Here is a 56,308-nt window from a genome sequence, read left to right on the forward strand (position 1 = left end):
CACTCTTTTCTCAAAATGGTAAACGTCAATTTCGGGGGCATCGAACCCCGCTCAATTGACTTGGGGAGTGAAGGCATCCCAACGCCAAATCAGAGATTATGGCGTAGGACTTATAGCTCCCCAAACCCCTCGTCAGTTAAATTGAGTTAGCCTCAAGCCGTCTTTAAATTAAAACGTGCTATGGCGTTTACTTTATCGGTTTCCTGATCCCCAAATTGACAATTTAGCCGAATACGTGGAATTAGAGTGAAGTTTCCCCAAAACAAAACAATGTAAGGCTTACCTCAACTTACCTCAAGGTTATTCTAAATCCACTGATGTCGTTACGACGGCTGGCAACTCTGGCGGTTGAACACTTAGAACCTTGGCACACGCCAGCAGCTTGGTTTCAGTCGGCACTTTAAGCTTTGACGCTAACTTGAAGAACTCAAGCATTTTAATGAAGCTAAACGTGGGATCTGGAAGATAGACAACCTGTCCAGAACGAATGGTTATCCCCTGGCGACTGGATGACTGAAAGGCATGATGGAGATTATGCCAGCCTTCACCCAGAGTTAAAAATGCTACAAACTGATTATTGCAACTGAGATCGTTAGTTATAAAAGGTTGTTTACCCACAATATGGCAAAGGGAGTTGACGGTTTGCACGCCATGAAACAGCAACGTTGTGCTGAGAAAAAAAGCACCCAGATATTCAACGCCACCGATGACATAAGAAATTGCCCCAAGTGCTACTAGAGGGATAAAGTGCAAACGATCAATCACCTTTAAAACCGTATCACTCTCAACATCGGCAGGTAGCTTGGCAGGAAAAAAGCGGGGAGATAATAGCCAACCCCCTTGAGACCAATAAAATCCTCTGATCCCCTGAAAGGGTGTACAGGGGGAATGGGGATCAAGATCTTGATCGACATGTTTATGATGGGCTACATGGTGTGCTTTCCACCAACTTGGACCCATCTGTCCCGCTGATGCTCCCACTATACTTCCTACCCATAGAACTGGAGCCGGAGCCTGATAGCTTTTGTGGGTGAGTAGTCGATGGTAGATGCCAGTTGTTGCCAGCATACGGATGACATATAAAAATATGATCCATAGGAAGGCACCCCACGATAAACCCGTGATTAAAACAAGTAACGATCCGATATGGCTAAAGATAATCAGCGTCGGGCCGATTAGATAAGAAATAATTGTCAGTGGAGAATACTGCCTCATTTTTTTCTATTGTCCTAAAAGGATGGTTGAATAAGCCGTTAATGAAACCTGACCCTACTTTCCTATTACCGAGAAACTCCTCTGAGCTAAAAAACAACCACATAACTACCCTTGTCAAGTCATGCGGTTCAATGTAACTCATGAATATTAAATTTAACGTGTTCGCGGGAGTCCTCGGTTTCCACTCTCGTAAACCGAGGAGTGATTATCCCTTACCAACTCATGCCCTATTCATGACTTCCTGCCAGGTTACCTCTGGCAATCCGCGTCTTCACGAAGTAAGGCGCGGTTCATAAATTATTAATTGAGTTAGCATCAAGCTATTTTCAAATTAAAAATTCAGAGTAGAACAATACCTACATTGGCTAACTCTTCAAAAAATCTGATCAAAACAAACTTTTGACCCTTCGCGACCCTCAAGGGCATAGGTTTAAACTGCCCAAGCGTTTGACTAGGCTGCCTTTTGGGGCGGTAGGACTACTTTCTTCGCTAAACCTACTCCTTGTAGTAGTTGAATTGCCCACCATGTCATATCGATTTCCCACCATTTACGTCCAGCCGGAGCAACATTGGGATGAGCGTGGTGATTGTTGTGCCAACCTTCTCCGTAGGTTAAGATAGCTGCCCACCAGAGATTGCGAGAACCATCATTAACTTCATAAGTCTGATAACCGCGCAGGTGAGTGGCAGAATTAATTAACCAGGTGCTGTGCCACAGTACGACAGCTCGGACAAAGACACCCCAGAATACAAATTGCCATCCTCCGACTACGTAAAGCAATAGACCCAAAGGAAGTTGTAACAATAAGAAGTAGCGATCTAACCAGCGATAATAGGCGTCTCTCGCCATATCAGGAGCGTATTTCTGATAAACTTCGTAATCAAAAAATTCGGGTTTGTGATAAAACAGCCAAAGCATGTGACTCCACCAAAACCCATGTCGTGCTGAGTAAGGGTCTTTGTTTGCATCATCGGGGTGAGCATGATGCTGACGGTGTCCTGCTACCCAGAAGATTGGTCCCCCTTGTAGAGCTACAGCCCCGATGGTGGTCAGGATATATTCTAACCACTTAGGCACTTGAAAACTCCGATGGGTCAAAAGCCGATGATAGGATAAGCAGATGCCAATACTGCCAAAGAGCCAGTGGAGAAGTATCATTACTCCCAAGGCTGACCATGAAAAAAACCAGGGCGCCAGCAGTGCCAAAGCGTGAATCGTGCCAAAAAATAGCAGACTGGGCCAATGGAAGGGTAAGTTAGTGCGACTTTGAGGAGGCACTGAGATTGAATGATTAGTCATGAGAATCGTTACAGTAGGAATTGAGGTGCAAGTGTTACTTACACTTCTATCATCAGCTTAACGATTTATCCATCAAAATGCAAGTGTTACTTACATTACTAAACTATGTCTCGTACCAGTTCTACAACACGAGCGCGTTTGATTCAAGCAGCGCTTGAGTTGTTTACCGTTCAGGGGGTTACCGAGACGACTACACGTCAGATTGCTGAATTAGCCCAGGTTAATGAAGTCACGCTGTTCCGTAACTTTGGTAACAAACAAGGATTACTCTTAGCGGTGATCGAAGACTCTGGGGTGTTTACCCGTCTGGGTGAATCACTCAGAGCCCAAGTCGATCAGACAACGACGTTTGAGCAGGCGCTAATTAACTATGGACGCGATCGCCTTCAGGTTCTCACGCAAATGCCCGAATTACTGCGTTCTGTGGTTGGGGAGTCAGGAAAATATACGGTTGAGCATCGTCAGGCGTTAGGAGAAGGTGTGACTCAAGCCAACCTGGACTTTGCTGATTATCTTACCACCGTAATTCAACGCGATCGCTTACATTTACGTTTATCAGCGGAAAAATTAGCCAGTTTGGTTAATGGGATGTTATTTGGGTATTTGGTGATTGAACTAACCAGCGAGTTCCACAGGCTTTGGCAGAATCAGGAGGATTTTTTGCAAAGTTTGGTCGAACTCATCTTACACGGAGCTTTTGCAGACGGAGAGATACAGAGACGGGAAGAGGCGGAGGAAGAGCCAGGAAGCGGCGATACAGGGGAGATAATGCGCCAGCCTGTCCCCGATTCTTCACCGAATGCGCCTTCTCAGGTGATTTCCTCTGAGACGGTAGCCGATTTACCCGCATCCTTAGTGCATGACATTTTGCAACAAGCCAAAAAAAGCGGCTTACGGGATTATGCTCTCGCTTATGTCCTCTTTGGTGCAGGATTGCGGGTAGAAGAAATTATTGGCTTAGAGCGATCGCACCAAATTAGTGACGCCCATAGACACTTATTAAAAGTGACTCACGGTAACGTGCGCCAAGTCCCTGTCAATCAGTGGATTATGGGCAAACGCTATGGTTCATACACCCGCAATCCCTTAAACCAATGGCTCAAAAGTCGTAAAGATGATCGTTCACCCCTGTTTGTTAATGAAGCATTGGAACGGATGTCTGTGCCAGAATTAAGAGCGGCATGGCGTAACTTTACCGCTGAGTTGGAAACGCCATCTCCCTCAATTGAGCAAGCGCGACAGACATGGTGCGTGGAACTGTTAATGAGAGGGATGAATGTGGAGGATTTGAGTATTTTAAGCGGTTTGGATGTAAAACAATTAGAACCTTATGTTCGTAGGGCAAAGGAAAAAACGGCGTTGTATCGGGCGATTAGTTTAGATCAAAAGCCTTGAGTAACTCGCTTTTTGTCAGATGCTAAAATAAGCCATACAAACTATACTCAAAGTATGAATAATACAGTTATCCTCAATTCTTTTGAACAAACGCTAATTAAAAAAATCCGCGACTTGCCTCCTGGTAAAGTTGAAGAAGTAGCCGATTTTGTCGATTTTTTACTCGGACGCAGCGAGCAGCATCAGACGATGGTTCGAGAAGCCGCTAAACTTTCGGAAAATACCCTTTCTCTAAGTTGAGCAACTCCATAGTCCGCTGAATTTAGAATTTGCTGTCTAAAACGATATCCTAATTCCTCCAGTTTATTTTTAAGACTTTCAAAAACACCACCGTTCTTTCCCGACTTATCTGGAGCATTCAATATACCCTTAACTTGTTCAATTACAATAAATTTAGGCTGAAAATATTTAGCAAATCTAACAAACTCAAACAAAAGTAAGCCTCTCTCGTCATTTAAAGAGCCACGTTTGCCAGCTTGAGAAAAACTTTGACAAGGACTACCACCAAAGAGTAAATCTAAATCCCCTGGTTGTATCGTTAACTCTCTGATTAAATGAGACGGATCAACTTGCTTGATATCTTTTTCAATCAGCAAAGTTCTCAGATTCTCTCTGTCCATTGCGCTGCGGATAGTTTTGCAGCAGTAGGGGTCAATTTCGATGTCGGCTAGTATTTCAAAGCCAGCTTGACGGACACCAATATCCATCCCACCTGCACCTGAGAAAAGAGATAAGGCAGACAACATAAATAAAATGGACACTCCTATGTGGGAACTTCAACTTGCTGATTTCCGGCTAAACCAAATGCCTGGTGAATGGCTTGTAATGCTGTCACCCCTTGTTCTTTATTCACTACACAACTAATCTTTATTTCCGACGTGGTAATCATTTGAATGTTGATTTTGTGTTGAGAAAGGGCAGCAAACATTCGCGCGGCTACACCGGGTTGTCCAATCATTTCTGCACCCACAATACTGACTTTAGCAATATCGGCATCCAGGAGAACCTTGCCGTATCCTAAAATAGGTGCTGCCTCTTGGAGAATTTTCTGGGCATTTTCTGCCTCAGCTTGGGCGACGGTGAAGGCAATATCGCGTGTGGGAATTCCATCAATTACTCGACAGCGCTGAGATTGAATAATCATATCCACGCTAATGGTTTGCTCGGCTAAGATACTAAATATGCGAGCTGCCATACCTGGACGATCAGGAACATAACGAATGGCTAAACGGGCTTGATTTTGGTCAAGGGCAACCCCTCGGACGGGGTTTGAATGTAGAGACGCGCCATGGCGCGTCTCTACATTATCAGAAATCGGTAAACGGGCAGGGGAACTCTTAATATTAAACTGGTCACACAAAACCGCGATCGCGCGATTACAATCAGCCGCATCAATCACACAGCTTACTTTTACCTCAGAGGTGGAAATCATCTGAATATTGATCCCCGCATTTGCCAAGGTGGTGAACATTTGCGCCGCAATACCAGGGTGTCCAATCATTCCCGCCCCCGCGATCGCGATTTTGGCGATATTTGATTCCACTAAGACTTCCGCCTCATCATCACTGGGATTAGTGGGGCTACGGAAAGCGGGCGCGATCGCTTCGGCGACGGCTTCAGCCCGTTTGAGAATACCCTTACTTACACTAAAGGCAATATCATTCGTATTCCCCTCGTGAATCGACTGGATAATTAAATCCACATCCAAATCTTGACCCGCAATCTCTCCAAATAATTGGGCGGCGACACCGGGATGATCGGGAACCCGCAGCATTGCCACTTTTGCCTGATCGGTATCAAATTCTACCGCATCCACTGATCGAGCTATTTCTAAATCATCTAACGAACGCGGTTGTGGCGTAGGAGAAATCACCTTCGTCCCCGGATCATCCGTCCAACTGGATAATACAACCAAAGGCATCCCATAATTGCGAGCAATTTCCACCGCACGGGGATGCAGTACCTTCGCCCCTAAGCTTGCCAATTCCAGCATCTCATCGCAGGTAATCTCGTCCATGAGTTGAGCATCGGAGACTAAGCGCGGATCGGCGGTTAAAATACCCGGAACATCCGTGTAAATCTCACACCGATCTGCCCCTAATGATGCCGCTAACGCCACGGCTGAGGTATCTGATCCGCCGCGTCCCAAAGTGGTAATCTCTAAGTCAGTCAGACTACTGATTCCTTGAAACCCCGCTACCACAACCACTTTACCCTCGTCTAGATGTCGAGAAATTCGTTCGGTGTGGATACTAAAGATACGGGCGCGGCTATATTGGGCTTCTGTGACAATACCCACTTGTGCGCCAGTCAGAGAAATCGCGGGTTGTCCTAATTCCTGCAACGCCATCGCTAGCAGCGCGATGGAAACTTGTTCGCCGGTGGAGAGCAACATATCCATTTCCCGACGGCTGGGATTGGCGGAAATTTCGTGCGCCAGTTTAACTAACCCATCCGTCGTTTTACCCATGGCTGACACGACGACGACTAACGAGTTACCCGCTTGAACTGTTTTAAATAGGCGTTGGGCGACGGTTTGAATCCGCTCAACTGACCCAACCGAGGTTCCACCGTATTTTTGGACAACCAGCACCATAAATGTTGCTCCTACACCTTGTCATTTGTCATTTGTTATTTGTCTTATGTCATTTGTCAAGAGTCAGGGAGCAATTACCCTCCTACCTGATGCAGGTACTCTACTAACTCACAAAATCCATCGCCTTCTGTAGCGACGGTTACATAAGCGGGTTTATAGTCCAGCTCATCGGTATAGTCCAAAACATTAGCAACGCCCACCGATAGGGGAAATAGCTGTGGATTAAATAAACTGGCATCGTTAGGACTATCACCCACTGTCAGCACTTGTTCCGGTTGATACTGGGGAAAATGGTCGCGTAACACTTGGATTAAGCCGATCGCTTTATCCTGAGATCTGGGTTTAATGTGACACTGTACCGAACTGTAGGTAAAACTCCAATCCATTGACGTACATAGGGTGTTAAGGCGTTCTAGCTGATGGGTGGTGAGATCGCGATTATCAAACGTCCAATCGGTGAGACGAAAGCGATTGTCAGCCGATTCGTGAATCTGGGAAAATTCGGATTTGAGGCGTTGATAGGTATCGGCTAATTGTTGGCGATGAGTGGTTATGTCAGCAATTGTGGATAAAAAGACAGGTTGCTGTTTATCGGCTGGATAATATAACCCACCATTTTCTGCGATCGCGCCCTGCACGGGTAAATAATTCACCAAACCACTGACCCAACCTGCGGAACGCCCTGTAACAATCAGTACCGGGATATTCGCTGCACTTAAATGTTCCAACGCTTGCAGCAAATCGGCACTAAATTTACCCTGTCGTGTTAGCGTACCATCCATATCCGTGGCAATCAGACGTAGCGTTTTCCAGCAATGGGCGGCTATTGCTGAGTTCATCGATAAAAAAGCCATAGATTAATGAGTGCTATATCTTGGGTTATCACTGAATCAACAGGGACTCCCAAAAGGAAGGAGACATCGCTACCTTTGGGTGAACCGAACCAAAAAGGGAGAATATGTGCAATTATCACTTTTTGATGACCTTTTTTGGGAATCCCCTACTATACCGTGACGCGGTTAGTGGGGGAGGATGTCAAAGATTATTGTGTAATGGTTGCTATATCTTGGGTGATCAAAATTTATCATGACAATACTCTCACCAGACCAACGGAATTATTATTATCTTCTAGCCGCCGAACGAGCGGGAATTCACAAGCCAATTTTGGCGGCTCTTTATCAGGTTCATTCGTCTCCGACGCTTGCTGATGGAGAAACGGGATTAGGCATCTCGCCTGCCAATCGGGTATCACCCGATCAGGTGGATACATTCCCCGAACAAGTGCAATATGCTGCTAATGCTATCCGATCGCTGACTGATAGTTTAATCGCTCAGGGACAACAAGGGAGTGATTTATGGCTGTCCGAACAGGGACGCTATAGTGACGAGTTCCTGCAAAACGTGGCTAGGGGATATGTACCGCCAGCTAGTCAACCCTATGTGGCACGTTTAGAACCGAGTAACTTTGAGTCCCTTAAACAAGCGTATCTGGCGGATTTAGCCGCCGACTTCAACAGTGAAAACCTGCCCCAAAACCTTGCCTATCTGGATAAAGCCTTACTGACACTTGTGGATCGACTGCCAGAGTATTATCGGGGATTACCTCATCAACGGGATGCGTTGGTCGAAGGGGTGCGAGTGTGGCGGGAACTGGATACACGGGATGCGGCGATTGCCTCGTTAGTGCCAACGGATCAGGTGGAATCAGCGCGTGAGGATGAATCCCTATTGGATATTCCCCTGAAGCAATTTATGGGACGGGTGTCTGCCAACTATAGCGGTTATCCCCATCAAAGAGAGGCATTGCTGCGCCTAAGTCAACTATGGCGTCAACTGCGAACCCGAGAAGAAGCGATCGCGTCTTTGGAAAAAAGTGCCTCCCCCGAAGAAGATCTCGATATTATTGATCCGGCGCTAATTGCCTTTGTCGAGCGTATACCGAAGTTCTACCAGGGACAAGGTAGCCAACGCAATGCCCTCACCGAAGGCTTTCGACTCTGGAATCAATTTGACTCCCGCGCCACGGTATTAAGTCATCTGGGCATTAATCCAGACATCCTCCAAGCGAGTACCACTGATCCCACCGCGATGCAAAAACTGGCAGCGGAATTGGATCGAGAACTGATCAGCTTTGTCGGCAAGATACCCAAAGACTATAAAGAAGAGGACAACCAACGGGAATCACTCATTCGTCTAGTCCAACTTTGGCGAGATTTGCCCACCCGAAATCAGGCGGTGCAATCTCTCCTGGACGACCAAAAACGGATGAATGAAGCCCGTCGCCAAGCCCAAGAAGCACCGCCCAAGCCCACACCTGTAGTCATTCCCAAACGTCCTGAACGGTGGACACCCTACAATATTCAGCTATTAGCACCAATTATTCCCGATGGTAACTTTACCTGGGCAGAAGCCACCCATGGAGGTACACGTATGCCCCCGAACCAAGCTACAGTGGATGCTATGATTCGCATTGCGAAACTGGCACAACGGGCACGCGATCGCATTGGGCGACCTTTTATCGTCACCAGTTGGTATCGTCCCCCTCACATTAATCGAGCCGTGGGGGGTGCCAAGTATAGTCGGCATCTGGTGGGAGATGCCATAGATTTTGTCTGTGAAGGGTTAAGTGGCAATCAAGTTTATTGGTCTCTGGAACCCTGGTGGCCCGGTGGCTTAGGTCGCTATAGCCGATTTCCTAATTTATGCCACATTGATGCCCGTAGCTATCGGGCACGTTGGCGTCATTAAGGATAACACTTAACACGAACACCGTTGTTTGCTTTCTCAGACTGTTATTCACAATCAGTCTGTATGGGTGCATCTGTAAATTAAAGCGGCACATTGATTAACCGCCTAAATTCAGATCATATACATCGCGGAGTCCTCGGGGGCTTTAGCAAGAGTTTACTGCTCGGTACAGTGTTTTCCACTGACAGACAATCTCTGTCGGTTTATCCCAGCAGACTTAACCAGGATGAGATTGCCGTCGATGCACTCCCTGAAAGGGACTATAGAAATAACTCTTACGTTTTCTCCAACAGGCACTATGTCCAGTTCGATTATCAAGAGAGAATCACTATTCGCTCAAGCTTCTCAGCCGTCACCCACGGCTGTTTCTTCTTCACCCCCAGATACTGAGTCTTTCGGATCACCCTGGCTGTTTATCTCCATGGGACTGTTTGTACTGATTATTGGCTTACTGGTCTATGGCAAAATGCAATTGAATGCCGCGACGAAGAGGCTGAAATTTGAGCAGTTTAAAACCAAAGACCTCCAGAAAAAGTTGAAGTTGGCGCTGAATACGATCCGCAAGATGGAAACGAATCCGGATTTGGTTCACTCTCGTGAATTCAATTTAGACTATCTGCGATTGCGGATGGAGGAAGAGGTCTTTCATTTTGCGATTGTTAATCAAATCAAAATCAAGGTTAAACAAATCATCAGTATAGCGCTACGACCCAATCAGGCGGCTCAAAGCGCGATCGGGATTGCTAGTACCACGGGGAGGCAAGTTGATGAACTGTTTGATGTCAAGTACGAGACGGAAAGCAGTGGTAAACGCACGATGCGAGTGCTGTTCCGGATTCAAATTAAGTTGACGAAATTACCGACTCAAGCCACCTCAGCCACGATTAGCCAGATTATTGATTGTATCGAAACTTTTCTCAGTCCAGAGGATGAAAGTTGGCAACCCACGATTCAAGGACGAATTGTTTCAATTCACTGGGATCAAAAAGCTAAACCGACTCCTTTACTGGTGCTTCAGCAGTCGAGTGAGGGAGTAAACGTGACCTTAAGAACAAATCGGGCGCGGATGCACTGAACCCATTTCCTGGCTCTCAATCATTAGATAGGGGCTGCTGGGAAAGGCAATAGGGAATAGGCAATAGGCAATAGTTTTAACCCCCTGTTGAGGTAAGATTCTGTAATCGCGGAGACTTGCAATCCCAGAATTTTGAAAACTAATGGTGTAAAAACCTTGCACTTGTGGAGAAAAAAATGGCTTAAAACCCTTGTCATGTATACCTTCGAGATTAATACAGCAAACCCTAGCTAAACTTGCTCAAACTTCAACGTTGTTCTTAACTCAAATAACTGATGCTACATTTTTTTCAATTTTATATGTATTATTTATGACCCTTCGCTTCGCTCAAGAACATGCTGATTACTTCGGTGAATATGTCCATCTTCGATATGAATAATCCGATCCGCAATATCTAGAATCCGGTTATCGTGGGTGACAAGTAGAATGGTGCATCCTTGTTCTTTGGCTAACTGTTGCATTAATTCCACTACATTCCGTCCAGATTGACTATCCAAAGCTGCTGTGGGTTCGTCGGCTAGAACTAACTGAGGACGACTCACCAATGCCCGCGCGATCGCAACTCGCTGTTTTTGTCCACCAGAAAGGTTATCGGGGTAGTGATTAAGATGATTGGCTAAACCGACTGTGGTTAATAGTGCTGTTGATTTCGCTACCGCCTCGACGGGAGAAATATCCGGGTGAAGTTCCAGAGACATTTGCACGTTTTGGCACGCCGTAAGACTCTTGAGCAAATTATGAGATTGAAAGATATAACCAATATGGCGGCGCACTTGCACCAGTTTTTCTTCTGTCGCACCGACAAGTTCCTGTCCTAAAACCTGAACACAACCGGATTGGGGTGAACGTAAGCCCCCAATTAGGGTTAATAAGGTTGTCTTCCCTGAACCCGAAGGACCTGTCACCAAGACAATTTCTCCCGGTAATAGTTCTAGGTTGATATCAAAGAGAATTTGTTTACGTAGAGAACCTTTACCAAAGTAATGGTTTAGATTTTTAATCGAGACAACAGGAGATTTACGTAATACGTGATAAGTCATAAATGGTGGACATAATTAAAGTTAACGGTTGAGATTAGGGAACAGGGAACAGGGAACAGCAAGGGTTTAAAGGCGGGTTGAGGGACAATTGTAGGGGCGGGTTTAGGGGCTAAATTTAGCTATCCACCAATAATGGAAAAACAAAACCCGCCCTTCTCCACCAATAATGGAAAAACAAAACCCGCCCTTCTCCACCAATAACGTAAAAACAAAACCCGCCCTTCTCCACCAATAACGTAAAAACAAAACCCGCCCTTCTCCACTTATACCATCTCTTTTCTCCCTTATTCAGCCTCTAAAAAATATCAGCAGGATCGGCAGCTTTCAGTTTCCGCACAGCAATCGCCCCCGATACACAACACATAATAATTGTCAAAATTAGAATCGTTATCGTTTTAGTCAAGGTGATTGTCATCGGTAAACGAGTTGCGGCTTTGGTTAAACCATATAATCCCGACGCAATTACCATTCCCGGAATATATCCTAAAATTGCCAGAATAAGCGCTTCTTGGAAAACCACCATCAATAAATAACGATGAGTATAGCCCATCGCTTTGAGTGTGGCATATTCGGGTAAATGATCGGAAACATCGGTATAAAGAATTTGATAAACAATTACCGTACCAACAACAAACCCCATTACTGTCCCCAAAGTGAAGACAAAACCGATCGCGGTACTGGTTTGCCAGTAATTTTTTTCAAAATCGATAAATTCTTGCTTGGACAAAATTGTGACATCATCAGGAAACTCTTGTCTCATGTCAGTTAAAACATTTTGAATATTTGCTCCAGGTTGTAATTGAACTATACCAATATCAATCAATCCCTTATCTCGTCGTGGAAAAATCCGCAAAAAATTAATATCACTTGTAACAATATTTCCATCTGCAGCAAAAGAAGCGCCTAGACTAAATAATCCTACCACCCGAATGCGACGTTCTTCTACTTCTGTCGTTACCTCTTCGTTTTGACGAAAGAGTTGAGCAATTGAACCATATTCGGGTCTAGAAGTATCATCGAATAAAACCCCATTTTCTATTTTTATCTTATTCAAATTTTGGTTAACATCAGGTAGTTCTAAGACTGGATTAGCTGGATTAAATCCCAAAACCATAATGGCGCGAGTTGCTCGAGTTTGCGGATTTTTCCATAAGCCAAAATCCATATAGAGTGGACTAATAGACTGAACGCCCTCAAAACCTAAAGCTTGATATAATCGCCGCTGGGGAAAGCTTTTCATGGCGATAGTTGCAGTGGATTGAGGGCTAATCAGAAAAATGTCACCTTTTAACTTGTTATGTAGAGTTACATTACTTTCAAACAAGGCATCGCGGAAACCAAGCTGCATAAACATTAAAATATCAGCAAAGCCAATTCCTGCGATCGCGACCAATAATCGGATTTTTTCGCGACTCAATTGTAACCAAGCAAGAGGAATTTTCATTTAAGCTTTAAGTTTTGTGTAGGGGCGGGTTTCACTACTATCTTTTCTGACATGACCCAAATGCAAATAAACTAGCCCCAACTAAGTTTTGAACTAATTCGACTATGATTCTAGGAATATTTCTACGATAACTTTTGAATTAGTTAAGCCAGCAACTTTTTGGTTATCTTCTGGACGTAGACGAATATTCACTTCCACGACTCTGGCATCAACATCAGCAGCCGGATCGGTATCCAGAATATCTTTTTTGCCAATTTGTAGTCCAATTTTGCTGACATTCCCTTGAAGTTTTTCCTCAAATGCTTTGCCTTCACTACGGATAGCAACACGTTGTCCGAGACGTACTTGGCTAATATCGCTTTCGTAGACTTCAGCAACCACTATCATCTCGTCTGTTTTTCCCAGTTCAACAATTCCTTCCCCTTCTTTAATAGTTTCTCCAGCCCGGGTATTAATCTCTAAAATTCGACCATCTTCTGAAGCCCGCACGTAAGCTAATGAATCTAAATCAGCTTGGGCTTGTTCAACGGCTGCTAGTGTACTTTCCACTTCAGCTTCGGCTTGTTTAATATCAACCGGACGAATTTCTTGGATTTCTTCTAGGCGGGCTTCTTCTTCTTTAATCCGAGCTTCTAGAATGGCGATTGTTTTATTGCGGTTGACTCTGGCTTCTTCTAGCTGTTCGTTAAGATTAGCGATGGTTTGGGCTTTGTTTGCTTCGGCTTGAATTAGATGCGCCTGTTGTTGACTGAGGTTTTCTTGTGCCTCACTCAGGCGTTCTAGGGCTGTTTCCACCCTCAAACGGCGGCTTTCTAATTCTGAGGTAGAAATAGCTCCATCTTCGGCTAACTGCTGATAGCGGGTAAAGTCGTTATCAGCGTTGCGTTTTTCTGCCTCGAGTCGTCTAATCGTAGCTTCTTGACCTTTAACGGTGGCTTGTTGGGCTTGAATCGTGGCTTCTTGAGCTTTGGTGGTTTCTCTCAGTTCAGTTTCTAAGCGATTAATTTTGCTCTGTTGGGCTTTTGTTTCTCCCTCTAATTCTTTATCCAGGCGATTAATGGTTTCCTTTTGGGCTTGAATTGCACCCGCTTTAGCACCTGCTTTCACTCGTTCCAGATTCGCTTGAGCAATTTCAACTTGTTTTTTAGCCAGATCGACAGACGCTTGCAAGCGATCGCGGTTATCCATAATCGCAATCACTTGATTTTCCCGCACGCGATCGCCTTCCGAAACCAGTAATGATTTCACTACACTAGCGCCCTCCAGTGATGTGGGAGCGGATATTGTGATCACTTCGCCAGCGGGTTCCAAGCGTCCTAAGGCAGTTACCGCTTCGATTGCAGGTGTCGCCGTCGGCTGTGAATGTGATTGAGTTGGACGCAGTTGAGTTCGATTTAGGCTGTAAACCGCCGCCACTCCAGTCGCCAGAGTTCCGCCCACAGCTAGCGCGATCGCCCAACGAGTTATCGGTTTTGACAATAGTCCTTCATCCATCCCTGGTTTATGCCGTTCTACAACACTTGGACAAAGCTAGACAAGATTGGATCTTGTTAGACATTATCCGAATTGCTTCCTGCTTCACTCTGGCGGTGACGGCACTCAACCAGTCCACAGGTTTAAATTTGGACAGAACTTGCCCTATTTAATTTTTATTGATCGAAGTAATTTGAGAAGCTTTGCTGCTTTAATCCGTTATTTTCAGCGCCATTAAGGTATGCTGGATTTCTCTAACCGCCTTATTACAGGTGCGCTACTCTTAAAAGCTTTGTTACGGGGTCTCAAGCCCTAATATTGTTCGCTTGGTTTTCGCTCCTGCGGACTATTATAGCACTGCACCGCTTAGACAAGATGCTGGAGCATTTTCCAATGTTCCCTGTTTCCTGTTTCCTATTCCCTATTCCCTATTCCCTGACAAATGACAAATGACAAATGACGAATGACCAATTACGCCGATGGCAAGTCAAACAATACCGTTGTCATATAATACTCTGCCCAATCCGCACCAAAGGCTTTTTCTAGGACACGACGGGTTTTATCATTCTGCTGCTGCTTGGTGCAATAATAATGCTGACCCGCTAAAACTTCTGCTTGGTCTTCAGCCGAAATCGGTGTCGCATTAACCGCCTGAGTACAATGAATTTGGAGAAAATTCTCTACTCGCGATAAAAATTGGTGTTCCTCTTCAGGGGTGTTGGGTCGAATAAAAATACAAAATTCAGAGAAAATATCGCCCCACTCTGGTAACTCACGGGCGTCTTGGAAATGAGGAGTTGGTAAAGCTTGTAATGGTTGGCGGTAAATGTCAGGTAAGATACGCTGAGCATTCACTGGAGAAAGGTCTGCGATCGCGGCACTGATTTTCCCCCGTCCACCAACTAAATCACAGCCGAACATGGGTAGATTATACTCCGGACGGGGAAACATGACACAGTGGAGGATATCGAGCATTGTTCCCACTTTTGCCAGTTCCAAGTGCAGTTTACGAAACTGTGGTGTCTGATAACAACGGTTTTCAATCGTAAGTTTCTCACCCTCTAGACGCCCCTCTACATAACCCAACTCAGCGGGTAGCTGATAGGGCGACAAATCCAGGTAACGCCGCCAGTTGGCTTCAATACAGTCGGCTAATTGGTGGATGAGGGGGTGTTGTTGCTCTCGCAGGGAAGGCTTGGTGGTTACTGACATTCCTTGAACCTAAACAATTAACGCTAAACCAGGCAGGATCGGGTGGTAGATATAGGATATCAGCTTCTGATTCCGTTGAGATCGTCACAATTTTAATCTGCCTGCTTTTTATCGTTACCAAACACGGCGCGTCTTAGCTTAATCCCTGTCTCTGTTCATTCATAGGTTGTAGCATTTGTCAACCGCGATGTTTTCTCCACTCCGGCAACCCGCTTTGTTTAAGAATTTTAAGATTGAGCGAGAGGGATATGGAATTGTCTGGAATGAGGAGATTGATATTAGCGAGTATGAGCGCTGGAAGAATGGTGTGATGGTGGAGAGCGAAGACTTAGCTGGTGTAAGGTGGCTCGAAGAACCCGGAAATCCCGTTAGCGATTATGGATATCCCCGACTTGCTACAGATCCTTTGCTAGATCAGGAAGTCGATAAGGATGTCAATATAAGTAAGCAGAGTTGATAGGAGTAGACAAGTATGTTTGGTTTAGGATGGCCCGAAGTGGCGATTATCGGAATTGTCGCTCTAGTAATTTTCGGTCCCAAGAAGATCCCAGATATGGGTCGCGCATTAGGAAAAACGCTGAAAGGTTTTAAAGAAGAGATGAATACTCCAACATCTGAAGAGGATGACGCTGACTAGAGTTTAGCTGTCCATCCTCCATTTTATGACGTATGAATAAGGGCGGGTTTTGTGCTTCATTTATGGGTGAGCTAGGGCGGGTTTTGTTGTTCAGTTATTTCTGGATAGCTGATTGTAGTTCCTAAACCCGCCCCTACAATTGTGGGCTCGCGCCTGCCGCCATTGGTGCCAACTTAAGGTGAAAAGTAGGAGGTGTAGGGGCGGGTTTGACGGATAACTTATGGCAACAAACCGATAACTTAACTAAACCCGCCCTTCTGGGGAAAGCAGGGGAAGTAAAGATACTTTCGTTACCAAGTTCGATAAGGAAATGCCTCGGTTGAATTATTGAGCCGAAGGCTTAATTCGAGCCATTTCCACCATCTCTCTTGATTGGTAATTCCGGAGTCTCCATTAAATCAGTCATCGCTTCAGTCAAGGCTTTGGGGTCCATGAATACGATTTTGGAGTTGCTACTTTCTCCCAATTTCTCGTTCGCTTCTACATAACGAGTGGCAATCAAATACTTGAGTACATCTTGACTGTTAGGCTTTTCAAGCAGCGCTTTTGAGATCATCTCTAGGGATTTCACCGTTCCCTCTGCCTGGGCGATCGCGGCTTCTCTCTCCCCCTCTGCCTCATAAATCGCCGCTTTTTTCATGCTTTCTGCTGCCCGTTCCTTCTCCAAGGAGTCTAGCACTGTCTGGGGTGGTTTAATTCCTTGGACTTCCACGCGGGTGACCTCTACCCCCCAGCTATCGACAGCCTCTTTGAGATGAATTGACAAATTCTTATTGATCTCGGAGCGGGATGAATAGGTTTGATCTAAATCCATTGTGCCAATTTCCGACCGTAACGTTGTGATAACTAAATTTCCAATTGCCTCTTTTACATCTTCAACATCGTAGTAGGCTTTATAGAGGTTGTTGATTTTCCAGTACACCACCGCATCGACTTCCACAGAAATATTGTCTTTCGTGATTGCCTGCTGGGGTTCGGTGTCTAAGACTTGTTCACGAGTGGTTTCTTCTACAGCAATGCGCTCAGTCACCAGCCAAACCTGTCGGAGACCGGGTTGTAGGGTTTTCTTATATTTCCCGAATCGTTCAACAATAGCTTGATTGCCCTGATTGATGACTTTGATTGAACCGAGATAGTAGCCGCCGCCGATTAAAAACAGTGCGAAAAAATATGAAAGAAGAGATCCCATGTTTTTAGACTCTCATTAATTAATAAGGATAAGGCGCGGATTAGGAATGCCTAGTCTTGACCAACTCAGGTTTTCCTCCAGCCGTTTTGTCTGGCAGCAAGTGTTACAGACTATTTACTCTCAAGCAAGACACCAGATAAAGAGGGACAATACCCACTCCCAGTGAAACATCCTTGGCTGATGCCAGAACGGGACGCTAGCTAGATTTAACCTGATTATCTCAGCATTTTAGCGGAATTTTAGCAAAATTTTAGCAAAATTTTGCCATTGGCATAAACCCGATGCTCTGTAGCTGCTAGGTTAACAAGAGAAATATGTCCATAATCGACCTGTGAACCGTCTTATTCAACAAATCCAATCCAGCTTGCTCAATCTCCTTGGCTCTGCTATTGAGGTTTTACCGGGGCTTATCGGCGGAGTGATCATTCTCCTGTTGACTCGCTACGCCGCCGAAGCTGCCCAGCAAGTCACCGCTAAAATAGGAGAGCGTACAATCCGCAACTCATCGCTGCAACTGCTGCTGGCGAAAGTCAGTTATGTGACAACGTGGGTTCTTGGCATTTTAGCCGCTAGTGTTATTGCCTTCCCTGGCTTACGGCTAGGTGACATTATCGCGGCGCTGGGGTTAGGATCAGTCGCTGTTGGTTTTGCCTTTCAAGATATCTTCAAAAACTTCTTAGCTGGAGTGCTACTACTGGTACAAGAACCGTTTCGCCTCAATGATCAGGTGATTATTGGTGATTATGAAGGAACGGTGGAGCGTATTGACATCCGTACCACCCAAATTCGTACTTATCAAGGTGAACGAATTCTCATGCCGAATGCAACGGTATTTACCAGTGCGGTGCAAGTCAGAACCGCCTACGGACAACGGCGAACGGATCTAGGGGTTGGAGTTGACTATAATACCCCCTTGTCTGAAGCGGCTGAACTGCTCAAGCAAACCATTACTCAGGTGGAGGGTGTCTTGTCCCAGCCCTCACCAGAAATCGATTTAGTCAGCTTTGGGGACAGTTCCATTGATTTCGTTGTCCGCTATTGGACGTTACCCCAGCAGCAACGAGTCCGTCAGGTGCAAACTCGATCGATTATGGCGATTAAAAAAGCCTTTGATCACGCCGACATTAATATTCCCTATCCTATTCGCACGCTTTACTTCTATGACCAGCAACGGTTCAATGATTATTTACCCCCGTCCCCAGATGAAGGTTCTAACTGACAACGGTTAAGATTGAAAATGTGTATCGATACCTCTTGTTCTACAAACCCTACGATGTCTTAAGTCAGTTTACGGATAGGGAGGACAGTCCCCGTCGAACGCTCAAAGACTATATTCCGGTGTCGGAGGTTTACCCCGTCGGACGCCTTGACCGAGACAGCGAGGGATTGCTCTTGTTGACCAATCATGGACGCTTGCAGCACCGTCTCTCTAATCCGCGCTTTCGACATCCCCGTACCTATTGGGTGCAAGTGGAACGTATCCCCGATGAAGCTGCCTTGAATCAATTGCGCCAGGGTGTAGTGATTAAAGATTATCAGACCAGAAAAGCTCAAGTGCAGCGATTATCACAAGAACCCGATCTACCCCCCCGCGATCCCCCGATTCGCTTTCGCAAAACTGTACCGACTTGCTGGTTAGAAATCACCTTGACCGAAGGGCGTAACCGTCAAGTACGGCGCATGACAGCAGTCGTGGGATTTCCCACCTTACGATTAATACGGGTCGCGATCGCTCATCTGCGTCTGGATGGGTTGCAACCGGGTCAGTGGCGTGATCTAACGCCCCCGGAACTTGTCTCTCTCCAGAAACTGGTGAAGTTTTGAGTGTCCCAGACATGATGCCAGAAGGAGGATGCCAGAAGGAGGAGCGGGTTTTACCGATAACGTTTGGGAGACATCCCTTATACAGACGCGCCATGGCGCGTCTCTACACTAAACCCGCCCTGGTTGAGTTTTAAGGTAACTCCCTTGTCAATACGGCTCTCCTGTGCCTTTGCACTCGATCACAACTCCCTTAAAAGCTGCAACCTTTGATTCTGGCGTGGCAAACTAGATGGCAGCTAGCTTATAATCCCAGCCTTAGAAACCCGATAGGAATTGAGGAAGTTCCGTTATGTTAATTTGTCCCCAGTGTCATTTTGAAAACCCGAATACTCACAAGTTTTGTCAGCGATGTGGAACTTCCTTGATCCATAAACTGTGTCCTGAATGCGATACCCAAGTTCCCGTTAATGCTGAAACCTGCCATAATTGCGGTGCGTTTACGGGAACGGTTTGGTGGGCAATGATTGCCAAAGAGCCAGAGTATGGCGTAACCTCAACCCCTGATCCAGAAGGTGCCTCAACTAATTCTGAGTCAATCGCTAGCCCTGCGGATCTAGAGTCATCAGCCCAGGGGACACAAACGAAGGAAAGTGAAGTAACGTCTGCCGAAATTCCCGATGATGCCAAAACCGATTCTGAGGCTTTTTCTCAGGAAACAGATCAGCCAGAAACGACGTCTGAGGCAAGTTCTGCTTACAATGTTCACTCGATCGCCTATCTGGATGCTCAACAACGTTACCGACTCATCGAACCCCTAAATCCCGACATCTTAGCGGATGCCCCCGCCGGATCGGAAACGTTTGTCAAAGTGTTGGACTGTCAGCCCTTTCAGAAGTCACTTCTGGAAGCCCTACTGGAGCAACAATCAGAGAAATCCCCGTCCCAATCCTCGCCCATCCTGGGAATTCCGGCGATCGCTCAACCCTATTTGGCGTTGAAACAAAACCATTATCCGACTGTGCCAGAGGTTCATGATGCGTGGCAGCAGGATAATCAATCAGTGATGTTGCTCGAAGATCGCTCAAGCTGGCAGCTTCTCAGTGACTTGTGGGGGAGTGAAGCGTTATCGACCTTAGAGCTATTGTATTGGCTCGATGAAATGGCAAGACTTTGGCAGGCACTTGAACCTTGGAATTGTTGCCAAAGTCTATTAGAAATTACCAATTTACGAGTCGATGAAGACCAGGTGTTGGGGCTAGAGCGCCTCTATCATGATCCTGAAGATGAACCACCTCTGTTAGAGGATTTAGGGCAGATGTGGCGGCTGTTATTTAACCAGTCGCAACGGACTCAATTGACCTCATTGGGGACGGTATTTCGGCAGATGTGTACCGAGGAAATTACCACAATTGACCAATTGCGATCCGAGTTAGAAGCGATCGCTCACGCTGAAGAAGAAGCACAAGAAGAACAGGCAACGGCAGTTACCTTAGATATGGCTGAACCCTTGTCTGAAGAGGCGATGAGTTTTCTGGAAATGCCCACAGCAGACGTGGGTAGCTACGACGATGGTGGTCCTACGGTTGTTCTACCCATGCAATTACTCAGCCTTGACGATGTTGGCTGCACGGATATTGGTCGTCAACGGGATCACAATGAAGACTGCTTTGGTATTCAGGCACAGGTGAAAAAGCACGAAACCCCCATAGGTCGAACCTTAGACGCTCGCGGTCTTTATATTCTCTGTGATGGAATGGGTGGACATGCTGCCGGAGAAGTGGCGAGTTCTATGGCGGTGGAGAAGCTGGAGGCGTATTTTCAAGACCATTGGCAGGATGAGTTACCGACCGAAGAGACAATTCATGAAGCGGTGCGCCTAACTAACCAGGACATTTATGATGTCAACCAACAAAATGCCCGATCAGGCAGTGGTCGCATGGGGACAACCTTGGCAATGATGTTGATTCAAAATACCAACGTCGCGATCGCCCATGTTGGCGATAGTCGTCTCTATCGGTTAACCCGCAAAGGTGGTTTAGAGCAACTCACCGTAGACCATGAAGTCGGTCAACGGGAAATGAAACGCGGCGTGGAAGAAGCGATCGCCTATTCTCGCCCGGATGCTTATCAACTCACTCAAGCTTTAGGACCACGCAGTGACCAGTTTGTTACTCCTGACATCAATTTTTTGGAACTGAATGAGGATACCTTATTCATTCTGTGTTCCGATGGGTTGTCCGATAATGAACTTATCGAGAATAACTGGCAGACCCACCTGGCTCCTTTGCTCAGTTCTCGCGCTAATCTTGAGCAGGGTATCCTACAGTTAGTTGACCTAGCCAATGAGCAGAATGGTCACGACAATATCACAGCGATACTCATCCGAGTAAAAGTGCGACCTAATTTTCAGCAACGGAGTTGGTCATGAACCCGACGCATAAATGCGGGGGCTTGTAAGACTTTATTCTTGCCACGCTCGAATATTTTTTGCAAGCCTACATGACCAGCCTAAGACTCATGAGGTCTACGTTTAGAGCAAGTGTTAAATTTCCTACCTACGAATGCATGAACCAACAAGGAATTGAGACAATACTGCAAGGGATAGGGGGAGCAGGGGGAGCAGGGGGAGCAGGGGGAGCAGGGGTGCATGTAGAGGCGTTCCGGTGGAACGTCTGGGAGAAAAAATTAAATTAGAGCTTATGCGAGCAGTATTGGGAGGCTACCAACAGCCCTAGTCGAAGCTGTAAGTAAACCTCAATGTCCGGCTATGGGGGAATTGTATTAGTTTTATATATCGGTAGGTTCATCAAGGACTCAGAGGAATCCTAATCCCGAAAAAGGACGGGAGCGACTAACTTTAATTAAGGACTAGATTATTTTTTATGCCACGAGTACCAGTAATCCGTCTAACTAATAAACCACGGATACCAAACCGGGCTTCAAGAGCCAGAGTTTGGCTCAAGGGACTCCCGCCAAGACATTGAAACAAGCCCTGTGAGTTAAGGACAAAAAACTGAGGACTATGGTCACGCTGACCCTTCTACATCCGCAGGCATCCACTCCATTACAACAGTGGAAATTCCACAACCAGTCTACAATTCGTATTGGTCGATCGCCAGATAATGACGTGATTCTAAACAATCCGTTAGTATCTCGGTATCACCTCGAATTGAGAGTCACCGTCGTCCAATCTGGACATAAGTGGCAGTTGGTTAATCAGGGAACCAACGGCACGTTTCTGAATGGAGTGCTGGTATCACGAGAGATACTCCCGAATCAGGGCTTGATTCGGCTGGCTCGAGAAGGACCGATGCTCAAATTTGAACTGAACCCGGTTTCTGTGCCAAATTCTGGCTTAGTCTCGCCAACGCCTAAATCTAAACCGTCTTGCACTCACCTGGGCAATCCTCCCGGTAATTTATTTTGTATTCACTGTGGTCAACCTTTAGTCCCTGTACAACGAGTTATCCGCCACTATCAAGTCCTGCGAACTCTGGGACAGGGAGGAATGGGGACAACCTATCTCGCCTGGGATAATACAGGCAAAATCGAGGGACGCCCCACGTTACTCGTCCTCAAAGAAATGAATGCGGATGTGGCACAAATTGCTAAAGCCCAAGAACTGTTTGAGCGAGAGGCGCGTGCCTTACAAGCCCTGCATCATCACGGAATTCCTCAGTATTATGACTTTTTTGTCGAAGGGGGTAAAAAATATTTGGCAATGGCGCTCATCCACGGACAAGATTTGGAGCAACGGATTTTGATGGCTGGACCCGTTACCCCAAATCAAGCCATTGAGTGGATGATTCAAACCTGTGATGTTCTTGATTACATCCATTCCAGCGATCCGCCCTTAATCCATCGGGATATTAAACCCGCGAATCTGATAGTACGTCATCGAGACAATACCATTGTTGTCCTTGACTTTGGCGCAGTGAAGGAGATCGGGACAATGCCAGGAACTCGAATTGGTGCTGAAGGATATAGTGCCCCCGAACAAGACCGAGGGACTCCAGTCACTCAATCCGATCTCTATGCCATTGGTCCGACCCTGATTTTTCTGTTAACTGGGATGACTCCCCTTAAATTTTATCGCCGCCGTAGTTTAGGCTATGGATTTGACTTGTCCAAAGCCCCCACGATTACTCCCGCGTTACGGGAAGTAATCGACCGGGTATGCCAACTCAAAGTGTGCGATCGCTACCAAACGGCGAAGGAGCTTGCAAACGCCTTAGACGCTTGTCGCTAGAGCTTCTGCTGGCGCGATCGCTTCGCTATTAACGGTTCAAAAACGTCAGGACATCTATTCTTCATCCCATGCTTCCACGGCGAGTAAATCACCAATTGGATCTTGCATGGTGAAGCCAAATTCGATGAGTTCCTTTTTCCAGAACGACCAGTCGTCGCCATATAGCAGGGCGATTTTCCATATACTGTCGCTGGGTTTGATTATCTTGGAGTCCACGAGTGAACGCACCTGACGCTGCATCTTCACCATGGGGTGAGTAACTTGCTGAGTCATACTCTCAATTTTCTCGAAATAACTTTTGCAAATGCTTGGATCAAAAAAACGCTTCCTGTTATTTATTTTTGCCGGTTCGTAGAGTTGGCTCTCGGCAAGGAAGCATTACCCTACCCTTATAACCCATCCGAGGACATTTACGCAACCCTTTTTAGAAAAATGTACGGAAATCACTACCATTGCCCCTGGAATGGCTGCCGTTAAGGGAAGGGGGAGCATGTAGAGACGTGCCATGGCACGTCTGGGAGCTGGGGAAGAAAAAATTATAGCTGTCGCTATAAAGGTTAGGATTTCTTTATGGGTTAAGAGAATCTAAGTCAGTTGGCTTAGATTCTCCTCTAGTTCACACGTTCTGTTCAACCGCTGTCTTCACAGCAGACTGTAACAACAGACCATATTCAATCCCCTCAACCACCGCCTGATAAGACGCTTCTAAGATATTGGCAGAAACACCCACTGTTGTCCAGCGCTGCTTGCCATTACTCGATTCCACCAGCACACGAGTTTTTGCTGATGTGCCAGCCGCACCATCCAGAATCCGCACTTTGTAGTCGGTCAGGTAAAAGGTTCCTATCTCTGGATAAAATCGCACCAGGGCTTTCCGTAACGCGGCATCCAGTGCTGACACGGGTCCATTACCTTCAGCCACTTCTAAAATATCCTCACCATTAACCGTAACCTTAATCGTCGCCATCGCATTACTGTAAGGCGTGTCGATACCTTGAAGCATGTCACTGTGAACCTGAAACCCTTTCAGTTCAAAATGCTGCTGCTTCTGCCCCAGGGCGTCTCGCATTAGTAAATCAAAACTGGCTTCGGCGGCTTCAAATTGATAGCCCTCATTTTCCAACTCTTTCAGGCGTCCTAAGATTTGGCGACAGGCGGCGTCTTGTTTGTGGAGTTCATGTCCAAAACTCTTGGCTTTTGCCAAAACGTTACTGAGTCCAGATTGGTCAGAAATCACAATCCTTCGCTGATTACCCACCTGTTGGGGCGGAATATGTTCGTAGGTGAGTGGATTGCGTTCAACGGCGGAAACGTGAATCCCGCCTTTGTGGGCAAATGCTGACCGACCTACAAATGCTGCATGATCATCAGGCGCTAAATTAACGATTTCACTAATGGAACGACTGACTTGAGTCAGTGTGGCTAATTGTTCCTCTTGCATACAGTGATACCCTAGCTTGAGCTGTAAGTTAGGAATCAAGGAACACAGATTCGCATTACCACAGCGTTCACCATAGCCGTTCATCGTTCCCTGAACCATACAGATACCTTCCACCACACTCATCAACGCATTCGCCACAGCGGTATCGGAGTCATTGTGGGTATGAATGCCCAATCGAGGCGAATGTAGAGACGCGCCATGGCGCGTCTGTAGGGGCGGGTTGAGTCCATCTGGTTCTGTTGTTGGTGATAAAGTTGGTTCAAAACCCGCCCTGCCTTGGTTTTCAGGGTTGAGTTCTAAACGTTCAATCACATCTCGGACGATTTGACCAATTTCATGGGGTAGAGTTCCGCCATTGGTGTCGCAAAAGACTAACCATTCAGCCCCCGCATCCATAGCAGTTTTCAGGGTTTTCAGGGCGTAATCTGGGTTATTTTTGTACCCATCAAACCAATGTTCGGCATCATAGATAACTCGCCGCCCTTGACTACGAAGGTATTCTATGGTGTCTCGAATCATTTCCAGATTTTCGTCAAGGGTAGTACCTAACCCTTCCGTGACATGGAGATCCCAAGACTTACCAAAGATAGTTACCCAATGTGTCCCTGCTGCCAAAATCGCTTGTAGCATCGGATCTTCAGCAGCAGTTTTATGAGGGCGTCGCGTTGAGCAAAAGGCGACGATTTCGGCTTGGGTTAAGGGTTCTTCTTTGAGTCGCCAGAAAAATTGCACGTCTTTGGGATTAGCACCGGGCCAACCGCCTTCGATGAAGGGAATCCCTAATTGGTCGAGTTGTCGGGCGATGCGGAGTTTGTCTTCGATGGACAAGGAAAGACCTTCACGCTGGGAACCGTCCCGCAGCGTTGTGTCGTAAATCCAGATAGGGTTGGGTGTTTGTGCAGTCATAAGTAAGGATAGTTGTGTAAATTGTCAAGAAATGTAAACTAGAAAAAGTAAGGGTGTAGTCACTACGATATAAATCATCAATGCCTAAAGTAACAGCTCAAGGGAAAACGTTTTCATGTGACCCAGGCAGTAATTTACGCAAAGTTTTGCTGGAGCATGGTGTCGCGCTTTACAACGGCAATGCCAAAATTATCAACTGTATGGGGATTGGTAGTTGTGGCACTTGTGCGGTTGAGGTAGAAGGGGAGGTTTCAGAAGCAAACTGGAAGGATAAAGCAAGACGTTCTCTTCCGCCCCATTCTCCCACAGCTAATCGTCGCTTAGCTTGTCAGACGAAGGTTTTGGGTGACGTGCGGGTGACGAAATATGATGGTTTTTGGGGACAAGGGGAGGATGTTGTTTGGACATCGGAAGGGAGATAGGGAAGATGGGGGAGCTGGGGAAGCTGGGGAAGAAAAAATTAACTTAGAACTGATCCGAGCCTTATTGGGAAAGATGGGATGTACTACATGGAGTTAAAAAACACTGTAGGGGCGCAAGGCTTGCGCCCTCACCCCTTTACTTGTGAATTTTGGAAAGAAAGACAAATTTAAACTGATGTCATCAAATATGTAAACCTTATCAACATCTTCGTCCAAATAAACATGAATAAAAATATCAGTCATACGTTACGAACTCGTGGATCAATAAGTTCGTCTGGAATACGGTTGCGTTCTATGTATTCATTGATTTCTGCCTGATGATCCAGATAATAGCTGAGTGCATCAAATACCTGTGATAGACCAAGATGGGTTAACCGCTGAGGAATTTCCTCCGGCGAAACTCCGATACGCCACATTTCTACTATTGCCCTGACTGGTGTGCGGGTGCCTTTGATAATGGGTTCGCTATTGAGTATTTCGTCATTTCTGACAATGTGACAGTGTTCCGTTAACCTTACCATTAATGATTACTCCGTGAAGGGGAAATCTCAGATCAATTCTAGCTTGACATCGTGTCATTTTTTTGTTTTTAGGTCTCTGCGTGAGGCGAGACGAAATCATCCTCTAGATTACCCAAGTTGTTCGAGGAGGGTGGGAGGTGCAGGAAATAGGGTAGTACCTAACCCTTCACTGACATGGAGTTCCCAAAATTTACCAAAGTATAGTCACCTAATGTGTCCTTACTGCCAAAATAGCTGGTAGCATCAGATCATCAGCCGCCGCTTTATGAGGGCGTCGCGTTGAGCAAAAGGCAACAATTAGGCACGTTTCAATCTAAGTACCTGGACATAAATTCTGTCCGCTGTACTAAGAAATATTAACAAGCCTCAACTCTTTACTGTTCCCTGTTCCCTAATCTCAACCGTTAACTTTAATTTTGTGCGACTACTTATGTCATCAAACATTGAAACTCTATCAACATCAGAACAAGACGTTCAGTCTAACCCTTCGACGTTTCACCTTTCTCCCTTAATTCGGATTACTCTTTTGAGTCTATACGTGGCGCTAACTGTACCTCTACCCTTTTTAGCCCAAGTGTCTGATGCTCCCATACCGCCAGTATTACTGTGGGGAGGAATTAGCTTGGGGTTATTAGCGCTGTATGGGGCGTTGAGTGAACGAGTTATTGTGGATGATGAGAAAATTCAGGTGACTTATCCGAAATGGGTTCCTCGTTTTTTCCGTAAGGGTTGGGAGTTACCTTGGGCGGATGTTAAAGATTTAAAAATGCGGACGACGGGACAAGGGGGATTGGTTTACTATTTTGTAAGCCAGTCATCGGAGCAGGCGTATTTACTACCTATGCGTGTGGTGGGTTTTGCTCGGTTAGTTAAGTTGGTGGAAACGTATACAGGTATCGATACCACTGATATCCGTCCCTTGGCACAACCTTGGATGTATCTAATTTTGTTAGGATTGACGCTATTGCTATTACTTGTCGATGGTTGGACAATTTGGACGGTTTTTAGCCAAGGTTTGATCGCTTGAAAAATGTTTATAATTGTAAATATTTAACCACGGATGATGTCGGTAAGCTGTCATGCATTTAAATGGGGTATTAGTAGCGAGCAAGATGCTTGATGTAGCGAGCAAGATGCTTGATGTAGCGAGCAAGATGCTTGATGTAGCGAGCAAGATGCTTGATGTAGCGAGCAAGATGCTTGATGTAGCGAGCAAGATGCTCGCACTACGGCAAGGATTGCGCCATTATTGATATTAAGGTTTAAATGCCGAACAGCTTACTAACTGGAAATGCTAATCCATCAGTTTTTTACTCTAATATAAAATGAATTCAACTCAAGACTATATGCATAATTTTGCTATAAAAAAGCAAGAATTCATGGAGTTAGTTAATGCATTAATCAATAAACAGAACAGTATTGATGAATCGTCAAAATCTCGCCAAAATATTCTTGATGAGATTTCTAATATTTTAGTTTTTATTCAACGGATTGAAATACTAAGTATAAAAAAGAAGCAAGTTGACCGAGGACATGAACCCAGAGTTCTAGAACTTACCAGTATCCTTGAAGTTTTAATTCCAGCGGTTAAATCGGTTGTGGACGGCAAAGCGGGTATTTCTCTGGTCAAACAGACCCGCATTAGGCTGTTGCGATCGCTCCGCCGACACGAACCATTTTTCCTAATCCTTAGACGCTCAATTCTTAATAGTTTTATCGATATTTACTATTTGGATTCAGTGCCGACCAAAGTTATTATCGGACTAGGCTTTCCTTTTTCGTTTGCCGGCATTATTGCACTAATTTCTTCAGTTTATTTTTTGAATTATGGAACTCAAACATCCGAACTATCTCAAGTTAGTGAATCGTTGGAGAAAATCAGCAATGAACGTGAAGAAATAAAACAAAGTTTAGCAGGTATGGAGACACCACAAAGAACGTTAAGTTCATTAGGTGCGGACAGCCGTCCAATTCCGATGGAAGAAAGAATCCGCGAGATTGAATCAACGTTGACATCCCTCGATAATCAGGTCAAGCAACAACTTCAATTAATGGAGGAACAAAATCAATCGGCTAAACAATTAACTATCACTTTGCCCTTTGGTTTGGAAACGATTTCTTTATCGCCAGAAGATTCTCAAATTATTTTCCAAGTGTTTGTGGTGGGCGCATCGGGAGCGTTGGGAAGTGTAGTCAGTATTTTAATTCGACTGAAGGAGTTTGATGTAGAGTTTCGAGAAATCCTCGATCCAGTCATCCCCTTTTTGATCGGGGCGTTTAAGCCAATTATTGGGGCATCATTTGGTATTTTCATGTACGCCCTGATTAGTTCTGGACTGATTCCCCTGGATACGAACCCAACAGAGGCTACTGGTAGAAAAGAGGAATTATTTTATTGTGCGATCTCGTTTACCGTGGGATTTAGTGAACGGTTAGCCAAAGATGTGATTGCCCGGGCGGAAACGACGGTAAAACTGGGAAACGTTAAAGAAATCCGAGAAATAAGAGAAATAGATGAATCAGGAGAACAATAGCCAACCATGAACTCGCTCACGGTATCTGATGATTCATTATCGCCGACGCTGGCTCAACTCCAACTCAAACAAGTGAGTTTGGTTACATCAGCCAAAGGCGCGATTCCAGGAACCACGATTCTCAGCGATATTTCCTTTGACGTAGCTAGAGGCGATCGCATAACCTTAATTGGTCCGGCTGGTGCGGGGAAAAGTTCACTGCTGCGGCTGTTGAACCGATTGAATGATCCCACCAGCGGTACGATTTATCTGGAGAATCAAGATATTCAGACGATTCCTGTGCTACAGTTACGACGGCAAATTATGCTGGTTTGCCAAGAACCGAAGCTATTAGGAATGACGGTACGGGAGGCGCTAGCTTACCCATTGGTGTTACAGCAACTGGAAAAATCCGCGATCGCCCAACGGATTCAAACCTATCGGAAAAGGCTGCACATCCCAGAAGATTGGCTAGAACGCACGGAATTACAACTTTCCGTCGGACAACGACAACTGGTTGCGATCGCACGGGCTTTAATTTGTCAACCCAAAATTATCCTATTAGATGAACCGACATCCGCCCTTGATGTGGGTACAGCTTCTCATTTTTTGGGTGTCTTAGCTGACATGGCGAATCAGGATCAGATCACTGTTTTAATGGTCAATCATCAGTTAGACATGGCTCAACTCTTCTGTAATCGGATATTGTATCTCCAGACAGGTCAACTCATGCAAGATACATCAGCGACTAATTTGGACTGGAACCTGTTACGAGAATCCCTAGTTCAAGCCGAAGCGCAAGCAGCACAAGAGTGGGGAGTGGAAGAGTTTTAAGCCAACCTTCGAGGGAACCTGGTTTGTAGGGGCGGGTTTAGGGACTTTCTTATCGCGATTGATGGTAACGTTTGTACAAAACTCGCCCTTACTCAATTTTGACCGAACTCCCTTATCTCCCTGTACCCCTACACCAAGAACACTATTGTCGCCCAGCGGTACTCGCAGCTACGGGTGCAACATCTGGTCGAGACGTTGGATAATTATGATCTGCTTCTCCTTCAGTTGATTGGCTGCGTTCGAGCATTTCTGGATTAAACCGATAACCCACATTCCGCACCGTTTGAATTAAACTTGGTTGTCGGGGATCAGTTTCAATTTTTTTGCGTAGTGAGAGGACATGGGTATCAATAGTACGGGGATTATCAATAGCATCGGGCCACGCCCGACGGAGTAATTCCGAACGACTTAATGGTAATCCTTCTGCTTGAGTAAGAACGTAGAGCAAACTAAATTCCTGAGGCGTTAAATCAACAAACTCCCCTTTGTAACACACCCGGCGCTGAACTAAATCAATTTTGAGATCACCATATTCCAGCGTCATTGGTACAGCCGTCATCCGGATACGTCGAATCAGCGCCTCAACTCTTGCCAGAAATTCCTGCATCCCAAAGGGTTTGGTTAGATAATCATCGGCACCAGCTTTTAACCCTTGGACGATATCAACTTCATGATTACGGGCAGACAGCATTAAAATTAACGAATGTCGCTGCTGATGAATCCAGCGACAAAACTCTACCCCGTCACCATCGGGTAAGTCAGAGTCGAGAATGACGAGAGTGGGTTGGCGATTATAGAATGTCTCTCTGGCTTGATAGAGGGTGGCAGATTGATAAACCCAATAGCCTGCCTGCTGCAAGTGCCAACCTAGCAGCGATCGCAAATGGGGATTCCCCTCGATAATCTGAATACAAACCGATGCTCCCACGGCATTTTGTTTCCTTTTTCGGCATTGTTACTCAGGTTAACAAAGCTAATGTCAAGATTTTGTAACAACTGTTACTGTGATAGCTGAGGGGGCGGGGTGTGGGAAAAATTTGCTTTCAACTCAGTTGACACCAATGCTTACCTGCTGCTTCAGGTGTCAAATTTTATGGTACGCTAAGTTTCCAAGCATCCATTTGAGACAATCTATTACTATCGTCCTCTGCGTTACCTCTGTTATTATGTCTATGTCAAAAAAAGCTCGTCCGACCCGGGGGCAGTTGGAACGCCGCCTCTCTCAAGGAGTACAATCAGTCTACCGTGAGCAACTTGGGCATCAACCTGGCAAAATAATAGCCAGTCTTCAAGGTGATAGAGTTACGCTGATTCTGGAAGATGCTGTAACTCAGCCGGAGCAGTTACTTGCTAACCAGGGAGAGAAAGACCTAACTGAGAAGGTGCGCTCAGATTTAGATGCTGCCATCAAGCCTCAATTGAGAGAGCGAATCCAGGAAATTTTGGGAGTAAAGGTGGTTGATTTGCTTAGTGATACCACTCTAGAAACTAAAAGGGAGGGAATCATCGCTGTACTAGCTGAGACGCCTCAATTTCGCTGTTCGGGTTCAGCCGCACAACAGCCAACTCATCAAGCTTCTTAAGACGTTAGTGATTGTCATTTGTCTGTCATTTTTTCAATAAAACCTCTATGGCTTACGATTATTAGAACCTAGATTGTTAATTCTAAAAATGTACGTGGACAACAATTAATATAAATAAATGCCAAATAATGGCAAATTATTTAGAGAAAGCCTTAAAATAATCCTTATTTAGATAAATCATGAAATTCAAGCTGGGCTGTCAATTAAACTATAGTGTTGCGGCAAGTAGCACTTTTATTTTTAATCTCAGTGTTGTTGAGAAAAAGCATCAAAGAATTCTGCAAGAAAAGTTGCAAATTGAACCATCCATGGATTATGAGGAGTATGTTTCTCCTCGGATGGAAAACCGATATCTACGAGTCTATGTACCCCAAGGTGACTTACAGGTGTCCTATCAAGCCACTGTGGATTTATTTTATCGGGATGAAGACCCCAGTTCGATTTCGGAAAATCCTCCGGATAAGTTACCGTTAGAAACGTTACATTACCTCTATCCATCACGTTACTGTGAGTCAGATCGGTTAATGCGTCTGGCACAGAATGAGTTTGGTAATTTGATTCCTGACTATTCCAGAGTTACGGCTATCTGTAATTGGATTTACGATAACGTCACCTATTTATCAGGTAGCACGAATCAACATACCTCGGCTTATGATACCGCGACAGAACGAGCAGGGGTTTGTCGAGATTTTGCCCATTTGGGGATTGCGTTTTGTCGGGCGTTGAATATTCCGGCTCGATTTGTGACGGGATATGCCTATAATTTAGAACCGCAAGATTTTCATGCCTATTTTGAGGCGTATTTAGGCGATCGCTGGTATTTATTTGACCCTACCCGACTCGCCCCCTGTAATGGGTTAATTCGCATTGGTATCGGGCGCGATGCGGCTGATGTCGCCTTTGCCACTATTTTTGGTGATGTTCAGATGAACTATAAGGATGTGTTTGTCGAAGCGGTTCCGGATCAGGATGGAAAAACGCCTGAACTCCCCGACTATACCAATCGTGCGATCGCGTTAATATAACAGCAGGCTTCAAGGCAGGAAGGAAGTTATTTATCTAGTTTCTAACGTAAGTGAGGTACAGACGTTTCCCCAGCGTGTATTTATTCATTCAAATAAGATTCTTTTGTATGTCAGAAAGTTTTACCATGACCGTTAAAGGATGAATTGGAGAAGGCATAAAGCCGCAACGTTCCACGTAAAAATCTTTCACATTCTCGTTAAGGGCATGAATTAGAATCGCTCTAATCCCTAGTATTTCTGATGCTTGTAGAGTACGCTTTACGGCATCTTTGATCATTCCCATACCAATTCCCTTTCCTTGATGATGAATATCAACAGCCAGTCTACCCATTACTACGACTGGGATTGGATCGGGCATATTTCTTTTGATTTTGCCTGGAGATTCAATATGGGAAACCTGACCATTCGCTAAACAGTAGTATCCTACTACTTTGTTTTCCCAACAGACTACATAAGTGCGTGATGAACCAAGCGTTTCATTGTTAAGAGCGCGTGTTTTTAACCATTGATTTAAGCTTATCTCTCCACAATCAAATGACTCTATATCATGGGTTGGTTGAATATGTTCCGGTGGGGTATACTTCATGAGGTAATTACCACAGAATAATAATTATTCCCAAGGAGATTTTACCTGAAGCAATTGATGTAACTTTTCATTTTTCTCTGGGGGCATATCAAGAGCTTGATTAAAAGCCTTCCACTGGTCATCATTAAGGCGGAACAATCTCCAATCTAGCAATGCCTCTTCTGCTGCTCGATAGGCTGCGTCTAACATAAAAGCACTCCGAGTCTTGCCACAAACAGATGCCGCTGTGTCTATGAGATCAAGCTGATTGGGTTCAACTCTCATATTGACGACAAGGGAGCGCTTGTCTTTATTGGTTTTATCAAGAAACGCCATAGTTACTCTCTACTTTAGAGTTTTAGGTATGTGTGTACATTGTATATACAAAAAACCACGATAGTCAACAAGTACAGCACTAAGTAGGTGGACACAATTAAAATTAACGGTTGAGATTAGGGAACAGGGAACGGGGAACAGAACAGTAAAGAATATCCTCTCCCTGCCTTGGTACTGCTATAAAATAGACAGATAAGCTGAAGTCAGTAGCGGGTTCGAGGACAGGTTCCGTAGGGATACAGCGTTGCCGTGCCTCCTGCCTATTGGATTCAACGCCATGCACGCCGACTGATTCCACTCACCCAATCCACGAGAATTGTCAGCATAATTAAACAGGCGATAGTGGTAACAATACCGGGCGCGTCAAAACTACTCAATTGTTCACTCAATAACCGCCCTAACCCACCCGCCCCCACTAATCCCACAATGACAGTTTCTCGCATACAGACTTCCCAACGGTACAGAATATAAGCCAGAAAACGGGGTAATGTCATCGGTAGCACCCCATATAAAAACACCAATGCAGCGGGGGTTCCCTGAGCTTTTAAGGCTTGTAATGGAGGTTGGGGGAGATTTTCTGTCACTTCTGCCATCAGCCGCCCTAAAATCCCCAAATTGTGCAATCCCAACGCGATCGCACCCGGTAAAATACCTGGAAATAAGATAAACAGCGCCACTAACGCCCAAATTGGTGCAGGAATTGCCCGACACACCAGTAAAATCGCCCGTGTGAGTAAAAAGGTAATCCACACCCAAATCTTCTCGTCTCGCCCTCTTTCTTGACGACTCGGATTGAGTAATCCTCCAGGGAGGAAAAAATTACGAGTCGCCGGAAACGAGAGTAAAATGCCACCCATACCCGCCAGTGCGATCGCGAGAATGGACATGGATAGGGTTTGAGTTGATAATCGGACTAATTCTGGCAATTGTTCCCAACTGATATCCGGTGGAAAGGATACAGTTATCGCATCCACCAATAATTTCCCCGTGCGGGGTGACCAAAGTTGGGTAAAGTCAGGATGGACATACCAAAAGCAAAAGGGGATGAGTAGCACCCCCCCGATACCCGCCAGAGTAATCAACGGATCACGCGGATAGAATCCCCTTTGAGACGTAGAACCGTGATCAGCATTTAAATCCAGGCGACTGCTACAGCCTAAGCGATCGCGTAACCAAGCGCTACTCAAATCAACTATCCCGTTTAAGATAAATAGGGCATAGAAAAACGTCCACAACTGTTGATAACGCAGCGACTGCAAACTTAGGAAAATCTCATATCCCAATCCCCCAGCCCCGATAATTCCCAACACCGCCGCCGAACGAATCGAACATTCAAAGCGATAAAAGGTATAGGAGAGAAGGTTTAAAAAGGCTTGGGGAATCAGCGTATACAGAAATACGGTTAACGGTGCAACCCCACTATTCAGCAGCGTAATTAGCGGTTGACGGGGCGTCTCATCCAGAATTTCGGCAAAAACCTTTGCTACTACTGCCCCAAAGGGAAGCGCGATCGCTAAAATGGCGACTAAGGGATCAAGTCCCCAAATATTCACAAAAAACAGTCCCCACAGCATTTCGTGAATCGCCCTGGGAACCGCCAACAATCCCCGCAAACTCACCCAAATCTTAGAGGGGTGTCTCTCGATTGCACCCGGAGAAACCGCTAACCACCACACCTCAGAGGTAAATATCCCGCCAATGATTCCCAGCACCACACTGAGAAACGTACCACAGACGGCATAGGCTAACGTAGTCAGTGTCGCCTCTAAGGTTAATTGGAGAAACTCAAGGCTTAACTCCGGTTGTAGACTAGCTTGGAGAAATCGCCCCAATAAGGAAAATCCACCTGGATTCAAGATATCCTGTCTCCAGATACCCGTCTGATAGAGAGAAAGTGCGATCGCGCCGATAAATACTAATCCCCAAGCCGTTGGTGGGTTGAGAATTGGGGGACGAGATAAGGGCTGAGGTTTCACAGGATGATGATCGGGAAGCTGGGGGGAGATGAGAGTGGGTTTGAGATAACGTTATCATCAATGGCGAAATGCAATACCCTCAACCTATCCCTACAAACCAGGTTCCCTTCAGCGCATCAAAGGGTCAAAACTGCCGTTTTTCTGTCTTTAGTATGAAGAAAATTGTAGGGGTACTTCACAGACTATCTATGCCGCTATTAAAAATTAAATTACACCTCAGCAAACTGCGTCAAATCCTAGCCTTGTTTTTAATTCCAATTTTCTTGATTTTTGGTTTCGCGATCGCAGACAATAATAGCGACGCCTTAGCCACCCCTCTAACGCCTACAGCACAATTAACCCCAGCCCATCCTCAATCTGAGAAATCTGTAGATTTAGACAAAGGGAGTGAACAAGCGAAAAAGGCATCAGAAAAGGCATTTGAGGGGTTAGAGACAACCAAGGAATTGATTGGCAAAACCGAGAAAAGAAAGCAGGCGATTGAACATGGACGGAAAAAGGCAAGCCGTAAATTAGACTCGATGGCTAAAAAAGCCGAAAAAGCTAAAAAATCAGAAGAATCCTTGAACGACACCGAAAAACTAACCCTTGATCGGATAACTGACGGTAAATAGGGCTTGCTGAATAAGTGGTGAGGTGAGGGGGAGCAGGGGAAGCTGGGGAAGCTGGGGGAGCTGGGGGAGCAAGGGTACATTTTCCCTGAGCAAGGTGATGCCATACTTATGAAGATGCTACCCCATTTCCTGGCACTTTATCCACTGTCCATACGCCTCAAAGTATTGATGGATCAGGGTTTCCGGGTTGTGCATTAAGCCCTAAATAATCCAAGTTTACAGCGCTTCGCGCTGTCATGAAGTACAGTAAGTAGATCAAAGTCCCCCTTTTTAAGCTATGCATTACTCACATCTTTCTTAACATGAATTCCCTTGACTTTAGCAGTAGTTTTGGGGGAAAGTAAAAGCCTCTTTCTGGGCAATGTCATGGAGTCGTCGCAGACCTTGCCAAATAGTTTTAACCCCCGGTTCGCCATCATGAGAACGGGCTAAGAACCCGCCGAGTTGGGCGATCCAACGCACGGCATCTCTTAAATTGGGAGGGGAGTCAGGGGGGTTAGAGTGATGATGAATCGTGCAATAGAGACTCTGCCACTGATATGCTTCTAAAATAGTGTCGGCAGGCAGATCAGGATGGTAACGGGCTAGATAGGTGATCCATAATAAGCGCCAAGCGACGATAGTGTAGGTAGCCAAAGCTCGATGAATGCGATCGGCACTTTCCAATTGCAGTTGTTCTATGCGACAACCGCTCTTGAGAACATAATGATAACGTTCAATCAACCAACGATAAGAGTACCAACGTAAACATTGCACCAAATCCTCAAAGCAATTGATGGTTAAGGTGGTTAGAAGTAACCAATTAACGGGTTCCACACCAGGAGGTGGGTCTACTTCAAGTGCTTGAATAACTTGTATACAGACAGGTTGAAGGTGTTGACGTTGTGGATGAGTATTGGGGGGTTGTAATTCTACGGTGGTAGTCCGCAGTGTGAGAGTGGCGATTCGGGGTTGACGCTCTGGATGTCGTCTCAATTCTAAGGTGAGCTGACCCATTGGTGGAACTTTCTCAATGGCTTGCTGCAAGCGCTGCACTTGTGGTTCGGGCTGTGTGGACTTGACACAACGATTGTGGTTAGCCCGAATGATAAATTCACTGTTTGGGCGGCGGGGTAATACAAACAAGTCATAGATATCAGCTTCTCGGTCAGCGACTGTTACCACTGTTGTCTCTGGTGGAATTAGGGTTTGAGTCACATCCAGTGCCGTTAACCAGCGATAAGATTCTTTATCTTGGATGTCTTTTTTGTGTCGTTGATGTTTCTTACCCAAAAAGGCTGGGTCTCTTGTCCAGACTTGTTGATGTAAGACTCCTAACGGTATTCCGGAAGCGCTACTACAAAAGACCGAATGCACTTTTAAACCCGATGATTTACTATTGTCTAGATAACCCATACCTTTCTTGCTGGGATGATGGGTGAAATTGAGTTCAGTCGTATCTTGAATCGCAATAACGACCGCTTCGGCTTGGATTCTATTGAGAGTACTGGTTTGGTGGGCTTGAACAATCGAGGAGGCTTTGACATGAGGAGAACTCCAAAAATCATAGGCGGCTTGGGTTGCTGCCCAGTCTCCTGATGCCTGGGGTATGCTGGCGCAAGGCTGGGCTGCCAAGTCACTCACTAAACGTATCAGCCTTTTGTTGCGGCGCACATCCCCCAAGTCGGCGTATTGCAATTCTGCGGCTGCCCAATCGCTCATTTGAATTATCTCCTAGAATTCACATTGTTAACGTTTTGTGCGATTGTCTGAGGCACTACGCTCCGTGCGATCGCGCTATTTGACTCCAACTACCCAAAACAGGGGTTGGGGGAGAGTGCCATAGCTCAACTAGATTTGTTGCGATCGCGCTGCCTTTAACCAACCGCTCAAAACTCTCCTGGGAACAAGTTATAGCGCTTCGCGCTCGTCTATTTACACTTTGTTTGTACGAACCTCTCATCGGGACTCAGCTTCAGGTACGGGAGTTGTAAATAGACCAGAGCGACCTGCTATACATCGGTTAAGCCAAGTTACTGAAGTCCCATTGATGCTGGCGATGGCTGCTACTGTACCACACCCTGTTGTCAGCCTGCCGTATTCCGACGTTGACGATAGACCAAGGACTACCGATGAGCATATTAATAAATGTAACGTCATTCAATTGAAACCTATATATGTCCAGCCTTCTGAATTGTTAAGAAAGATGTGAGTAATGCGTAGCTTTTTAAGGGGGATTTAGGGGGATCGACAATGTACCGCATAGCAGAGCAAACTGCTGTAAATCGGGCGCAAATCTTTGCGCCCCTCCGGTTTCCTGAATGATTTGTCCTTATCAGATCCCCAACTTATTCCAGAAATCGGGGATCTAATTAATGAATTGGCGTTCACCCTACGGTGCAAACCCGACCAATTGAGGCTTGTATGTCTGAATTGCTTTCATGTACTGCGCCCGTTCAAAGCTACTTTCATCAGGACAGTTAATCTGACTCATGCTACCCTGCATCTGCTTGATCGACTCATATTCATGTTCTTCCATCCAGTGGCGTACCTCTTGCTCAATCTCTTGCAGATTGCCAATCCCATGACGCAGCAGTACACTGACGATTTCCGTCACTTTCGCACCTGCCATCATCATTTTGATCACATCCTGCCCTTTATGTACCCCACTGGTAGCGGCAAAGTCCACCGACAGACGACCATACAAAATCGCAATCCAGCGCATGGGTAGGCGCATCGCTTGCGGTGTACTCAGCAAGATATTGGGTGAAACTTCCAATTCCTCAATATCAATATCTGGCTGGTAAAATCGGTTGAAAAAGACCAAACCATCCGCACCCGCCTCAGTTAACCGCTTCGCCATATTTGCCATATTGCTGAAGAAGGGACTGAGTTTAATCGCAACCGGAATACTCACCTCAGATTTCACCGCTTGCAGAATATCAAGATAATTCTGCTCAATTTCCGCCCCCGTCTGATCCATATCCGTGGGGATGCTGTAGATATTCAACTCCAGCGCATTCGCCCCCGCCTGCTCAATTTCCTTGGCGTAGTGCGTCCAGCCGCCCACGGTAGCACCATTGAGACTGGCAATGATCGGCATATTCACCGTCTCTTTTGCCTTGCGGATATGCTCTAAATATTGCTCTGAACCCACATGAAAGACTTCCGCTTCCGGGAAATAGGTCAGGGCTTCAGCAAAACTTTCTGTACCATACTCTAAGTGATGGTGTAATTCCAACTTTTCTTGGCGCAGTTGTTCTTCAAATAAGGAATGCAGCACCACCGCCGCCGCGCCTGCATCCTCCATGCGCTTGATATTGTCAATATCTTCGGTCAGGGGCGCAGCTGCACCAACCACGAGGGGCGATCGCAATTCTAACCCTAGATATGTTGTTGTCAGATCCATCCGTTTAAACCTCTCAATTATTTATGGGTAATCCTGTGGAGATAGGGGATTGTAGAGACGTAGCATGCTACGTCTCTACACTGTTATTTAGGTATTCGTCGGTTCCTTAACTTCCTCACCAGTTTGGGTTGTCTGACCATTTCCATGACCGTTTTGGGTGTCCAACTGACGGGCTGCCAGATATTGGTACATATGCCACCGAGTCTGCACATCCTGCTGCGCTTCTCCTAAAAGACGTTTAGCATCTTCTGGCTTACTCTTGGTCAGCATCTTGAAGCGGTTTTCTTGATACATGGATTGTTCCACCGGGAATTTCGGACTCCGCATATCCAGTTGCAGGGGATTCTTCGCTTCTTTGACTAAATCGGGATTGAAGCGATACAGCAACCAACGCCCGGACTCAACCAACGCCTTGTGATGCGACATCGATGTGGTCATATTAATCCCGTGGGCAATACAGTGCGAATACGCCAAGATTAGGGATGGACCATCATACGCCTCCGCTTCTAAGAACGCCTTCAAGGTATGTTCATCCCGCGCCCCCATTGCCACACTAGCAACATAGACATTCCCGTAGGTCATCGCAATCAAACCTAGGTCTTTCTTCGCTGACGGTTTACCCGCTGCTGCGAATTTCGCCACCGCCCCCCGTGGGGTAGCTTTGGACGCTTGACCACCCGTGTTGGAATACACCTCAGTATCCAACACCAGGATATTCACATTACGACCACTTGCCATCACATGGTCTAAACCACCGTAACCAATATCATACGCCCAGCCGTCACCGCCAATAATCCAGACACTCTTCTTAACCAGGTAATCGGCTAAACTTAACAACTGCTTGGCTTCGGGAGAGTTCATCCCTTGCAGTTTCTGCTTGAGTTGCGCCACCCGTTCCCGTTGTTCCCAAATATCAGCTTCGGATTTCTGTTCCGCGTTGAGAATCCCACCGACTAAGTTATCGCCAATCTCACCCGCTAAACGTTGGACTAACTCAGCGGCAAATTGGGTGTGTTTGTCAATGGACACCCGGAAGCCGATGCCAAATTCGGCGTTATCTTCAAACAAGCTATTTGACCAAGCCGGTCCACGCCCTTCAGCATTCTGTGACCAAGGCGTAGTTGGTAGGTTTCCGCCGTAAATCGAGGAACAGCCTGTGGCATTTGCCACCACCATGCGATCGCCAAATAGTTGAGTCGCCAGTTTCAGATAGGGCGTTTCCCCACAACCCGCACAAGCGCCGGAGAACTCAAATAGGGGTTCTTGCCATTGCTGCTGACGAATCCGGTCTAAATTTAAGGAACGGCGATCGGGATTAGGAATATCTAAGAAGAAGTCCCAATTTGTCTGTTCCTGTTCCCGCAACGGTAACTGGGATTCCATGTTAATCGCCTTCAGCTTAGGCTGAGACTTATTCTTCGCCGGACAAACATCGACACAGATTCCGCAACCGGTGCAGTCTTCTACCGCCACCTGAATCGTAAATTTCTGTCCCCCATACTCTTTATCCCGTGTATCCGTGGACTTAAAAGAATCTGGGGCATTTTCTAACACCTGTGAGTCGTAAGATTTACCTCGGATCACCGCATGGGGACAAACCATGACACATTTCCCACATTGGACGCAGACATCGGGGTCCCAAACGGGAACTTCTAATGCTACATTGCGTTTTTCCCATTTCGTCGTGCCAGTGGGGAAGGTACCATCCACGGGCATGGCACTCACGGGCAGGTTATCGCCATCCCGCGCCATCATTTGACCCAACACATCCCGGACAAAGGCTGGGGCGGTGTCGGGAACTGGGGGACGCATATCCACAGTGCTGTCTATTGTGTCAGGTACTTGCACTTCAGACAGATGCGCCAAGGCGTTGTCCACCGCCTCAATATTCATGCGGACAACTTCTGCACCCTTCTTGCCGTAAGTCTTTTCGATGTACTGCTTAATTTTCGCGATCGCTTCTGCTTTGGGTAAGACATTCGCCAGTTCAAAGAAGCAGACTTGCATCACGGTGTTAATCCGCCGTCCCATGCCACTGCTAACTGCCACTTGGTTAGCGTCAATGACATAGAACTTCAACTGCTTGTTGACAATTTCCTCTTGGATTGGGCGGGGTAGTTTACTCCACACTTCATCTTTACTGAAGGGACAATTCAGCAGGAAGGTTGCACCAGGAGCAGCTGAACTCAGAACGTTCAATTTTTCCAGGAATAGCCACTGGTGACAGGCGACAAAGTTCGCTTGGCTAATCAGGTAGGTTGAGCGAATCTTTTCGGGTCCGAAGCGCAGGTGAGAAACGGTAACGGCACCGGATTTCTTGGAGTCGTACACGAAGTAGCCTTGGGCGTAGTTCTCGGTTTCTTCACCAATAATCTTGATCGAGTTCTTATTCGCGCCCACGGTACCATCTGACCCTAAGCCATAGAACACACAGCGTACCACAGTTTCGGGTTCTGTGGAGAAGTTGGGATCATAGGAGAGGCTGGTATTGGTCAAGTCATCGTTGATGCCAATAGTAAAATGGTTCTTCGGTTGGTTAGCCGCCAGGTTATCGAAAATCCCCTTAACCATCGCGGGGCTAAATTCCTTGGAGGATAAGCCATAGCGTCCACCGACAACCTTGGGTTTGGGACTATCCGCTTCCCAAGCTTCCTCAACGGCTGTCACGATATCCAGATACAGGGGTTCACCACCAGCACCCGGTTCTTTGGTTCGGTCTAAGGCAGCGATACTCTTGGTGGTAGCCGGTAATGCCTTGACCAACTGTTTCATGTCAAAGGGGCGATACAGCCGCACTTTGATCATCCCTACTTTTTCACCCTGTTTGTTCAGGTAATCCACGGTTTCATGGACGGTTTCTGTGCCAGAACCCATGAGGATAATTACTCGTTCGGCATCAGGGGCACCGTAATATTGGAACAGTTCATACTTGCGCCCAGTGAGTTCGGCAAATTTGTCCATGGTGTTCTGGACAATTTCTGGGCAGGCGTTGTAGTAAGGATTAACGGTTTCCCGCGCTTGGAAATAGACATCTGGGTTTTGGGCAGTGCCGCGCAAGACGGGGCGATCCGGGGTTAGACCCCGCGCCCGGTGTTCCATCACCCGTTCATCATTAATCATCGCCCGCAGATCTTCGTCTGCCAGGAGTTCAATTTTCTGAACTTCGTGGGAAGTGCGGAAGCCGTCAAAGAAATGGATAAAAGGAATGCGGGATTCTAGGCTAGCGGCGTGGGTAATTAACGCTAAGTCATGTGCCTCTTGGACTGATCCCGACGCCAACAGACCAAAGCCTGTAGCACGGCACGCCATCACGTCTTGGTGATCCCCAAAAATGGACAGGGCTTGGGCGGCTAGCGATCGCGCGGCGACATGGATCACGGCTGAGGTCATTTCCCCGGCGATTTTGTAGAGGTTGGGCAGCATTAACAGCAAGCCTTGAGAGGCGGTGAATGTACTGGTTAATGACCCTGCCTGCAACGCGCCATGGACTGTACCTGCCGCCCCGGCTTCACTCTGCATTTCAATGATTGAGGGAACAGTACCCCAGAGGTTCTTGCGACCTTCTGAAGACCAGGCATCTGCCCATTCTCCCATGGGAGAAGCGGGGGTGATCGGATAAATGGCGATTACTTCATTGAGTGGGTAGGCAACGCGAGCTACCGCTTCGTTTCCGTCTAGAGTTGCAATCGTTCGTTTCGTCATAGTTACAAACCTTTTTGGGTTGCTGGGTAATCTTTTTTGTTTGGGGCGCTCAACTTCAACATTAATTCCTTATCTATTGCAAATCCCCTATCAATTTCGTCTCTTCCACTACAAAACGTCAATTCTCTTGGCAATCGAATTAGCATAAAGTTTCCAATTGAGTCCTCTTTGAACAACGTCAATGTTGTTTTGTCTAGGGGACATAAATCGACTTTCAACCCCCAGGCTATATGGCTGACGGTCATTTCCGGAATTCGTTAACAGTCTTTTAACATTCCCGTCTGCTTCCGGATACTCTTCTATTATCTAACAAAAAATTAGCAATTTAGGTAGTCTAACTTTTTTTTAATTTATTTAAGACTTTGGCAACTCCCTACCTTAAAATAATCTAAATAATAAGCTGTATTAGTTTTTACAAGCTGGGAGATTTTAACTTAATTAAGTATTAGTACGAAATAATTAAGAAATATTTCATTTCGTAAATATTTCTCAGCTTCTCAGCCATTGAGGGAGATGGGGAAAAAAAAGAGTTCCCTGGATCAACCCGTTCATCTGATTGGTCGCAGTACGGCAGGGTTGCTAGACTAGCGCTATACTCGTCACTATCGGCAACGAGTGCGATCGCTAACCCTGTTGGGTGTCGGTGTGTCCGCCGTCGCCAATTCAGTCATCGCTGGGATTGGGCTAAGTTTAAACTATACTCTATATCTTGACCACACATTCCAGAATTAATTGTGAGCCTAGTTCTTCAAGTTCTAACTATCAACGATGAGTTGAAAGACTTTGAGCTGCTGTTTCAACTTTGGCAGCAAGTCAACCAGACAGACTTGGAAGTAGTCTTCGATTTCTCTGGATGCAGCTTTCTACGACAAAATGCTGTAGCTTTTCTCGGTGGGTTAGCCCGCTTAATTGAATCCCAGGGGCGTAAGGTTAGCTTCAAGTGGGATACACTAGACAATCGAATCCGGATAAATCTTCAACAAAATGGTTTTATGCACATCTTTGGGGAGGGTGTAAAGCCTTGGGAAGGAAACTCCATCCCATATAGAGAAGACCGAGAGCTAGATAAAACGGGTTTAGGGGATTACCTATCTGAACAATGGTTAGGTCGTGGTTGGGTTCATATCGATCAGTTATTGAAAAACCATATTGTTTCAACCGTCTGGGAAATCTATGCAAATGCCTTCGAGCATGGACAAACAAATATTGGGGTTTTTAGTTGCGGACAGCACTACCCCACTCTGGGAGAACTGAAACTTACCGTAGTCGATTTTGGGGTTGGTATTCCTCGCAACGTTCGCGATTTCTTGAACCAGACTGATTTATCAGCAGATGAGACGCTCAAATGGGCATTTGAGCCGGGAACAACCACCAAACATGGTATAGCAAGGGGCATAGGACTTGACTCTTTAAAACAATTTGTCAGGGTGAATGAGGGAAAACTGGAGATTTTCAGTCATAATGGATATGTCATAATTGACAAAACGCAAGAAACGTATCAAAGTAGTCAAACTTTCTTTGAGGGAACACTGGTCAATATCACACTTAAATGTGATGAGTCTTATTACTCACTAGACTCGCTGAACTCTGAACCCAGCGAGGAGGCACTGTTCTAAAGGGAGGTCAGAACGATGAAAAAATACAATATCCACGACCTAGTGGGCAAATACTGCATGACTCTTGAAGATGGTCAAACCGTTTACCAACTCATTCACCCGGAACTGATAGCCGATCATCCTGTCGAGGTAGACTTTGCTGGAGTAGATTTTTTTGCTTCCCCCTTTTTTAATTTTGCCATTGGTCAATTGCTAGGAGACATAAAACCAGAAACCCTCAACCGTTTGCTTAAAGTGTCTAACCTCAACCCAGTTGGCAAACAGGTACTCAAAGCGGTGATTGAAAACTCGAAGCGGTATTACTCAGATGAGTATACTCGCAAAGCAGTAGATAAAGTCGTTAGCGAACAAGCAAATAGTCTTTGATGGTAATCAACTACACAGTTCAGGCTGAGGTTTTTGATATTCACTCTGATATCCCAAAACAGGATGACATTTTTCTTGTTGACACTAATGTCTGGTACTGGCTCACCTATACCCAAGCTAGTACCTCAGCACTATCTTATCAGACTAATGTGTATCCCTCCTATTTAATGAAAGCTATTTCTGTTCAAGCTTCACTCCGATACTGTGGTCTTTCCCTAGCAGAGTTAGCACACAATATTGAGACAACAGAACGAAAAATTTTTTCCGCCACAATAAAAGCCAAAGACTATCGCCACAACTACCCATCGCAAAGAGCTAATGTTGTAACCGAAGTTCAAACTGCTTGGAGTCAAGTTACATCTATGGCTTCATGTATTGATATTACAGTGGATGATGTTAGCATTAACAAATCTCTAGTCAGACTCCAGACTCAACCCCTTGATGGTTACGATCTGCTCATACTCGAAGCAATAGCTCAAGCAGGAATCGTGAACGTGATTACTGATGATGGTGACTATGTAACTGTTCCGGGAATCCAAGTTTTTACAGCAAACCGTAACGCGATCGCGGCTGCCGCGAATCAGGGTAAACTTTTGACGAGGTGAAAATATGATTTCAACACTCAGACTTTTTAGCATTTCTCCTGAATCCGTCTCAAAATCACAGACTTGATCATATTTTACGGATATCCTACCCTATCCCCGTAGTGCGATAGTAGTTCATCCCAGTCTTGCGTTACACTGGCTAACTGATTTCCATACTTTTCTGTGAAATTAGGAATTGTCTCATGAATACTGCGACACTGGCAACATGGATTCTCAGCCCTTTACTGGGACTGGCTATCTTACTATTCATCTTCCGGATTATCCTGACCTGGTATCCTCAGATCGATCTCAACCGCTTCCCCTTCAATCTGGTTGCTTTGCCCACCGAACCTTTTTTAGTCCCAACCCGCAAACTGGTGCCGCCCATTGGGGGTGTGGATATTACGCCGATTATTTGGGTTGGGATTGTTAGCTTACTGCGAGAGATTCTTGTCGGTCAGCAAGGATTACTGACCATGATCCACTGACTGCCCCTAACCCTTTAAGATTGGGCGGTTGCCATCATTTGCTCAACAAAATTTGTATACACATCACCACTGAGAAACGCTGGAGTTTCTAAGATTTTTTGGTGGAAACTCAGCGTGGTGGCAACCCCAGTAATCGCACATTCACGCAGGGCGCGTTTCATGCGGCGAATCGCGGCATCGCGGTTGGGTGCCCATACGATTAACTTGCCGATTAATGAGTCGTAATAGGGGGGAATTTCATAATCGGTGTAAACATGGGAATCCATCCGCACGCCGGGTCCTCCGGGTGGCAGATAACCACTAATCCGCCCCGGTTGAGGACGGAAATTGCGATCGGGATCTTCGGCATTAATCCGACATTCAATCGCGTGTCCCTGAAGCTTCACTTGGTCTTGCGTCAGTTTCAAGGGTTCGCCTTGGGCAATCCGAATCTGTTCGGCAATTAAGTCCAATCCTGAGATCATCTCGGTGACAGGATGCTCAACTTGAATACGAGTATTCATTTCCATAAAGTAAAAATTACCCATGGCATCCAGCAGAAACTCAACCGTACCCGCCCCGACGTAATTAATCGACTTGGCAGCCATGACAGCAGCAGTTCCCATTTTTTCTCGCAGTTCTGGGGTTAAGGCGGGACTAGGGGCTTCTTCTAAGAGTTTCTGGTGACGCCGTTGAATGGAACAGTCTCGTTCTCCCAGATGAATCACGTTACCGTAACTATCAGCAAGAATTTGAAACTCAATATGGCGGGGACGGACGATAAATTTTTCCAGATAAAGTCCTGGGTTGCCAAAGGCGGCGTCGGCTTCTCCTTGGGCGGCTTGAAACAGGCGACTCATGGCACTCTCATCGGGAACCAAACGCATCCCTCGTCCGCCACCGCCTGCTGTGGCTTTAATCATCACCGGATAACCGATGTCTTTGGCAAGTGTGATGGCTTCTCGTTCACTACTCAACAATCCCTCACTTCCGGGTACGGTGGGTACTCCTGCCCGTTGCATGGTTTCCTTGGCGGTGGATTTATCCCCCATCGCCCGCATCGCTTCAGGTGACGGACCGATAAAAGAGATTTGATGATCGGCGCAAATTTCGGCAAATCGGGCATTTTCTGCCAAAAAACCATAGCCGGGATGAATGGCGGTGGCGTTGCGCGTCAGGGCGGCGGCGATAATATTAGGAATATTCAAGTAGCTTTTGCTACTGGGCGCTTCACCGATGCATATAGCTTCATCCGCCAGTTGTACATGGAGGGCGTGTTGATCGATGGTCGAGTGAACGGCAACGGTGGCAATTCCCATTTCTTCACAAGTTCGGAGAATTCGCAGGGCAATTTCCCCACGATTGGCAATTAAGATTTTGGCAAAGTCCATAAAACAGCGCTGCTATATCCGTATTCAGTAGGATAAGGGGGATTGTCCCCTTTGGTGGCATCCTTGAGGAATCATTAGTGACGTTTTTTGGTGGGATTTCAACAAAATTGTCGGGAAGTCGTAATTTCTCAAAAGAGTTGATATAATAGGTTAGCCATGCGGATGTGGTGGAATTGGTAGACACGCACGCTTGAGGGGCGTGTGGCGTAAGCCTTGCGAGTTCGAGTCTCGCCATCCGCACTCCCTGGTGTATGAGGGCATCGGGAAGCGACTCGCATTGTTTGTCCGTCCCAACTTTGTCCGTCCCAGTAGGGTAACCGGGGAAAAGATGTGCGATCGCCTGCGTTTGGGTGCAGAGAACATTTAGGATTGAACGTCACCCCAGATTAGGGGACGCTTGTATAAATAAGACGTTTGACAAATCTTTAAGGTTTCTTTACATTGCTAAAGGGTAATGGCGTGGGTGGGAAAAATCCCAAACCCTTTAGATTTCAGCGCCTTGAGAGAAACGACTGGTAAGGTTTCTAGTCAATCTCTGACTGTGGAAGCGCTAAAGCGCTCACTACGAACGGTGGAAGCGCTAAAGCGCTCACTACGAACGGCGCGATCGCGCGTTTCTCCGGAAATGGCTATGTTGCGGTTGAAGGTGAATACAAGTAAATCGCAAGTAAGCGATGTAGCTATTTAACAATCCGTAATACAATAGTTGATAATACTCAACAAAATTGTTCGGTTGACAACAATAGAGAGGTGAAGTTTATGTCTACAGTTTCCAAGGAGCCAAACTTCATGCTAATCGATCTAACCGATAATGTTTGGGTCAATACCCTGATTCCCAGTGCTAACCATGCCGCTTTGCGTTGTGGATTTGCGGGATATCCAGTGAATCCTCGTTGGAATGCTGCCAAGTTTAAAGCTTGGAAAACTGGGCGTCAGTGGCGAGAGGCATTAGCACAAGGCGAAATGGCGGTGCGTTCTCACGATTCCATGTTAGTTCCGGTATCTGAGTTAAACGAGAATGGTTTAGAGGAGAAAGAAGCGAAGGCTTCCGACTCGCAACCCGTTGCATCTACCAATCATTCACGGTTTAAGTTTCCGTTGAGACCTAAACAAATATTAGCCGCATTCCACGCTGTCTCTTGAAAGACAAATTTTATATGCAGGATTTTCAGGGGAGAGACGCGATGAATCGCGTCTCTCATGGTGTTTGACGATCTCCTCGTCCTTTGTCATGCATTGAAATTGGGTATTTCCTGTTGCCTATTGCCTATTCCCTATTGCCTCTCCCCACCACAAGACATTCAGCAGCCCCTACATTAGAAAACCCCGCTTATGACCACAAGTGTATTAGAACGCAATCATATCAATATCCTCGGTGAAGGTACTCAGACGATCATCTTTGCCCATGGCTTTGGTTCAGATCAAACCGCTTGGCGTCATCAAGTCGCCGCCTTCGCCTCTGACTATCGGATTGTCCTTTTTGATCATGTCGGTGCTGGAAAATCCGATTTTTCTGCCTATAGTCCCCATCGCTACAGTAGCCTCTATAGCTACGCCGAGGACTTGCTGGAAATCTGTCATGAGTTAAAACTTACAAACTCCATCTTGGTGGGTCACTCAGTCAGTGGTATGATTAGCTTGCTAGCTGCACTCATCGATCCCTCATGCTTCAGCCAGCTTATTTTTGTTGGTGCATCTCCTCGGTATCTCAACGATGTGGGATATGTGGGTGGGTTTGATCAGTCTGACCTAGATGCACTCTATGGAGCGATGTCAGCAAACTACTATGCTTGGGTGAGTGGTTTTGCCTCAATGGTGATGGGAAACCCTGAACGTCCGGAACTGGCAACGGAATTTGCGAATACTCTGACGGCTATTCGTCCAGATATTGCCCAAGCCGTTGCTCGAGTTATATTCCAGTCGGATCACCGGAAAGAGTTACCGCGCCTGAATGTACCGACTCTGATTCTACAATCGAGTGATGATGTTGCTGTACCTCCAGAAGTTGGTCAGTATATGTCAGATAACATCCCTGAGAGTCAGCTAATCAATATAAAAGCATGGGGTCATTTACCTCACTTGAGTGCGCCAGATACCGTAACACAAGCGATCGCGGCTTGTCTTTAGTTCTTAACTTAAAAGGTGTTGAGATAACAGGAGTTCGTAGTCGGCATCCTTTGTGCTAGAAGTGCTTTGGCTCTGATGACAAACACTCTATGTCAACGACATTCTTCTTCTTCACTTATTGTTAATGCTCATTGTTGTCCTTGGCTCATCCCAATCAGCTTCCTACATTTAGGCGATTTTTAATCGGACTATTGCTGATTCTGGTTGGACTAGATACGCTTAATCCCAGCAGAATCTCAACGTTGAGTCTAGGATCGATTGTTTTTACTGTCATCGTTTTTTTCCCTCTACCTGCTTGGGTTCTGAGTCTCTTCACCGCCACAAAAACGGGGCAAGATAAGGGAGTAGAGGAACCGAGAAGCAGAGGAGACAATGGAGATGGAGCCAATCCCCGATCGCTGTCTGTAATCGGGTTGATTTTGATCGTTGGCTGGCTGCTGGTTAGTCGGTATGCCTACTTATGCCCTTGGCTCACAGGAGTGAGTTTGGCGATCGCATCGGGTTTGCTGGTGCGTCGTTTCCTGTTAGAGATTGAATGGAAATTAGCAGCGGGTTCTGTACTCGCCGCGATCGCACTGCGTCAACTGGATCAGGTAACGGCTCAATCACTCGTCAGTTTCCCATCTACGGCGCTACCCAATCAACTGACAACCCCGAAACTCTTTGCTGAAGCCCTAACCCATAAACGCACCCTATTCTATGGGAATTATCCGGCGACGCCCAAAGCCGCCCCTGTGCTTGTCGCTAAAGGTACCAAGTCTCTAGCGGTACTCCCCCTGCGGAAGGAACAAACGACACAGGAGCAAGGTGCTATCTTATTACTCTGGTATCGCCAAACTTACCTACCCTCATACCAGCGTCATTTCCTGGATTTACTACTCGGAGAACTCCACACCCTTCTACGCCTACAAACCACCACGTTTCGCCTCGAACAACTCCAAGCCCGCTACAATGCCATTTTAGAGATCCCTCAGGGAGTCGTCTTTGTCGATATCAGTGGCGGACAAGGTTGGCTAAATCCAGCCGGGGCAAAGCTTTTGGGATTAAAACAGGGAGACGTGGAACCGAGTGCGATCGCCCAGGCGATGGCAACCTTACGCAGCAGCGCGGATAATCAGGAAGAGATTGCTAAACAGGCGGCACAGCTTTTTTCCCAACCAGAAGTAGAAATTCACGACTGGATCTGGACGTTTAGTCAACCCAAATCAGTGGTACTGAGTATCTCAAGTTTGCCGACTTATGGGAAAGATATTCAAGGTCGCCTCTGGTTGTTCAATGATATCACTGAAAAATATTTGGCTCAACAAGCATTAGCTGAACGTACAACCCAACTAGAAACGGCGAATGAACAACTGGAAACAGTTAATGACGCCTTACGATTTACGCAGTTTTCAATTGATCGAGCGGCTGATGCAATTTTCTGGATTGGGCAAAATGGAAAGTTATTGTATGTCAATTATGCCGCTTGTCGGTTGTTGGGGTATCCTCTGAATGATTTGCTGTCGATGAAAATTCATGAGATTGATGCTAATTTTACAGCTCAGAGTTGGTCAGATCATTGGCAGATTATTCAACAATGTGGTTCCCTCTGTCTTGAATCTCATCATCGCAGCAAAACGGGTAAACGTATCCCCGTAGAAGTGCGAATTAGTTATTTGGAATTTAACGGCAAGGAATACAACTGTGCCTTTGTCCGTGATATTACCGAACGCAAGCAAGCTGAGAAGGCATTACGTTGGGAACAGGAGAAAGCTGATCGTTTATTGTTGAATATTTTACCCAAACCCATTGCCGAGCGATTAAAACAGGAAACCTGTCTCATTGCCGATCGCTTTGCTGATGTGACGATTTTATTTGCCGATCTTGTTGGTTTTACCGATATTTCGGCGCGGATGCCGCCCACACAATTGGTTTTCTTATTAAATCAGATCTTCTCCCGATTTGATCAATTAACGGAAAAACATGGGTTAGAGAAGATTAAAACAATTGGCGATGCTTATATGATCGCCAGTGGTATTCCCACTCCTCGCAAAGACCATGCTGAAACCATGATCGAAATGGCATTAGATATGCAAATCGCCATTGCTCGCTTTAACCAATTTCAGGATGAAAATTTCTGTCTGCGGATTGGGATCAATAGTGGTCCTGTGATTGCTGGAGTAATTGGCACCAAGAAATTTATTTATGATTTGTGGGGAGATGCGGTTAATACCGCTAGCCGCATGGAGTCTCATGGTATTCCTGACAAGATTCAGGTTACAGAAATGACATACAAACTCTGTAAGGACAAGTTTTTATTTGAGCAGCGAGGGCAAATTCCGGTTAAAGGAAAGGGGGACATGATGACTTATATAGTTATCAGTCGTAAATAATTCAATATTTGTTCATTGTTCATGGTTCATGGTTCATGGTTAGCTCATCTGCTAACGTGGGTATACTGTACTGCATTTGATTAAGTTTTGTTGTATAATCATTAGTTTATCAAAAATATATTGATTTTTTTTGAGTAATCTAAAAAAAATTAACTCTATGTGTTTACACAAAAGTGTAACATTTGTCAATCCGCCAAAGTACACAAAATAATCCAAAAATTTGGCGGAAGCGAAATTATGGGGATTGAATAAAAATAAAAGTAATATTAATTAAGAGATGTAAATCCCTTTAGCAAAGACGGAGAGATTAGGCTCATGTTCATGTCAACCTTGCTCTATCTGAATCACTACATCAGAATTGAGATGCCAAATCCAGATGTTGATAACACCATCTACGTGTGTATTTGTCGAGCTTCCGGCACTTATGAGCCCGATGAGTGCGAACCGTATGTAACGGATTACCAACTCAGTGCAAAGTCCCCTGATCCAAATGATTGGATTAAGGAAGCCATGGATAGCGCGATCGCCACATTGGATAAACTCGGGGTGAAATACTACAACCCAAAGTTTTTGACAGCGCATCCTGCCTGTAGTCAAGAAGTCGCTTAAGCCAACGCCGCCGACTCCATCTGGTATCGTTGAACTGAAAAAATTAGCACAAGTTATTCTAGTCCTGTGACAATTGTCACTATTGATAACCTTTTTTTGATTAATCTCCTCAGAAGCGCTTTCACACAGCAGTTTGTGCAAGGGCGGGTTTTGTCTGCCATTTAAGAGCATCTAAATCCGTCCTTACAGGGTTTTCATCCATAACCGATAAGGAAATTCTCGATAATGTATTACAATTACATACAAACAGTATTATGAGAGTGCAAAATGGTTATCAGCGCTCAACTTGATTATGGATGCATCTCCAACGCAGACGAAGCTGAACAACTTGGGGAACTACTGACGCAATGTTTTGGTAGTTCCCTAAACAATTGGCAAGTTTACCTAAATCGTATCGGTCAAGATAATTTCCGTCTCATTCGTCAAGGGGAAAAGATTGTTGGCGGTTTAGCCATTTATACCATGGGACAATGGTACGGGGGTCAGTCCATACCCATGGCAGGAATTGCCGCCGTTGGCATTGCCCCAGAGTATCGAGGTACAGGGGCAGCTTATAAACTGATGCAATGCACACTCCAAGAACTTCATCAGCAAGGCGTACCCATTTCCACCCTCTACGCCGCTACTCAAGTTCTCTACCGCAAAGTCGGCTATGAACAAGCAGGGATTCGGTGTCGTTGGCAGATACCAACCCAGACAATTCAAAAGCGCGATCGCACTTTACCGATGTTCAGGGTGAAACCTGTACGCTACGAGATTTTTCAGGACTTGTATTCTCAACAAGCGCAAACAACCAATGGTAATTTAAATCGAAATCCAGCCATTTGGCAAAATCTGGTTGAAGCACCAAATGATCAGTCGGTTTATGCTTATCTTATCGGTGCTGAATCTCAACCGGAAGGCTATGTAATTTGTACCCAATCTTCAAACGCTGAGGGCTTATTGCTGAATATTAAAGATTGGGCATTCCTTACCCCAGCCGCCGCACGGCGTTTTTGGACATTCTGTGCGGATCATCGTTCTCAGGTGAGGCAAGTACGTTGGTATAGTTCGTTGATGGATAGTTTAACTTTACCCTTAGTGGAACAAACGGCTCAAATTCGCCAGCAAGAACGTTGGATGCTGCGGATTCTTAATGTTCCGAAAGCGTTGGAAAAACGAGGATATCCTTTAGAGATTGAAACTGAATTACATTTACAGGTTCAGGATGAATTATTTGCCGCTAATAACGGTAACTTTATCTTGAGTGTGTCTCAGGGACGCGGGAAAGTCACGCCGGGAGGGACTGGTGAATTCCGTTTGCATGTAGGGGCGTTGGCTTCTCTGTTTACCAGTTTATTTACACCTGAGCAACTGCAACGGATGGGGTATTTGGATAGTACAGCAGCAGCTTTGTCAAGAGCTAATTCACTATTTTCTGGCTCATTACCTTGGATGCCGGATTTCTTTTAATCGGGATTGGGAATTGGGGTTGGCATTAGTTTTAAGTTGAATGTCACTGACTGGTATGCTGGTGGGTTGAGCGAAGTCGAAACCCACCCTACGATAGATAAATGGTTTTGGCGCTCCCCAAATGCTTATTTCAGTGCTATTTGTGTTAAGTTAAGCTACAGCCTAAGCTGTTCGGCATTTAAACCATAATGTCAAGAATTGCGAGATCCTTGTAGTGCGTTTAGCGAAGCCATGCCGCAGGCTTTGCATCTTGCTCGCTACTAATACCCAATTTAAATGCATTACAGCCTATACCTTCAATTTAGGAAAGGGCGGGTTTTGTTCTAAATGTTATCGGTGATATTCAAGTTGAGTGGCTAAACCCGCCCCTACAATTGGCAGACGCTTCAAAAGTACGTCTCTACATGACTTTTTACTTTTTTTATATTCATGTCACTCCATCAAACTTCGGGTCGCTGGCGCTTGGGATTAGCGCTATCTTTAATTACTGTATTTATGTGGGGGATTCTCCCTCTAGCGCTAACCATAACTCTTCAGGTTTTGGATGTTTATACAATCACCTGGTTTCGTTTTCTTATGGCTTTTGGATTGCTGGCGCTTTTTTTAGCCACAAGACAACAGTTTCCGTCATTACAGCAACTGCGGTCAGCGTCTCTGGGACTATTAGCGATCGCGACTCTTTTTTTAGGAGGTAATTACCTGCTATTTTTGCAAGGGTTAGGGCAAACGTCTCCTACAAATGCCCAAGTATTGATTCAGTTAGCCCCCATGTTTTTTGGTTTGGGCGCTTTGGTGGTTTTCAAAGAACATTATACTCTGCGTCAATGGATTGGTGTGGGTATTCTGGTGTTGGGATTTACTCTATTTTTCCATGATCGATTCCAAGTTGTAATCACCTCACGCTCTACCTATCTATTGGGTAATATGATTATCGTCTTAGCTGCTGTAACTTGGGCAATTTATGCTTTGGCACAAAAACAGCTTTTGCATAAATTACCGTCTACGACGATAATGCTGGTAATTTATGGCGGTTGTGCTTTATTATTCACGCCGCTAACGACACCGCAATCCCTTCTCAGTTTGAGTCCGTTACACCTGAGTTTACTCCTGTTTTGTGGATTAAATACCCTGATTGCGTATGGGGCGTTTGCAGAAGCTTTGGAACATTGGCAAGCCTCGCGAGTGAGTGCGGTATTGGCACTTACACCGTTGGTGACATTAAGTTCAGTTTGGATGGCTTCGCGCTTTATCCCCAGATGGGTTGCACCGGAACAGTGGACAGGTTTAGGGTTATTGGGGGCAATGTTAGTGGTGTCGGGTTCGATCGCGATCGCGTTAGGGCATCGATTACCTTGAAACACCTTTGGTTTTGCTGCAAGGGCGATCCGCTTGCATTCATTCACAACGGCATGTTCTTCAGAGAAGGGATTGAGAAGTTTTTTTAAGTTTCATGACAATAACTCCTCAGCTACAAATCAAGGTCATCAACGGCTTAATCCTAAGCCAGGACTGAATTTTCCCGGCAATTTCCAGAGGACGCGATCGCACTATCCTATGCTGAATATCACAATTATCCTGTGATGGAAACATCTAGATCATCACAGGCGTTATCGCGTAGGATGCAATAGTTCATCTCAAACCTATCGTGGTTTAAAGGAAGGGGCATTATGAACACCTCTTGGATTCGCACCGCAACCATTACCGTCATTGATGTGGCTTTGCTTTGCACTGCTCCTCTATTAATTCAACTCTTTTCCCACTTGCCATAACTGGATTACCCAAAAGTCTTGAATACAGATTCAACCCGTACCCAACAGATACAGCAACAGGTTAACCAGGCGATCGCGTCTCTCAAGTCTCAAGGAATCCACGATTGGGAGATTTTGGATACTTGGTCTAAACTACTCCATCAGCAGGGTAACTACGCGGCTGCTGACACATTGGCATCCGCCGCCTACGAATTAGGGGTTGCTGAATAAGTCTTGTAGTGGGGTAGGGAGCAGGGGAAGCCGGGGAAGCTGGGGGAGCAGGGGGAGCAATGATACATTTTCCCTGATAGCGGTGCAAGGGTATGAAAGGGTTTTACCTTATGTTCTTGAAGATGAGCCAATGTCCATGCTACTCAAAGCCTTGATAGATAAGGGTTTTGGAGTTGTGCAGC

At 45.9% G+C, this 56,308-nt stretch carries 49 protein-coding genes and 1 tRNA gene; 29 read left to right on the forward strand and 21 right to left on the reverse strand.

Translation table 11 applies throughout. The features are described from left to right. Positions 1-300: 300 nt before the first annotated feature. Together RH949_RS26590 and RH949_RS26595 are read right to left on the reverse strand one after the other, a co-directional pair. On the reverse strand, positions 301-1,215 hold the full coding sequence (locus tag RH949_RS26590) for an acyl-CoA desaturase (RefSeq protein WP_446357383.1): 915 nt from the start codon (positions 1,213-1,215) through the stop codon (positions 301-303). Between the two features lie 451 nt (positions 1,216-1,666). Continuing rightward, on the reverse strand, positions 1,667-2,515 hold the full coding sequence (locus tag RH949_RS26595; RefSeq protein WP_044206998.1) for an acyl-CoA desaturase: 849 nt from the start codon (positions 2,513-2,515) through the stop codon (positions 1,667-1,669). 105 nt (positions 2,516-2,620) lie between these two features. Here RH949_RS26595 and RH949_RS26600 point away from each other — a divergent pair, with 105 nt between their 5' ends. Beyond that, positions 2,621-3,910: a TetR family transcriptional regulator gene (locus RH949_RS26600; RefSeq protein ID WP_446357385.1), complete on the forward strand. Its 1,290-nt coding sequence runs from the start codon at positions 2,621-2,623 to the stop codon at positions 3,908-3,910. Positions 3,911-4,092: 182 nt separating this feature from the next. Here the strand turns inward: RH949_RS26600 and RH949_RS26605 are convergent, their stop codons facing one another. From RH949_RS26605 to RH949_RS26615, 3 genes are all read right to left on the reverse strand, one after another. After that, entirely contained in the window at positions 4,093-4,671 is a 579-nt protein-coding gene (locus RH949_RS26605) for a DNA cytosine methyltransferase (RefSeq protein WP_446357387.1), read from the reverse strand. 2 nt (positions 4,672-4,673) lie between these two features. Beyond that, a complete protein-coding gene (locus RH949_RS26610) occupies positions 4,674-6,506 on the reverse strand; it encodes an aspartate kinase (RefSeq protein WP_446357389.1) in 1,833 nt (610 codons plus the stop codon). 74 nt (positions 6,507-6,580) lie between these two features. Beyond that, the gene (locus RH949_RS26615; protein WP_232231702.1) at positions 6,581-7,345 is read right to left on the reverse strand and encodes an HAD family hydrolase; all 765 of its coding nucleotides are present in this window, start codon (positions 7,343-7,345) and stop codon (positions 6,581-6,583) included. Positions 7,346-7,592: 247 nt separating this feature from the next. On the opposite strand from RH949_RS26615, the gene RH949_RS26620 reads away from it, so the two are divergent. Together RH949_RS26620 and RH949_RS26625 are read left to right on the forward strand one after the other, a co-directional pair. Beyond that, positions 7,593-9,254: a D-Ala-D-Ala carboxypeptidase family metallohydrolase gene (locus RH949_RS26620; RefSeq protein ID WP_006100956.1), complete on the forward strand. Its 1,662-nt coding sequence runs from the start codon at positions 7,593-7,595 to the stop codon at positions 9,252-9,254. A 298-nt stretch (positions 9,255-9,552) separates the two neighbouring features. Then, positions 9,553-10,329: a hypothetical protein gene (locus RH949_RS26625; RefSeq protein WP_006100895.1), complete on the forward strand. Its 777-nt coding sequence runs from the start codon at positions 9,553-9,555 to the stop codon at positions 10,327-10,329. A 308-nt stretch (positions 10,330-10,637) separates the two neighbouring features. Here the strand turns inward: RH949_RS26625 and RH949_RS26630 are convergent, their stop codons facing one another. The 4 genes from RH949_RS26630 to RH949_RS26645 form a co-directional block, all read right to left on the reverse strand. Beyond that, complete coding sequence (locus RH949_RS26630; RefSeq protein ID WP_446357392.1) at positions 10,638-11,369, reverse strand: DevA family ABC transporter ATP-binding protein; 732 nt, start codon at positions 11,367-11,369, stop codon at positions 10,638-10,640. A gap of 295 nt (positions 11,370-11,664) precedes the next feature. Continuing rightward, positions 11,665-12,813, reverse strand: a complete 1,149-nt coding sequence (gene devC / locus RH949_RS26635) for an ABC transporter permease DevC (protein WP_006100982.1) — start codon at positions 12,811-12,813, stop codon at positions 11,665-11,667. 102 nt (positions 12,814-12,915) lie between these two features. Continuing rightward, positions 12,916-14,307, reverse strand: a complete 1,392-nt coding sequence (locus RH949_RS26640) for an HlyD family efflux transporter periplasmic adaptor subunit (protein ID WP_006100963.1) — start codon at positions 14,305-14,307, stop codon at positions 12,916-12,918. A 450-nt stretch (positions 14,308-14,757) separates the two neighbouring features. Next, on the reverse strand, positions 14,758-15,498 hold the full coding sequence (locus RH949_RS26645; RefSeq protein WP_006100980.1) for a phycocyanobilin:ferredoxin oxidoreductase: 741 nt from the start codon (positions 15,496-15,498) through the stop codon (positions 14,758-14,760). A gap of 187 nt (positions 15,499-15,685) precedes the next feature. On the opposite strand from RH949_RS26645, the gene RH949_RS26650 reads away from it, so the two are divergent. Further along, positions 15,686-15,955 carry a DUF2442 domain-containing protein gene (locus RH949_RS26650; protein ID WP_006100815.1) on the forward strand — a complete coding sequence of 90 codons (270 nt, stop codon included), beginning with the start codon at positions 15,686-15,688 and terminating at the stop codon, positions 15,953-15,955. Between the two features lie 15 nt (positions 15,956-15,970). After that, positions 15,971-16,135 carry a twin-arginine translocase TatA/TatE family subunit gene (tatA, locus tag RH949_RS26655; protein ID WP_006100800.1) on the forward strand — a complete coding sequence of 55 codons (165 nt, stop codon included), beginning with the start codon at positions 15,971-15,973 and terminating at the stop codon, positions 16,133-16,135. A gap of 340 nt (positions 16,136-16,475) precedes the next feature. Here tatA and RH949_RS26660 read toward each other — a convergent pair whose 3' ends face one another. After that, positions 16,476-17,324, reverse strand: coding sequence for an SPFH domain-containing protein (locus RH949_RS26660; protein ID WP_006100951.1), 849 nt, complete (start codon positions 17,322-17,324; stop codon positions 16,476-16,478). Positions 17,325-17,655: 331 nt separating this feature from the next. Here RH949_RS26660 and RH949_RS26665 point away from each other — a divergent pair, with 331 nt between their 5' ends. The 4 genes from RH949_RS26665 to RH949_RS26680 all read left to right on the forward strand — a co-directional run bounded on the left by RH949_RS26665 (position 17,656) and on the right by RH949_RS26680 (position 23,337). After that, the gene (locus tag RH949_RS26665) at positions 17,656-18,543 is read left to right on the forward strand and encodes a mechanosensitive ion channel family protein (RefSeq protein ID WP_006100936.1); all 888 of its coding nucleotides are present in this window, start codon (positions 17,656-17,658) and stop codon (positions 18,541-18,543) included. 11 nt (positions 18,544-18,554) lie between these two features. Next, positions 18,555-19,148: a pseudouridine synthase gene (locus tag RH949_RS26670; RefSeq protein WP_044206989.1), complete on the forward strand. Its 594-nt coding sequence runs from the start codon at positions 18,555-18,557 to the stop codon at positions 19,146-19,148. A 289-nt stretch (positions 19,149-19,437) separates the two neighbouring features. Next, the gene (locus RH949_RS26675) at positions 19,438-21,516 is read left to right on the forward strand and encodes a serine/threonine phosphatase (RefSeq protein ID WP_446357397.1); all 2,079 of its coding nucleotides are present in this window, start codon (positions 19,438-19,440) and stop codon (positions 21,514-21,516) included. Between the two features lie 594 nt (positions 21,517-22,110). Next, the gene (locus tag RH949_RS26680) at positions 22,111-23,337 is read left to right on the forward strand and encodes a protein kinase domain-containing protein (protein ID WP_006100756.1); all 1,227 of its coding nucleotides are present in this window, start codon (positions 22,111-22,113) and stop codon (positions 23,335-23,337) included. A gap of 54 nt (positions 23,338-23,391) precedes the next feature. Here the strand turns inward: RH949_RS26680 and RH949_RS26685 are convergent, their stop codons facing one another. Together RH949_RS26685 and cimA are read right to left on the reverse strand one after the other, a co-directional pair. Further along, positions 23,392-23,610 (reverse strand): DUF4327 family protein, encoded by a 219-nt coding sequence (locus tag RH949_RS26685; protein ID WP_006100780.1) that lies wholly within the window; start codon positions 23,608-23,610, stop codon positions 23,392-23,394. Between the two features lie 343 nt (positions 23,611-23,953). Further along, complete coding sequence (cimA, locus tag RH949_RS26690; RefSeq protein WP_446357400.1) at positions 23,954-25,684, reverse strand: citramalate synthase; 1,731 nt, start codon at positions 25,682-25,684, stop codon at positions 23,954-23,956. A gap of 80 nt (positions 25,685-25,764) precedes the next feature. Here cimA and RH949_RS26695 point away from each other — a divergent pair, with 80 nt between their 5' ends. After that, positions 25,765-26,106 (forward strand): 2Fe-2S iron-sulfur cluster-binding protein, encoded by a 342-nt coding sequence (locus RH949_RS26695; RefSeq protein ID WP_044206986.1) that lies wholly within the window; start codon positions 25,765-25,767, stop codon positions 26,104-26,106. 239 nt (positions 26,107-26,345) lie between these two features. Here RH949_RS26695 and RH949_RS26700 read toward each other — a convergent pair whose 3' ends face one another. Beyond that, entirely contained in the window at positions 26,346-26,627 is a 282-nt protein-coding gene (locus tag RH949_RS26700) for a DUF433 domain-containing protein (RefSeq protein WP_044206983.1), read from the reverse strand. Positions 26,628-27,057: 430 nt separating this feature from the next. Here RH949_RS26700 and RH949_RS26705 point away from each other — a divergent pair, with 430 nt between their 5' ends. The 3 genes from RH949_RS26705 to RH949_RS26715 all read left to right on the forward strand — a co-directional run bounded on the left by RH949_RS26705 (position 27,058) and on the right by RH949_RS26715 (position 29,974). Then, entirely contained in the window at positions 27,058-27,654 is a 597-nt protein-coding gene (locus RH949_RS26705; RefSeq protein WP_446357403.1) for a hypothetical protein, read from the forward strand. Between the two features lie 298 nt (positions 27,655-27,952). Further along, a complete protein-coding gene (locus RH949_RS26710) occupies positions 27,953-29,161 on the forward strand; it encodes a hypothetical protein (protein ID WP_446357405.1) in 1,209 nt (402 codons plus the stop codon). Positions 29,162-29,167: 6 nt separating this feature from the next. Beyond that, positions 29,168-29,974 carry an ABC transporter ATP-binding protein gene (locus RH949_RS26715; protein ID WP_446357407.1) on the forward strand — a complete coding sequence of 269 codons (807 nt, stop codon included), beginning with the start codon at positions 29,168-29,170 and terminating at the stop codon, positions 29,972-29,974. Positions 29,975-30,116: 142 nt separating this feature from the next. On the opposite strand, the gene RH949_RS26720 is transcribed toward RH949_RS26715, so the two are convergent. Further along, positions 30,117-30,902, reverse strand: coding sequence for a response regulator transcription factor (locus RH949_RS26720; RefSeq protein WP_006100870.1), 786 nt, complete (start codon positions 30,900-30,902; stop codon positions 30,117-30,119). Between the two features lie 244 nt (positions 30,903-31,146). Here RH949_RS26720 and RH949_RS26725 point away from each other — a divergent pair, with 244 nt between their 5' ends. Both RH949_RS26725 and RH949_RS26730 read left to right on the forward strand, forming a co-directional pair. Next, a complete protein-coding gene (locus RH949_RS26725; RefSeq protein WP_044206979.1) occupies positions 31,147-31,557 on the forward strand; it encodes a DUF2294 domain-containing protein in 411 nt (136 codons plus the stop codon). Positions 31,558-31,736: 179 nt separating this feature from the next. Continuing rightward, positions 31,737-32,582, forward strand: coding sequence for a transglutaminase-like domain-containing protein (locus RH949_RS26730; RefSeq protein ID WP_006100962.1), 846 nt, complete (start codon positions 31,737-31,739; stop codon positions 32,580-32,582). Between the two features lie 88 nt (positions 32,583-32,670). Here RH949_RS26730 and RH949_RS26735 read toward each other — a convergent pair whose 3' ends face one another. The 3 genes from RH949_RS26735 to RH949_RS26745 form a co-directional block, all read right to left on the reverse strand. After that, positions 32,671-33,168, reverse strand: a complete 498-nt coding sequence (locus tag RH949_RS26735; protein WP_044206975.1) for a GNAT family N-acetyltransferase — start codon at positions 33,166-33,168, stop codon at positions 32,671-32,673. A 24-nt stretch (positions 33,169-33,192) separates the two neighbouring features. Further along, positions 33,193-33,483, reverse strand: a complete 291-nt coding sequence (locus tag RH949_RS26740) for a type II toxin-antitoxin system TacA family antitoxin (RefSeq protein WP_006100934.1) — start codon at positions 33,481-33,483, stop codon at positions 33,193-33,195. Positions 33,484-33,752: 269 nt separating this feature from the next. Then, on the reverse strand, positions 33,753-35,459 hold the full coding sequence (locus RH949_RS26745) for a PhnE/PtxC family ABC transporter permease (RefSeq protein ID WP_446357411.1): 1,707 nt from the start codon (positions 35,457-35,459) through the stop codon (positions 33,753-33,755). 188 nt (positions 35,460-35,647) lie between these two features. Between RH949_RS26745 and RH949_RS26750 the strand changes: the two genes are divergently transcribed. Then, the gene (locus RH949_RS26750; RefSeq protein ID WP_446357413.1) at positions 35,648-36,073 is read left to right on the forward strand and encodes a hypothetical protein; all 426 of its coding nucleotides are present in this window, start codon (positions 35,648-35,650) and stop codon (positions 36,071-36,073) included. Between the two features lie 318 nt (positions 36,074-36,391). Here RH949_RS26750 and RH949_RS26755 read toward each other — a convergent pair whose 3' ends face one another. The 3 genes from RH949_RS26755 to nifJ all read right to left on the reverse strand — a co-directional run bounded on the left by RH949_RS26755 (position 36,392) and on the right by nifJ (position 43,163). Then, a complete protein-coding gene (locus RH949_RS26755; protein WP_446357415.1) occupies positions 36,392-37,774 on the reverse strand; it encodes an IS4 family transposase in 1,383 nt (460 codons plus the stop codon). Positions 37,775-38,444: 670 nt separating this feature from the next. Beyond that, positions 38,445-39,461: a dihydroorotate dehydrogenase-like protein gene (locus tag RH949_RS26760; RefSeq protein WP_006100999.1), complete on the reverse strand. Its 1,017-nt coding sequence runs from the start codon at positions 39,459-39,461 to the stop codon at positions 38,445-38,447. 87 nt (positions 39,462-39,548) lie between these two features. Then, positions 39,549-43,163 carry a pyruvate:ferredoxin (flavodoxin) oxidoreductase gene (gene nifJ / locus RH949_RS26765; RefSeq protein ID WP_446357417.1) on the reverse strand — a complete coding sequence of 1,205 codons (3,615 nt, stop codon included), beginning with the start codon at positions 43,161-43,163 and terminating at the stop codon, positions 39,549-39,551. Between the two features lie 734 nt (positions 43,164-43,897). On the opposite strand from nifJ, the gene RH949_RS26770 reads away from it, so the two are divergent. From RH949_RS26770 to RH949_RS26785, 4 genes are all read left to right on the forward strand, one after another. Then, positions 43,898-44,779 (forward strand): ATP-binding protein, encoded by an 882-nt coding sequence (locus RH949_RS26770; protein WP_446357419.1) that lies wholly within the window; start codon positions 43,898-43,900, stop codon positions 44,777-44,779. Positions 44,780-44,794: 15 nt separating this feature from the next. Next, entirely contained in the window at positions 44,795-45,145 is a 351-nt protein-coding gene (locus RH949_RS26775) for an STAS-like domain-containing protein (RefSeq protein WP_044206971.1), read from the forward strand. Beyond that, positions 45,145-45,750 carry a hypothetical protein gene (locus tag RH949_RS26780; RefSeq protein WP_446357421.1) on the forward strand — a complete coding sequence of 202 codons (606 nt, stop codon included), beginning with the start codon at positions 45,145-45,147 and terminating at the stop codon, positions 45,748-45,750. The genes RH949_RS26775 and RH949_RS26780 overlap by 1 nt, the downstream gene beginning before the upstream one ends. 182 nt (positions 45,751-45,932) lie before the next feature. Further along, complete coding sequence (locus tag RH949_RS26785) at positions 45,933-46,217, forward strand: YggT family protein (RefSeq protein WP_006100881.1); 285 nt, start codon at positions 45,933-45,935, stop codon at positions 46,215-46,217. Between the two features lie 14 nt (positions 46,218-46,231). Here the strand turns inward: RH949_RS26785 and accC are convergent, their stop codons facing one another. After that, entirely contained in the window at positions 46,232-47,587 is a 1,356-nt protein-coding gene (gene accC, locus RH949_RS26790; RefSeq protein ID WP_006100845.1) for an acetyl-CoA carboxylase biotin carboxylase subunit, read from the reverse strand. 158 nt (positions 47,588-47,745) lie between these two features. On the opposite strand from accC, the gene RH949_RS26795 reads away from it, so the two are divergent. The 9 genes from RH949_RS26795 to RH949_RS26835 all read left to right on the forward strand — a co-directional run bounded on the left by RH949_RS26795 (position 47,746) and on the right by RH949_RS26835 (position 56,126). Then, positions 47,746-47,827 (forward strand) — tRNA-Leu (locus RH949_RS26795). 223 nt (positions 47,828-48,050) lie between these two features. Next, positions 48,051-48,275: a hypothetical protein gene (locus RH949_RS26800; RefSeq protein ID WP_446357424.1), complete on the forward strand. Its 225-nt coding sequence runs from the start codon at positions 48,051-48,053 to the stop codon at positions 48,273-48,275. A 101-nt stretch (positions 48,276-48,376) separates the two neighbouring features. Further along, positions 48,377-48,730: a hypothetical protein gene (locus RH949_RS26805; RefSeq protein WP_446357426.1), complete on the forward strand. Its 354-nt coding sequence runs from the start codon at positions 48,377-48,379 to the stop codon at positions 48,728-48,730. A 189-nt stretch (positions 48,731-48,919) separates the two neighbouring features. Next, positions 48,920-49,714, forward strand: coding sequence for an alpha/beta fold hydrolase (locus tag RH949_RS26810; RefSeq protein ID WP_006100972.1), 795 nt, complete (start codon positions 48,920-48,922; stop codon positions 49,712-49,714). 140 nt (positions 49,715-49,854) lie between these two features. After that, positions 49,855-52,086, forward strand: a complete 2,232-nt coding sequence (locus RH949_RS26815; protein ID WP_446357428.1) for an adenylate/guanylate cyclase domain-containing protein — start codon at positions 49,855-49,857, stop codon at positions 52,084-52,086. A 321-nt stretch (positions 52,087-52,407) separates the two neighbouring features. Beyond that, the gene (locus tag RH949_RS26820; protein WP_044206966.1) at positions 52,408-52,695 is read left to right on the forward strand and encodes a hypothetical protein; all 288 of its coding nucleotides are present in this window, start codon (positions 52,408-52,410) and stop codon (positions 52,693-52,695) included. A 267-nt stretch (positions 52,696-52,962) separates the two neighbouring features. Beyond that, positions 52,963-54,147, forward strand: a complete 1,185-nt coding sequence (locus tag RH949_RS26825; protein ID WP_446357431.1) for a GNAT family N-acetyltransferase — start codon at positions 52,963-52,965, stop codon at positions 54,145-54,147. Positions 54,148-54,576: 429 nt separating this feature from the next. Beyond that, the gene (locus RH949_RS26830; RefSeq protein WP_006101020.1) at positions 54,577-55,503 is read left to right on the forward strand and encodes a DMT family transporter; all 927 of its coding nucleotides are present in this window, start codon (positions 54,577-54,579) and stop codon (positions 55,501-55,503) included. A gap of 431 nt (positions 55,504-55,934) precedes the next feature. Continuing rightward, a complete protein-coding gene (locus tag RH949_RS26835; RefSeq protein WP_006100926.1) occupies positions 55,935-56,126 on the forward strand; it encodes a hypothetical protein in 192 nt (63 codons plus the stop codon). The last annotated feature ends 182 nt before the right edge of the window (positions 56,127-56,308 follow it).

The organism is Coleofasciculus sp. A1-SPW-01, from assembly GCF_040217205.1.
GTDB lineage: Bacteria > Cyanobacteriota > Cyanobacteriia > Cyanobacteriales > Coleofasciculaceae > Coleofasciculus > Coleofasciculus chthonoplastes_A.

Coding starts and splice junctions, on each gene's coding strand:
- RH949_RS26820 (WP_044206966.1), top strand. CDS start 52,408: ATGTCAACCTTGCTCTATCTGAATCACTACATCAGAATTGAGATGCCA.
- RH949_RS26650 (WP_006100815.1), top strand. CDS start 15,686: ATGTTTTCTCCACTCCGGCAACCCGCTTTGTTTAAGAATTTTAAGATT.
- tatA (WP_006100800.1), top strand. CDS start 15,971: ATGTTTGGTTTAGGATGGCCCGAAGTGGCGATTATCGGAATTGTCGCT.
- RH949_RS26680 (WP_006100756.1), top strand. CDS start 22,111: ATGGTCACGCTGACCCTTCTACATCCGCAGGCATCCACTCCATTACAA.
- RH949_RS26830 (WP_006101020.1), top strand. CDS start 54,577: ATGTCACTCCATCAAACTTCGGGTCGCTGGCGCTTGGGATTAGCGCTA.
- RH949_RS26700 (WP_044206983.1), bottom strand. CDS start 26,627: ATGGTAAGGTTAACGGAACACTGTCACATTGTCAGAAATGACGAAATA.
- RH949_RS26755 (WP_446357415.1), bottom strand. CDS start 37,774: ATGAGCGATTGGGCAGCCGCAGAATTGCAATACGCCGACTTGGGGGAT.
- RH949_RS26705 (WP_446357403.1), top strand. CDS start 27,058: ATGTCATCAAACATTGAAACTCTATCAACATCAGAACAAGACGTTCAG.
- RH949_RS26620 (WP_006100956.1), top strand. CDS start 7,593: ATGACAATACTCTCACCAGACCAACGGAATTATTATTATCTTCTAGCC.
- RH949_RS26740 (WP_006100934.1), bottom strand. CDS start 33,483: ATGGCGTTTCTTGATAAAACCAATAAAGACAAGCGCTCCCTTGTCGTC.
- RH949_RS26610 (WP_446357389.1), bottom strand. CDS start 6,506: ATGGTGCTGGTTGTCCAAAAATACGGTGGAACCTCGGTTGGGTCAGTT.
- RH949_RS26640 (WP_006100963.1), bottom strand. CDS start 14,307: ATGGATGAAGGACTATTGTCAAAACCGATAACTCGTTGGGCGATCGCG.
- RH949_RS26645 (WP_006100980.1), bottom strand. CDS start 15,498: ATGTCAGTAACCACCAAGCCTTCCCTGCGAGAGCAACAACACCCCCTC.
- RH949_RS26780 (WP_446357421.1), top strand. CDS start 45,145: ATGGTAATCAACTACACAGTTCAGGCTGAGGTTTTTGATATTCACTCT.
- RH949_RS26595 (WP_044206998.1), bottom strand. CDS start 2,515: ATGACTAATCATTCAATCTCAGTGCCTCCTCAAAGTCGCACTAACTTA.
- RH949_RS26675 (WP_446357397.1), top strand. CDS start 19,438: ATGTTAATTTGTCCCCAGTGTCATTTTGAAAACCCGAATACTCACAAG.
- RH949_RS26825 (WP_446357431.1), top strand. CDS start 52,963: ATGGTTATCAGCGCTCAACTTGATTATGGATGCATCTCCAACGCAGAC.
- RH949_RS26735 (WP_044206975.1), bottom strand. CDS start 33,168: ATGAAGTATACCCCACCGGAACATATTCAACCAACCCATGATATAGAG.
- RH949_RS26725 (WP_044206979.1), top strand. CDS start 31,147: ATGTCAAAAAAAGCTCGTCCGACCCGGGGGCAGTTGGAACGCCGCCTC.
- RH949_RS26615 (WP_232231702.1), bottom strand. CDS start 7,345: ATGAACTCAGCAATAGCCGCCCATTGCTGGAAAACGCTACGTCTGATT.
- RH949_RS26730 (WP_006100962.1), top strand. CDS start 31,737: ATGAAATTCAAGCTGGGCTGTCAATTAAACTATAGTGTTGCGGCAAGT.
- nifJ (WP_446357417.1), bottom strand. CDS start 43,163: ATGACGAAACGAACGATTGCAACTCTAGACGGAAACGAAGCGGTAGCT.
- RH949_RS26625 (WP_006100895.1), top strand. CDS start 9,553: ATGTCCAGTTCGATTATCAAGAGAGAATCACTATTCGCTCAAGCTTCT.
- RH949_RS26710 (WP_446357405.1), top strand. CDS start 27,953: ATGAATTCAACTCAAGACTATATGCATAATTTTGCTATAAAAAAGCAA.
- RH949_RS26630 (WP_446357392.1), bottom strand. CDS start 11,369: ATGACTTATCACGTATTACGTAAATCTCCTGTTGTCTCGATTAAAAAT.
- RH949_RS26695 (WP_044206986.1), top strand. CDS start 25,765: ATGCCTAAAGTAACAGCTCAAGGGAAAACGTTTTCATGTGACCCAGGC.
- RH949_RS26715 (WP_446357407.1), top strand. CDS start 29,168: ATGAACTCGCTCACGGTATCTGATGATTCATTATCGCCGACGCTGGCT.
- RH949_RS26600 (WP_446357385.1), top strand. CDS start 2,621: ATGTCTCGTACCAGTTCTACAACACGAGCGCGTTTGATTCAAGCAGCG.
- RH949_RS26810 (WP_006100972.1), top strand. CDS start 48,920: ATGACCACAAGTGTATTAGAACGCAATCATATCAATATCCTCGGTGAA.
- RH949_RS26590 (WP_446357383.1), bottom strand. CDS start 1,215: ATGAGGCAGTATTCTCCACTGACAATTATTTCTTATCTAATCGGCCCG.
- RH949_RS26750 (WP_446357413.1), top strand. CDS start 35,648: ATGCCGCTATTAAAAATTAAATTACACCTCAGCAAACTGCGTCAAATC.
- accC (WP_006100845.1), bottom strand. CDS start 47,587: ATGGACTTTGCCAAAATCTTAATTGCCAATCGTGGGGAAATTGCCCTG.
- RH949_RS26785 (WP_006100881.1), top strand. CDS start 45,933: ATGAATACTGCGACACTGGCAACATGGATTCTCAGCCCTTTACTGGGA.
- RH949_RS26805 (WP_446357426.1), top strand. CDS start 48,377: ATGCTAATCGATCTAACCGATAATGTTTGGGTCAATACCCTGATTCCC.
- RH949_RS26775 (WP_044206971.1), top strand. CDS start 44,795: ATGAAAAAATACAATATCCACGACCTAGTGGGCAAATACTGCATGACT.
- cimA (WP_446357400.1), bottom strand. CDS start 25,684: ATGACTGCACAAACACCCAACCCTATCTGGATTTACGACACAACGCTG.
- RH949_RS26660 (WP_006100951.1), bottom strand. CDS start 17,324: ATGGGATCTCTTCTTTCATATTTTTTCGCACTGTTTTTAATCGGCGGC.
- devC (WP_006100982.1), bottom strand. CDS start 12,813: ATGAAAATTCCTCTTGCTTGGTTACAATTGAGTCGCGAAAAAATCCGA.
- RH949_RS26685 (WP_006100780.1), bottom strand. CDS start 23,610: ATGACTCAGCAAGTTACTCACCCCATGGTGAAGATGCAGCGTCAGGTG.
- RH949_RS26760 (WP_006100999.1), bottom strand. CDS start 39,461: ATGGATCTGACAACAACATATCTAGGGTTAGAATTGCGATCGCCCCTC.